At 77.3% G+C, this 57,418-nt stretch carries 50 protein-coding genes and 1 pseudogene (1 of these 51 only partly in view); 20 read left to right on the forward strand and 31 right to left on the reverse strand.

All coding sequences use genetic code 11. The annotated features are described in order from the left end of the window. The 3 genes from WDV85_RS09860 to WDV85_RS09870 form a co-directional block, all read right to left on the reverse strand. Window positions 1-464, reverse strand: a 464-nt coding sequence (locus WDV85_RS09860; RefSeq protein ID WP_445263286.1) for a metallophosphoesterase family protein, incomplete at its 3' end; no start/stop codon positions are given. A gap of 45 nt (window positions 465-509) precedes the next feature. Next, complete coding sequence (locus WDV85_RS09865; protein WP_339570445.1) at window positions 510-2,237, reverse strand: RecQ family ATP-dependent DNA helicase; 1,728 nt, start codon at window positions 2,235-2,237, stop codon at window positions 510-512. 191 nt (window positions 2,238-2,428) lie between these two features. Continuing rightward, window positions 2,429-3,061 (reverse strand): superoxide dismutase, encoded by a 633-nt coding sequence (locus tag WDV85_RS09870; protein WP_171201794.1) that lies wholly within the window; start codon window positions 3,059-3,061, stop codon window positions 2,429-2,431. Window positions 3,062-3,265: 204 nt separating this feature from the next. Between WDV85_RS09870 and WDV85_RS09875 the strand changes: the two genes are divergently transcribed. From WDV85_RS09875 to WDV85_RS09895, 5 genes and pseudogenes are all read left to right on the forward strand, one after another. Next, entirely contained in the window at window positions 3,266-3,679 is a 414-nt protein-coding gene (locus tag WDV85_RS09875) for a ChaB family protein (protein ID WP_339570446.1), read from the forward strand. Window positions 3,680-3,885: 206 nt separating this feature from the next. After that, window positions 3,886-4,062 (forward strand): annotated as a pseudogene (locus WDV85_RS17135) (DUF3072 domain-containing protein); the annotation flags it as partial. Window positions 4,063-4,168: 106 nt separating this feature from the next. Continuing rightward, window positions 4,169-4,678 carry a pyridoxamine 5'-phosphate oxidase family protein gene (locus WDV85_RS09885; protein ID WP_339570448.1) on the forward strand — a complete coding sequence of 170 codons (510 nt, stop codon included), beginning with the start codon at window positions 4,169-4,171 and terminating at the stop codon, window positions 4,676-4,678. Window positions 4,679-4,851: 173 nt separating this feature from the next. Further along, window positions 4,852-5,955, forward strand: a complete 1,104-nt coding sequence (locus WDV85_RS09890) for an FAD-dependent oxidoreductase (protein ID WP_339570449.1) — start codon at window positions 4,852-4,854, stop codon at window positions 5,953-5,955. 158 nt (window positions 5,956-6,113) lie between these two features. After that, entirely contained in the window at window positions 6,114-6,326 is a 213-nt protein-coding gene (locus tag WDV85_RS09895) for a hypervirulence associated TUDOR domain-containing protein (RefSeq protein ID WP_339570450.1), read from the forward strand. Between the two features lie 64 nt (window positions 6,327-6,390). Here WDV85_RS09895 and WDV85_RS09900 read toward each other — a convergent pair whose 3' ends face one another. Then, window positions 6,391-7,626 carry an MFS transporter gene (locus tag WDV85_RS09900; RefSeq protein ID WP_339570451.1) on the reverse strand — a complete coding sequence of 412 codons (1,236 nt, stop codon included), beginning with the start codon at window positions 7,624-7,626 and terminating at the stop codon, window positions 6,391-6,393. A gap of 294 nt (window positions 7,627-7,920) precedes the next feature. Here WDV85_RS09900 and WDV85_RS09905 point away from each other — a divergent pair, with 294 nt between their 5' ends. Continuing rightward, a complete protein-coding gene (locus tag WDV85_RS09905) occupies window positions 7,921-8,493 on the forward strand; it encodes a 2'-5' RNA ligase family protein (RefSeq protein WP_339570452.1) in 573 nt (190 codons plus the stop codon). Here WDV85_RS09905 and WDV85_RS09910 read toward each other — a convergent pair. Further along, window positions 8,465-9,316: an NAD-dependent protein deacetylase gene (locus tag WDV85_RS09910; protein ID WP_445263287.1), complete on the reverse strand. Its 852-nt coding sequence runs from the start codon at window positions 9,314-9,316 to the stop codon at window positions 8,465-8,467. The genes WDV85_RS09905 and WDV85_RS09910 overlap by 29 nt on opposite strands. A gap of 216 nt (window positions 9,317-9,532) precedes the next feature. Here WDV85_RS09910 and WDV85_RS09915 point away from each other — a divergent pair, with 216 nt between their 5' ends. Next, entirely contained in the window at window positions 9,533-10,000 is a 468-nt protein-coding gene (locus tag WDV85_RS09915; RefSeq protein ID WP_339570454.1) for an ATP-binding protein, read from the forward strand. Between the two features lie 118 nt (window positions 10,001-10,118). Here the strand turns inward: WDV85_RS09915 and WDV85_RS09920 are convergent, their stop codons facing one another. The 4 genes from WDV85_RS09920 to WDV85_RS09935 all read right to left on the reverse strand — a co-directional run bounded on the left by WDV85_RS09920 (window position 10,119) and on the right by WDV85_RS09935 (window position 15,217). After that, window positions 10,119-10,415: a DUF1540 domain-containing protein gene (locus tag WDV85_RS09920; protein WP_171201802.1), complete on the reverse strand. Its 297-nt coding sequence runs from the start codon at window positions 10,413-10,415 to the stop codon at window positions 10,119-10,121. Window positions 10,416-10,620: 205 nt separating this feature from the next. Further along, window positions 10,621-12,447, reverse strand: a complete 1,827-nt coding sequence (locus WDV85_RS09925) for an ABC transporter ATP-binding protein (RefSeq protein ID WP_339570455.1) — start codon at window positions 12,445-12,447, stop codon at window positions 10,621-10,623. After that, entirely contained in the window at window positions 12,444-14,099 is a 1,656-nt protein-coding gene (locus WDV85_RS09930) for an ABC transporter ATP-binding protein (protein ID WP_339570456.1), read from the reverse strand. Before WDV85_RS09930 ends, WDV85_RS09925 begins: the two co-directional genes overlap by 4 nt. A gap of 230 nt (window positions 14,100-14,329) precedes the next feature. Further along, window positions 14,330-15,217 carry a DNA/RNA non-specific endonuclease gene (locus tag WDV85_RS09935; protein WP_339570457.1) on the reverse strand — a complete coding sequence of 296 codons (888 nt, stop codon included), beginning with the start codon at window positions 15,215-15,217 and terminating at the stop codon, window positions 14,330-14,332. Window positions 15,218-15,471: 254 nt separating this feature from the next. Here WDV85_RS09935 and WDV85_RS09940 point away from each other — a divergent pair, with 254 nt between their 5' ends. The 4 genes from WDV85_RS09940 (at window position 15,472) to WDV85_RS09955 (ending at window position 18,832) form a co-directional block, all read left to right on the forward strand. Further along, window positions 15,472-16,542 (forward strand): hypothetical protein, encoded by a 1,071-nt coding sequence (locus WDV85_RS09940; RefSeq protein WP_339570458.1) that lies wholly within the window; start codon window positions 15,472-15,474, stop codon window positions 16,540-16,542. Between the two features lie 68 nt (window positions 16,543-16,610). Further along, complete coding sequence (locus WDV85_RS09945) at window positions 16,611-16,871, forward strand: hypothetical protein (RefSeq protein WP_339570459.1); 261 nt, start codon at window positions 16,611-16,613, stop codon at window positions 16,869-16,871. Next, window positions 16,868-18,262 carry a saccharopine dehydrogenase NADP-binding domain-containing protein gene (locus tag WDV85_RS09950; protein ID WP_339570460.1) on the forward strand — a complete coding sequence of 465 codons (1,395 nt, stop codon included), beginning with the start codon at window positions 16,868-16,870 and terminating at the stop codon, window positions 18,260-18,262. Before WDV85_RS09945 ends, WDV85_RS09950 begins: the two co-directional genes overlap by 4 nt. A gap of 84 nt (window positions 18,263-18,346) precedes the next feature. Further along, entirely contained in the window at window positions 18,347-18,832 is a 486-nt protein-coding gene (locus WDV85_RS09955) for a GNAT family N-acetyltransferase (protein ID WP_339570461.1), read from the forward strand. 30 nt (window positions 18,833-18,862) lie between these two features. Here WDV85_RS09955 and WDV85_RS09960 read toward each other — a convergent pair whose 3' ends face one another. The 6 genes from WDV85_RS09960 to WDV85_RS09985 all read right to left on the reverse strand — a co-directional run bounded on the left by WDV85_RS09960 (window position 18,863) and on the right by WDV85_RS09985 (window position 27,046). Then, a complete protein-coding gene (locus WDV85_RS09960) occupies window positions 18,863-20,158 on the reverse strand; it encodes an MFS transporter (RefSeq protein WP_339570462.1) in 1,296 nt (431 codons plus the stop codon). Continuing rightward, window positions 20,155-20,619 carry a very short patch repair endonuclease gene (locus WDV85_RS09965; RefSeq protein ID WP_445263288.1) on the reverse strand — a complete coding sequence of 155 codons (465 nt, stop codon included), beginning with the start codon at window positions 20,617-20,619 and terminating at the stop codon, window positions 20,155-20,157. The genes WDV85_RS09960 and WDV85_RS09965 overlap by 4 nt, the downstream gene beginning before the upstream one ends. A 293-nt stretch (window positions 20,620-20,912) precedes the next feature. Then, window positions 20,913-23,807 (reverse strand): vitamin B12-dependent ribonucleotide reductase, encoded by a 2,895-nt coding sequence (locus tag WDV85_RS09970; protein WP_339570464.1) that lies wholly within the window; start codon window positions 23,805-23,807, stop codon window positions 20,913-20,915. Window positions 23,808-23,982: 175 nt separating this feature from the next. Next, window positions 23,983-24,495, reverse strand: coding sequence for a transcriptional regulator NrdR (gene nrdR, locus WDV85_RS09975; RefSeq protein ID WP_339570465.1), 513 nt, complete (start codon window positions 24,493-24,495; stop codon window positions 23,983-23,985). A gap of 385 nt (window positions 24,496-24,880) precedes the next feature. Next, a complete protein-coding gene (locus tag WDV85_RS09980; protein WP_339570466.1) occupies window positions 24,881-26,380 on the reverse strand; it encodes an NCS2 family permease in 1,500 nt (499 codons plus the stop codon). Between the two features lie 114 nt (window positions 26,381-26,494). Then, window positions 26,495-27,046, reverse strand: coding sequence for a LysM peptidoglycan-binding domain-containing protein (locus WDV85_RS09985; RefSeq protein WP_339570467.1), 552 nt, complete (start codon window positions 27,044-27,046; stop codon window positions 26,495-26,497). Between the two features lie 597 nt (window positions 27,047-27,643). Between WDV85_RS09985 and lexA the strand changes: the two genes are divergently transcribed. Next, entirely contained in the window at window positions 27,644-28,360 is a 717-nt protein-coding gene (gene lexA / locus WDV85_RS09990; RefSeq protein ID WP_445263289.1) for a transcriptional repressor LexA, read from the forward strand. Window positions 28,361-28,453: 93 nt separating this feature from the next. Here the strand turns inward: lexA and WDV85_RS09995 are convergent, their stop codons facing one another. The 3 genes from WDV85_RS09995 to hflX form a co-directional block, all read right to left on the reverse strand. Then, window positions 28,454-29,125, reverse strand: a complete 672-nt coding sequence (locus tag WDV85_RS09995; protein ID WP_339570469.1) for a UdgX family uracil-DNA binding protein — start codon at window positions 29,123-29,125, stop codon at window positions 28,454-28,456. Between the two features lie 109 nt (window positions 29,126-29,234). Next, entirely contained in the window at window positions 29,235-31,337 is a 2,103-nt protein-coding gene (locus tag WDV85_RS10000; RefSeq protein ID WP_339570470.1) for an ATP-dependent DNA helicase, read from the reverse strand. Between the two features lie 127 nt (window positions 31,338-31,464). Continuing rightward, window positions 31,465-33,027: a GTPase HflX gene (gene hflX / locus WDV85_RS10005; RefSeq protein ID WP_339570471.1), complete on the reverse strand. Its 1,563-nt coding sequence runs from the start codon at window positions 33,025-33,027 to the stop codon at window positions 31,465-31,467. A 138-nt stretch (window positions 33,028-33,165) separates the two neighbouring features. Here hflX and WDV85_RS10010 point away from each other — a divergent pair, with 138 nt between their 5' ends. Next, window positions 33,166-33,861 (forward strand): class I SAM-dependent methyltransferase, encoded by a 696-nt coding sequence (locus WDV85_RS10010; RefSeq protein ID WP_339570472.1) that lies wholly within the window; start codon window positions 33,166-33,168, stop codon window positions 33,859-33,861. Between the two features lie 14 nt (window positions 33,862-33,875). On the opposite strand, the gene WDV85_RS10015 is transcribed toward WDV85_RS10010, so the two are convergent. The 3 genes from WDV85_RS10015 to miaA form a co-directional block, all read right to left on the reverse strand. Then, window positions 33,876-34,112 carry a hypothetical protein gene (locus WDV85_RS10015; RefSeq protein WP_298803967.1) on the reverse strand — a complete coding sequence of 79 codons (237 nt, stop codon included), beginning with the start codon at window positions 34,110-34,112 and terminating at the stop codon, window positions 33,876-33,878. A 216-nt stretch (window positions 34,113-34,328) separates the two neighbouring features. Continuing rightward, on the reverse strand, window positions 34,329-35,303 hold the full coding sequence (gene dapF, locus WDV85_RS10020; RefSeq protein WP_339570473.1) for a diaminopimelate epimerase: 975 nt from the start codon (window positions 35,301-35,303) through the stop codon (window positions 34,329-34,331). A 9-nt stretch (window positions 35,304-35,312) separates the two neighbouring features. After that, on the reverse strand, window positions 35,313-36,335 hold the full coding sequence (gene miaA / locus WDV85_RS10025) for a tRNA (adenosine(37)-N6)-dimethylallyltransferase MiaA (protein WP_339570474.1): 1,023 nt from the start codon (window positions 36,333-36,335) through the stop codon (window positions 35,313-35,315). Window positions 36,336-36,463: 128 nt separating this feature from the next. Here miaA and WDV85_RS10030 point away from each other — a divergent pair, with 128 nt between their 5' ends. Then, window positions 36,464-37,240, forward strand: coding sequence for a sulfite exporter TauE/SafE family protein (locus WDV85_RS10030; RefSeq protein ID WP_339570475.1), 777 nt, complete (start codon window positions 36,464-36,466; stop codon window positions 37,238-37,240). A gap of 30 nt (window positions 37,241-37,270) precedes the next feature. Here the strand turns inward: WDV85_RS10030 and miaB are convergent, their stop codons facing one another. Then, on the reverse strand, window positions 37,271-38,842 hold the full coding sequence (gene miaB / locus WDV85_RS10035; RefSeq protein WP_339570476.1) for a tRNA (N6-isopentenyl adenosine(37)-C2)-methylthiotransferase MiaB: 1,572 nt from the start codon (window positions 38,840-38,842) through the stop codon (window positions 37,271-37,273). Between the two features lie 209 nt (window positions 38,843-39,051). Between miaB and WDV85_RS10040 the strand changes: the two genes are divergently transcribed. The 4 genes from WDV85_RS10040 (at window position 39,052) to WDV85_RS10055 (ending at window position 42,531) form a co-directional block, all read left to right on the forward strand. Then, window positions 39,052-39,771: an amino acid ABC transporter ATP-binding protein gene (locus WDV85_RS10040; protein ID WP_339570620.1), complete on the forward strand. Its 720-nt coding sequence runs from the start codon at window positions 39,052-39,054 to the stop codon at window positions 39,769-39,771. Between the two features lie 114 nt (window positions 39,772-39,885). Further along, window positions 39,886-40,791, forward strand: coding sequence for a glutamate ABC transporter substrate-binding protein (locus tag WDV85_RS10045; protein ID WP_339570477.1), 906 nt, complete (start codon window positions 39,886-39,888; stop codon window positions 40,789-40,791). 211 nt (window positions 40,792-41,002) lie between these two features. Continuing rightward, window positions 41,003-41,656, forward strand: coding sequence for an amino acid ABC transporter permease (locus WDV85_RS10050; RefSeq protein ID WP_339570478.1), 654 nt, complete (start codon window positions 41,003-41,005; stop codon window positions 41,654-41,656). After that, window positions 41,653-42,531: an amino acid ABC transporter permease gene (locus WDV85_RS10055; RefSeq protein ID WP_339570479.1), complete on the forward strand. Its 879-nt coding sequence runs from the start codon at window positions 41,653-41,655 to the stop codon at window positions 42,529-42,531. Before WDV85_RS10050 ends, WDV85_RS10055 begins: the two co-directional genes overlap by 4 nt. Window positions 42,532-42,599: 68 nt before the next feature. On the opposite strand, the gene WDV85_RS10060 is transcribed toward WDV85_RS10055, so the two are convergent. The 3 genes from WDV85_RS10060 to WDV85_RS10070 form a co-directional block, all read right to left on the reverse strand. Then, window positions 42,600-43,070, reverse strand: a complete 471-nt coding sequence (locus WDV85_RS10060; protein ID WP_339570480.1) for a regulatory protein RecX — start codon at window positions 43,068-43,070, stop codon at window positions 42,600-42,602. Between the two features lie 179 nt (window positions 43,071-43,249). Continuing rightward, a complete protein-coding gene (recA, locus tag WDV85_RS10065; protein ID WP_339570481.1) occupies window positions 43,250-44,293 on the reverse strand; it encodes a recombinase RecA in 1,044 nt (347 codons plus the stop codon). A gap of 251 nt (window positions 44,294-44,544) precedes the next feature. Beyond that, complete coding sequence (locus WDV85_RS10070) at window positions 44,545-44,769, reverse strand: DUF3046 domain-containing protein (protein WP_339570482.1); 225 nt, start codon at window positions 44,767-44,769, stop codon at window positions 44,545-44,547. A 110-nt stretch (window positions 44,770-44,879) separates the two neighbouring features. Between WDV85_RS10070 and WDV85_RS10075 the strand changes: the two genes are divergently transcribed. Continuing rightward, window positions 44,880-50,333: an Lhr family helicase gene (locus WDV85_RS10075; RefSeq protein WP_339570483.1), complete on the forward strand. Its 5,454-nt coding sequence runs from the start codon at window positions 44,880-44,882 to the stop codon at window positions 50,331-50,333. A gap of 66 nt (window positions 50,334-50,399) precedes the next feature. Next, complete coding sequence (locus WDV85_RS10080) at window positions 50,400-51,416, forward strand: DNA-formamidopyrimidine glycosylase family protein (protein WP_339570484.1); 1,017 nt, start codon at window positions 50,400-50,402, stop codon at window positions 51,414-51,416. A 206-nt stretch (window positions 51,417-51,622) separates the two neighbouring features. Here the strand turns inward: WDV85_RS10080 and WDV85_RS10085 are convergent, their stop codons facing one another. The 6 genes from WDV85_RS10085 to WDV85_RS10110 form a co-directional block, all read right to left on the reverse strand. Next, complete coding sequence (locus WDV85_RS10085) at window positions 51,623-51,940, reverse strand: helix-turn-helix domain-containing protein (RefSeq protein ID WP_298803928.1); 318 nt, start codon at window positions 51,938-51,940, stop codon at window positions 51,623-51,625. A gap of 275 nt (window positions 51,941-52,215) precedes the next feature. Further along, on the reverse strand, window positions 52,216-52,866 hold the full coding sequence (locus tag WDV85_RS10090; protein WP_339570485.1) for a CinA family protein: 651 nt from the start codon (window positions 52,864-52,866) through the stop codon (window positions 52,216-52,218). Then, complete coding sequence (gene pgsA / locus WDV85_RS10095; protein WP_339570486.1) at window positions 52,850-53,596, reverse strand: CDP-diacylglycerol--glycerol-3-phosphate 3-phosphatidyltransferase; 747 nt, start codon at window positions 53,594-53,596, stop codon at window positions 52,850-52,852. Before pgsA ends, WDV85_RS10090 begins: the two co-directional genes overlap by 17 nt. Continuing rightward, complete coding sequence (gene rimO, locus WDV85_RS10100) at window positions 53,593-55,110, reverse strand: 30S ribosomal protein S12 methylthiotransferase RimO (protein ID WP_339570487.1); 1,518 nt, start codon at window positions 55,108-55,110, stop codon at window positions 53,593-53,595. The genes pgsA and rimO overlap by 4 nt, the downstream gene beginning before the upstream one ends. Window positions 55,111-55,145: 35 nt before the next feature. Then, entirely contained in the window at window positions 55,146-55,793 is a 648-nt protein-coding gene (locus WDV85_RS10105) for an NYN domain-containing protein (protein ID WP_339570488.1), read from the reverse strand. Between the two features lie 7 nt (window positions 55,794-55,800). Then, on the reverse strand, window positions 55,801-57,418 hold the 3' portion of the coding sequence (locus tag WDV85_RS10110) for a DNA translocase FtsK (RefSeq protein WP_339570489.1). 1,337 nt of this gene lie beyond the right edge of the window; 1,618 of the gene's 2,955 nt are visible here — the last part of the coding sequence; the start codon falls outside the window, past its right edge; it ends in the stop codon at window positions 55,801-55,803.

Consider the following 57,418-nt stretch of genomic DNA (forward strand, 5'->3'; position numbering starts at 1 on the left):
AGCGCGCCGTCCGCGGCCGTCGCCGTCAGGTAGGTGCACCGGGGCATCCGCCGCCGGTCGGTCGGCGAGCCGGGGTTGAGCAGGCGCAGGCCGCGGGGCGACGTCGTGTCCCAGGGGATGTGGCTGTGCCCGAAGACGAGGACGTCGGCCCCCGGGTGCGCCGCCTCGCAGCGCCGCTCGCGGCCGTCCTTCCCGCCGGTCTCGTGGACGACCTCGACGCGCACCCCGCCGAGGACGGCGCGCGCGACCTCGGGCAGGCGGGCCCGCAGCTCCTCGCCGTCGTTGTTGCCCCAGCACGCGAGCAGGAGGGCGCTGCGCCCGAGCAGGTCGTCCAGGGCCGCCGCGTCCACCCAGTCGCCCGCGTGGACGACGACGTCCGCCCCGGCGACGGCCTCGTGCACCTCCTCCGGCAGGGCGCGCGCCCGCAGCGGCAGGTGGGTGTCGGCGAGCGCCACCACCCGCAGCGGGCCGTCGACGACCTCGCCCTGGTCGACGAGACGGCCCACGCCTCAGGCGCTCTCGAGCAGGTCGTGCTCCTCGACGAGCCGGACGCCGAGCGTCTTGTAGCCCTCGTCCTCGAAGAGCACGGTGACGGTCTCGGTGTCCACCGACGCCACGACGCCGTCGCCGAAGCGGCCGTGGTGGACGCGCTGGCCGCTGCGCCACGCGGCGTCCTCGACGTCCCGGGCCGTGCCCGCGTCGCAGCTGTCGCAGGCGCCGCACCGCTGCGGGTGCTCCTCGCCGAGCAGCTCCAGCAGCAGGCGCCGGCGGCAGTCGTCGGTGCCCGCGTAGCGCTCCACCATCTCGACGGCCGACTCGTCGAGGCGCCGGCGGCGCTCCCGCTCGGCCGCGAGCATCTCGGCCACCTGGGTGCCCGTGGCGTCGCCGTCGACCCAGCGCGTGCGGCCGTCCTCCGCGGGGGCGGCGACGCCGGCCTGCACGAGGGCGCCGAGGACGCGCGAGAGCGTGCGGGGCGAGACGTCCGCCGCCTCGGCCAGCTCGGCGCGCGTCAGGCCCGCCTCCCCCGCCCGCTGCAGCGCCGGCACGACGGCGCGCACCGTCGCCGTCCGGGGGCCGCCGCCGGAGGCGTGGAAGCGCCCCAGCGAGGAGTCCGTGCCGGTGTGGACGAGCAGCGCCCAGGCGGGCTCGCCGTCGCGCCCCGCCCGGCCGACCTCCTGGTAGTACGCGTCGAGGGACCCGGACGGGCCGGCGTGGACGACGAAGCGCACGTCGGGGCGGTCGACGCCCATGCCGAAGGCGCTCGTGGCGACGACGAGATCGAGGGTGCCGTCGAGGAAGAGGTCGGCGACGGCGTAGCGCTCGTCCGGCGAGAGGCCGCCGTGGTAGCGCGCCGGCGCCAGGCCGCGCCGCTCGAGCGCGTCGGCCACGGCGTCGACCTCGGCCCGGGTCTGCACGTAGACGATGCCGCAGCAGCCGCCCTCGCAGGCGGCGACGACCTCGTCGACGACGGCGCGGTCGCGGGCCGCGCGGTCGCCGGCGGCGCGGACGGCGAGGTGGATGTTCGGCCGGTCGACGTCGTCCACGACGACCTCGGGCTCGCGCAGGCCCAGGCGCTCGACGACGTCGCGCCGCACGGCGGGCGAGGCCGTGGCCGTGAGGGCCAGCAGCCGCTCCGCCCCGGCCGCGCGGGCGGCAGCGCCGAGCTGGAGGTAGTCGGGCCGGAAGTCGTGGCCCCAGTCGCTGACGACGTGCGCCTCGTCCACGACGACGAGCCGGACGTCGGCCGCGGCGAGCGCCTCGGTCGTCGCCGGGCGGGCGAGCTGCTCGGGGGCCAGCAGCAGCAGGTCCAGCTCCCCGGCCGCGGCGGCCCGCAGCGCCTCGGCCTGCTCGGCGGGCCGGAGGGTGCTGTTGACGAGGCCGGCCCGCTGGCCGCCCTCGGCGAGGGTGCGCGCCTGGTCGCGCTGCAGCGCCACGAGCGGGGAGACGACGAGCGTCAGCCCCCCGGCCAGGCGGCTGGCGATCTGGTAGACCGCCGTCTTGCCGGCGCCCGAGCGGGCCACGAGGAGCGTGTCCGCGTGCGCGAGCGCCTCGAGCGCGCGGCGCTGGGCGTCCCGCAGCACGGCGCCCTCGCCGAGGACCTCGGTGACCGCGGCCTCGAGGGCCGCCGCGTCGTCGCGGGCCGTCCCGTCGTCGACCCGCCCCCGCTGCTCGTGGTGCCCCCGCTGGTGCTCGTGCTGCCCCTGCTCGCGCCCCTGGCGCCGTCCACGTCCTGCCACGCCCGGGACGCTACGTCGGCGCCCCCGGCCCCGCCCCCGGAGCCCGCACCGCAGCCCGCGCCGTCCCCGTCCCTGCGGCAGCACGACGGCCGGCGACCCCGGGTGGGGGCGCCGGCCGTCGTGCGTCCTCCCTCGCGGGAGCACGGTCGTGCGGGGTCGTGCGGGGTGCCGGAGCGTGCTCCGGCGCCGGCTCAGAGGGCCGTCGGCGTGATGAGGCCGGAGGTCTGCGTGCGGGCGCGGGCGAAGCGGTCGGTGACGTCGGCCCAGTTCGCCACGTCCCACCACGCCTTGACGTAGTCGGCCTTGACGTTCCGGTACTGCAGGTAGAACGCGTGCTCCCACATGTCGAGCATGAGGAGCGGCACCAGGCCGACGGGGAGGTTGCCCTGGTGGTCGTAGAGCTGGACGTTGAGGAGCTTCTGCCCCACCGAGTCCCACGCGAGGATGGACCAGCCGGAGCCCTGGATGCCGAGGGCGTTGGCCGTGAAGTGCGCGCGGAAGGCGTCGAAGGAGCCGAAGTGCTCGTCGATGGCCGCGCCGAGCTCGCCGTCGGGCTTGTCGCCGCCGTCGGGGCTCATGTTCGGCCAGAAGACCGAGTGGTTGACGTGGCCGGCGAGGTTGAACGCCAGGTTCTTCTCGTACAGGTTGACCGGCCCGAGGGAGTCCGTGGAGCGGGCCTCGGCGAGCTGCTCGAGGGCGGTGTTGGCCCCCGTCACGTAGGTCTGGTGGTGCTTGGAGTGGTGCAGCTCCATGATCTCGCCGCTGATCGCGGGCTCGAGCGCGGAGTAGTCGTACGGCAGGTCGGGCAGGGCGTAGTCGGCCATGGGTCCTCCTCGGGCTCCGGGCGTGGTGCTGTCGGCGGTCGCGCCGGCTGTGATCACCCTGGCCCCGGGGCGGGGGCGCTGCAAGCGCGCCGCCGCTCGCCGCGACGGCGCGCCGTCGGCCGGGTGCGCGCGCCCCGGGCTCGACCGAGCATGGCCGTGGCCGGGCGCGCCGCCCCGGTCGCGACCGCCGGCCCGGGAGGACCCATGGCGAAGGACCACGACGACGTCCCCGACGTCGACCTGCCCAGCACGCTCGAGCGCTCGGACGAGCGGGCCCGGCGCACCTACGCGGCTGCCAAGACGTCCGCGGAGGAGTCCTACGGCGACGGGGAGAGGGCGAACCGCGTCGCCTGGTCGGCGCTCAAGCACACCCACGAGAAGGTCGGCGACCACTGGGAGCCCAAGGACGGGAAGGGCCCCTCCGACGCGCAGGCGGAGGGCGGTCAGGGCACCGACCGGGAGACGGCCGGTGGCGTCGACGCCAACGCGAGCAAGGAGCACCTGCTCGAGCTGGCGCGCCGCCTGGACGTCCACGGCCGCTCGTCGATGAGCAAGGACGAGCTCGTCGAGGCGCTGCAGAGGGCGAACGACGCGAGCACGCGCCGGGCACGGGGCTGAGCGCCGTCCCCGCGCTCGACGCGCCGCTGTCGGGACCCCGCCCTACGCTCGAACACATGACCGAGCAGAGCAGCCAGACCAGCCCCCAGCAGCCCTCCGCCGACGAGGCGGACCAGGCCATCGCGCAGGCGCAGGACGCCGAGGACCAGCGCGGCGCGCACGGCGACGGGCGCCCCGCCGACCAGGAGCCGGGGACGGCCCCCTCCGACGCGGAGAAGGACCCGGAGAGCTGGGTGACGGGCGACGAGCCCGCCACCGGGCCGCAGCGCAGCTACCTGAGCACCCTCGCCCAGGAGGCCGGCGAGGAGGTGCCGCAGGACATCTCCAAGGCCCACGCCTCCGAGATGATCGACCGGCTCCAGAACAAGACCGGGCGCGGCTGAGGTCCACCCGCCTCCGCACGACGGGACCGGGACGACGCGCCCGGCCCGGGACGACCAGCACGACGCACCCGGTACGACCACGAGACCACCGACCCGAGGAGCACCCGTGAGCCCCACCCCCGAGACCCCCGACACCGCCCGCGACGAGGGTGTCGCGAAGGTCGCCGAGCTCATCAAGGACGTCAAGGTCTGCATGCTCACCACGACCGGCGCGGCCGGCCGCCTCGTGAGCCGCCCGATGGCGGTGCAGGAGGTCGAGTTCGACGGCGACCTCTGGTTCTTCGCCGAGGAGGACTCCTCGAAGGTCGACCAGGTCCGGCACGGGGCCCACGTCAACGTGGCCTTCGCCTCCGGTGACTCCTGGGTCTCCGTGGCGGGGGACGCCGAGGTCGTGCGCGACGTCGCGAAGGCGAAGGAGCTGTGGAACCCCGGGGTCGAGGCGTGGTTCCCCGACGGCCCGGAGGCGCCCGGCATCGTGCTCGTCAAGGTCCACGCGGACACCGCCGAGTACTGGGACACCCCCGGTGGCCGCGCCGCCACGCTCCTGTCCTACGTCAAGAGCCGCGCGACGGGGCAGCCCTACAGCGGCGGCGAGAACGAGACCGTCCGCCTCTGAGCACCTGAGCACCTGGGCGGCTGAGCCCCCGCCCGGGCGACGCCCGGGCCGCCGCCGACGACCGCCGCAGCACCGCTGCGGCGGTCGTCGTGCGTGCGAGCGAGCCGCGGGACGCAGCCGGGGCGCCCTGCGCCGCAGTGCGGGAGGCCGGGGCCGCACCTAGCGTCGAGCGGGTGAGCGCACCCACCTCGGCCCCCGCGGACGCCCCCGCCCCCGACCCCACGACCGGAGCGGGCGGGCGACGCCCCGGCTGGGCCCCGGGCGCGGTCGTCGTCGTCGGCGGGGGCATCTCCGGGCTGGCGGCCGCGAGGTCCCTGCGCGACGCGGGCCTCGACGTCGTCGTCCTCGACCGCGGACGCCGCCCCGGCGGGCGGCTCGGCCTGCGGCGCACCGGCGAGGAGGGCGCGCAGCGCGTCGTCGACGTCGGCGCCTCCTACTTCGTCCCCCGGGACACCGCCTTCGCCGCCCTCGCCGGGTCCTGGCGGGCGCGGGGCCTGGCCGCGCCGTGGACCGACACGCTGCTCGCCGTGTCGCGGGACGAGGGCGGACGCGTGACGACGACCCCGAAGCCGGGGCCGACGCGCTGGGCCGCGCCCGGGGGCTTGCGCTCGCTCGCCCTCGACCTCGCCGCCGACCTGGCCGACGACGGCGTCGAGGTGCGCTCCCACGACGTCCGCCGCGTCGACCGCACGGCCGACGGGGGGCTCGTCGCCGACGGCGAGCCCTGCCGCGCCGTCGTCCTCGCGATGCCCGAGCCCCAGGCCGTGCGCCTCGTGGGCCCCGGGCTCGCCGCCGAGACCGCTCCCCTGCGCGAGCGGGCGTGGACGCCCGTCATCACCGTCTGGGCCCGGTGGGAGCAGGCCTGGTGGCCGGCGATGGACGGCGCCTTCGTCAACGGGTCCACCGCGGTCGAGTCCGTCGCCGACGACGGGCGCCGCCGCGGCGACGGGGCGCCCGTGCTCGTCGCGCACTCGACGCCGCGGCTGGCGCAGGACCACCTCGGCGACCCCCCGGCCGCGGTCGCCCCCGTCCTCGCCGAGCTGGGCGAGCTCCTCGGCGGCGGCGCCGCGCCGGAGCCCCTCGAGACCGGCGCGCAGCGGTGGACCTTCGCCCGCCCCACCGGGGGTCGCCCGGAGACCTCGTGGCTCTCGTCGGGCCTCGGCGTCTGCGGCGACGGGTGGGGCGAGAAGCCGGGCGTCGAGCAGGCCTGGCTCTCGGGCCGGGCCCTCGGCTCCCGCCTGGCGGCCGAGGTCGCCGGGTCCCCCGCGGCGTCGTAGCGTCCGGGCGCACGGGACGGGCCACGAGGCCGCGCCCCGAGGGCCCTGCTCCCGCCCGACCGTCCCGGGACGCCCCGGGGCGGACGCCGTCTCCGCCGCGGTGGCGGGACGTCGGCGCACCACCCACCCCAGCACCGCACGAGCACGGAGGAGCAGCCATGTCCGGAGACGACTTCACGAAGGGCGACGACGTCGCCTGGAACTCCCACGGCACCAAGGTCCACGGCACCGTGGAGAAGAAGATCACGAAAGACACCGAGGAGGCGGGCCGCACGGTCCGCGCCAGCAAGGACGACCCGCAGTACCTCGTCGAGAGCGACAAGACCGGCAAGGAGGCCGTCCACAAGGGCACCTCGCTCGACGAGGACTGACGGCGGCCGGCCCGGGCGGACGGGGAGGTCCCTCCCGCCCGGGCCGCCACCCACCGGCGGCGCGTCAGACGGTGGGCGCAGACCCGGTCGCGGCCGCCTCCGGCCGGGGCGTGGACGAGGAGCGCTCGGCGCGGACGGCGAGCGCGAGGACACCCAGGCCCACGACCGACGCCGTGACGCCGACCCACATGGGCGCCGTCAGCCCCAGCCCGGCCGTGAGGACCGCCGCCCCCGCCGAGGCCCCGAGGGCGTTGGCGAGGTTGAAGGCGCTCTGGTTGGCGGCCGCCACCATGGCCCCGCTGCCGCCGCCGGCCCGCACCACCCGCTCCTGCAGGCCCGGTGAGGCCCCGAAGGTGACCACCCCCAGGAGCAGCAGCGTCACGACCACAGCCGGGCGCGACAGCGACGTCACCGTCAGGGCGACGAGCAGGACCGCCGTCGAGGCCATGCCCCCCACGAGCACCCCCGTGGGGAAGCGGTCGGCCAGCGGCCCGCCGACCAGCGTCCCGACGACGGAGCCGACCCCGAAGACGGCGAGGACGAGGGGCACCTGCGCCTCGTCGAAGCCGCTGCGGTCGGTGAGGAGGGGCGCCACGAAGGAGTGCACCGCGAAGAGGGCGCTGAAGCCCGTGAGCGTCACCCCGAGCAGCAGCCAGACCGCCGGGACGCGGAAGGCGGACAGCTGGGAGCGCAGGGCGACGCGCGGGGCGGCCGTGCGGGGCACCAGGGCGAGCACCGCCGCCGCCGTCACGAGCCCGAGGCCCGCGACGGCCGCCACGGGCAGGCGCCAGCCGAAGGCCTGGCCCAGCGCCGTCGCCGCGGGCACGCCCACGACGTTGGCGACCGCGAGACCTGCGATGACGAGGCCGATGGCCTGCGCCGTGCGGTGGGCCGGGACGACCGAGCGCGCGACCACCGTGGCGGTGCCGAAGAAGGCGCCGTGGACGAGCGCCGTCGCGAAGCGGGCGACGACGAGGGCCCGCGCGTCGGGCGCGAGCGCGCACGCGAGACCACCGACGACGAAGAGGCCCATGAGGGCGAGGAGCGCGGTCCGGGGAGTGGTGCGGCTGGCGAGGGCGGTGAGCAGCGGGGCCCCGACGACGACGCCCACGGCGTAGGCGGTGATGGTCGCGCTGGCGGCCGGCACGGAGACGCCGAGGTCCTGGGCGACGAGGGGCAGCAACCCCATCATCATGAACTCCGCGGTGCCCACGGCGAAGGCGCCGACCGCCAGCGCCACCAGCGTGTGCCGGGCCCGGGGACGCCGGACCGGCGGCGCGCCGCGGCGGGGCCGGGGCACGGACGGTCCTGCGGCGGTGGTCGGGCGGTCGTCCGGCAGGTGGGCCTGCGAGGTCGAGGTCAGCGGGGGCACGCGGCGGCTCCGGGGCGGGGCGGGGCCCCTCGTGGTCGTGGTTCGTCGCGTCGACCCCGTCGTCAACCGTCCCGGCGCGGGCCGGGCGGGCCCCAGTCCACCACGGCCGGAGCACCGCCGTCAGCAGCGTCCACCCGACGTCCGGGGCGTCCTCGGCGTCGGAGGGGCCGCCGCCCCCTCCTGGCCGCGCCGGGACGACGGGCACCGGGCAGCATCTGCGGCGTGGTGCAGACCGTGGAGGCCCTGCTGGACGCCGCGACCGAGGGGGTCGTCGTCGACCAGTGGCGGGTGCTGCAGCGCGCCGGCCTGCCGAGCCAGGCCGACCACACCGGCGCCACCAACCGGCCCCACGTCACCCTCGCGACCGCGGCGCAGATGCCGGACGCGCTCGACGACGCCCTGCGGGAGGCCGCGGAGCCCCTGCCCCAGGACGTGCGGCTGGGGCCCCTCGTCGTCCTCGGCGGGCGCCGCCACGTCCTGGCCCGCCTGGTCGTGGCGACGCCGGGGCTCCTCGCGCTGCACGCGCGCACCGCGGAGGTGGTCAGCGGCTGCCCCGAGCCCGGCGAGCTCCTGGCCCCCGGGGCGTGGACGCCGCACGTCACCCTCGCGCGCGGCCTGACGGGCGAGCAGCTCGCGGGGGCTCTGGCCGCGCTGGGCGGCGCGGGCGCGCTCGGCCCGGCGGCCGACGTCGAGGCGGCGGTCGTGGGGGTGCGCCGCTTCGACGGCGACGCCCGCGCCGTCCGCCTCGTCGCCGGGCGGGACGACCTCACGCCAGGCGGTCGAGCACCCCGCTGAGCACCGGCGTGAGCGGGGCGTCGAGCCGCAGCGTCGCCGTCGCGTCGGCACGGGTGGGCCCCTGGCCGAGCACCGCCACCGGCAGACCGGCGCGACGCGCCCGCAGGACGAAGCGGTAGCCGGACATGACGGTGAGGGACGAGCCGAGCACGACGAGGCTGCGGGCGGCGTCGACGCGGGCCGCGCACTCCTCGACCCGCGGGCGCGGGACCGTCTCGCCGAAGAAGACGACGTCCGGCTTGAGCGGACCGGCCCCGCAGCGCTCGCAGGGCACGACGACGAAGCGGGAGACCGCCTCCTCCGGCAGGTCCACGTCGCCGTCCGGGTTGACCTCGCCCGCCGGCGGCTCGGGGGCGAAACCCGGGTTGGCGGCGCGCAGGCGCGCGTCGAGCCGCTCGCGGGGGGAGACGTCGCGGCAGGCGAGGCAGACGACCCGGTCGAGGCTGCCGTGCAGCTCGACCACGTCGCGCGAGCCGCCGGCCTGGTGCAGGCCGTCGACGTTCTGCGTGATGATCCCCCGCACCAGACCGGCGTGCTCGAGGGCTGCGACGGCCCGGTGCCCGGCGTTCGGCCGTGAGCGGGCGATGACGCGCCACCCGACGTGGCTGCGGGCCCAGTAGCGGCGGCGCGCCGCAGGGCCGTCCTCGGTCGCTCCGGTGAAGGCCTGGTAGGTCATCGGCACGTGCCGCTGGAGCGAGCCCCGCGGACCGCGGTAGTCGGGGATGCCGGAGTCCGTGGACAGACCGGCGCCCGACAGGACGACCGCTCCCCCGCGGCCCAGCAGCTCCGCCAGCAGGGCCGCGCACTCCTGCGGGTCGCGCACGGGCTCCGGCGCCCGCTCCCCGGGCAGGGGGCGCGCCGGGCGCAGCACGAGCGACGGGCGGACGAGGGGGCGCCCCGCCGCGGGCGGTGTCGTCGGCGACGTCGGCACGCCACCACGGTACGTCGGCCGCCGGCGGCCGCCCCGTCCGGCCCGGAGCCCGCGACGGCAGACCGCTCCAGGTGCCCGCGAGCCGCGGACGACGCCTAGGCTGAACCGGTGAGCGAGGCCGACCCCACCGCGCCCGGCGCCCGACCCGGCACGTCCGCCGGCCCCTCGGCGAGGAGCGCCGCCGGCACGCGCCCCCCGCACGTGGTCCAGGAGGCGCGCATCGAGGCGCACCCGCGCGGTGCCTCGACCGCCCGGGCCCTCGTCGCCCGGCTGCTCGCGCCGGTGGCGCCGGCGGCGGTGGTCGAGACGGCTGTGCTGCTCACGAGCGAGCTGACGACGAACGCCGTCCTGCACGCGCGCGGCGAGGTCGCCGTGCGCGTCGAGGTCGAGGGCCCCCTCGTGCGGGTCGAGGTGACGGACCGCTCGACGCGGAGCCCGGCCCTGCAGGTCCCCCGGCTCGACGCCTCGGGCGGGCGCGGCCTGGTCCTCGTCGAGGCGCTGAGCAGCCGCTGGGGCAGCCGCCTCGTCGGCGGGGGCAAGGCCGTCTGGTTCGAGCTCGTGCTGGACCAGCGCTAGTCGACCGCTCGGCGGCCGGGACGCCGCCGGGACGCACGAGACCCCTGGCCCGCGCGGGCCAGGGGTCTCGTGCGTGCGGGCCGGGGCCGTCACCCGGACGGCCGCAGCGGTCGCCGGCTCAGGCCGTCGTGTAGGTGAGGCAGTTCGCCTGGACGTCGTGCCCGGGGCCGACGCGCACCGACCCGGCGGTGCACGTGAGGTCCTTGTTGAACGAGCAGTCGGTGCGCTCGCAGGCGCCGACCTGGCCGACGACGCGGTCGAGGCCGCCCTTCGTCGAGATGTCGAAGAAGGTGCCGCAACCGGCCGTGCCGTGCTCGCTGCGCACGGTGATGGCGGGGGCGTGGCAGCCGTCGTGGTTGAAGGCGCAGCCGTCGACCGCGCACTCGCTGACCTGGGGCATCTCGAGCAGGGACATGGCGCTCCTCCGGGTCTCGGCCGCCGCGCGGCCACGGTGTCGTGCGCCGACGGTAGACCCGGGAAAGCCTCGGCGCACCGAAGGGAAGCCTTTCTTCTCCCTTTCCCGGTCCCATTCCCGTCAGCCACAGGAAAGGCTTCCCTCACCTTTCCGGGGGGGCATCCGGGGAGAGCCGCCCCGGGCCCCCGCGAGCGCCGGGCACCGGTCAGCCGCCCGACCAGGCCCGCCACAGGTCGGCGTAGGGCCCCGCCGCGGCCACCAGGTCGTCGTGGGCCCCGACCTCGACGACCCGCCCGCCCGCCATGACGACGACGCGGTCGGCGAGCCGGGCCTGCGTGAGGCGGTGCGCGACGACCAGCGTCGTGCGACCGGCGGTCGCGGCCCGCGCAGCGCGCTCGAGCGCTGCGGCCCCCGTGCTGCCGGCCTCGGCGGTGGCCTCGTCGAGCACCGCGACGGCGGGGTCGGCGAGCACGAGGCGGGCGAGCGCGAGCTGCTGGGCCTGCTCGGGCGTCAGCGCGACGCCGCCCTCGCCGACCCGGGTGGCCGCCCCGTCGGGCAGCGTCCGCACCCAGGCGGCGGCGTCCACGGCCTCCAGCGCCGCCGTGACCGCCCGCTCCAGCGCCTCCCCCGCGAGGCCCGGAGGGGCGGCCATCGCCACGTCGTCGAGCAGGCGGCCGGAGAAGACGTGCACCTCCTGGCTCACGAGGACCACGGACCGCCGGCGCTGCTCCGGGTCCAGCGCGCCCACCTCGGTGCCCCCGAGGAGGACCCGCCCGGCGGCCGGGGCCAGCTCGCCCGCCACCAGGGCCGCCAGCGTCGACTTGCCGGCGCCGCTGGCCCCGACCACGGCGACGTGCTCGCCCGGCGCGAGGGCGAGGTGGACCCCGTGCAGCACCGGAGGACCGCCGTCGTAGCGGTGCACGACGCCGTCCACGCGGACGGAGGCGTCCGCCGGGGCGGGCGCGGCGACGGGCGCCGCGGCCGCGGGCATCTGCGCCACGCCGGCCAGGCGCGCCAGGCTCGCCCCGGCCGACTGGACGTCGTCGAAGGACGTCAGGAGCACGCCGAGGGGCCCGAAGAGCTGCAGGAAGAGCAGGACCGCCGTCGTCACCTCGCCGACGGTGAGGGTGCCGCCGCGCACCAGCCAGAACCCCGTGCCGAGGACGGCGACGACGCCCACCGCCTCGGCGAGGTTCATCGCCGAGGCGAAGCGCGTGAACAGGCGCAGCACGGTGATCGCGAGGTCGCGGGCGCGCGCCGAGCGGGCCTCCACCTCCGCGGCGCGCGCCTCCTCCGCCCGCAGCGCGCGCACGGTGCGAGCGCCCTGCAGAGCACCCAGCAGCGCCTGGGAGCGCGCGCCCTGAGCGGTCCGCTGGAGCGCGTAGAGGGGCCCGGAGCGGGGCAGGTACCACCGCAGGGCGCCCACGTAGACGGGCAGGCAGAGCACGCCCGCGACGCCGACGCGCCAGTCCACGGCCGTCAGCGCCGCCGCCGTGAGGACGACGGTGAGCGCCGACGCGAGCACCTGCGGGACCACCTCGGCGATGGCCCGGGTGACGACCGCGACGTCGTCGCCGACCCGCGCGAGCAGGTCACCCGTCCCCGTCCGCTCGAGGACGGACGTGGGCAGGCGCAGCACGCGGTCGACCACCGCGGTGCGCAGACCGGCCAGGGCGCGGGCCCCCGCCCGCGCGACCGCCGCCGCCGCGAGCCCCGAGGCGACGCCGGCCGCGAGCGCGCCCCCGACGAGGAGCGCGAGCACCGGGACGAGCGCCGCCGCGCCGTCCGCCGAGCCGCCCGCGCCGGCGGCGGGCAGGCCGCGCTCGCGCGCGACGACGTCGACGAGCAGGCCCAGCGCCCAGGGGGCGACGAGCCCCAGCGCCGCCGCGACCGCGCTGAGCCCGAGGGCGGCGGCGGTGCGCCACGGCGTGCGCGCCAGCTCCCCGCGCACGGCCGCCCACGCCCGGCGCCGGCTCGCCACGGGCAGCAGGGCCCGGCCGGCCTCCTCGTCCGGATCGTCCGCCTCGCTCACCCGAGCACCGCCGCGCGGTAGCGGTGGTCGGCGAGGACGAGGTCGGCGTGCGGGCCCGTGCCCGCCGCCCGCCCGCCGCGCACGAGGACGACCCGGTCGGCCACGGCCAGCAGCGCCGGGCCGGCCGTGACGACGAGCGTGCTCCGCGGGGCCGCCGCCGGGTCGGCGGTGTCGTGACGCAGGGCGCGCAGCCCGCGGGCGACCGTCTGCTCGGTGACGGCGTCCACGGCCGTCGTCGGCTCGTGCAGGACGAGCAGCGGCGGGTCGGCCAGCAGCGCCCGCGCCAGCCCGAGGCGCTGGCGCTGGCCCCCGGAGAGCCCGGCCCCGCGGTCGAGCAGCGGCCGGTCCAGAGCGCGCGGGTCGAGGCCGACGACCTCGTCCGCCCCGGCAGCGGCGAGGGCCTGAGCGAGGGTGGGGCCGCCCGTGCGGGGTCGGGCGGGCGCGACGTCGAGGTTCGTGGCCAGCGTGCCCTCGAAGAGGGACGTCGCGTGCGGCTCGACGTGGACGACCTCGCGCACGGCGGACGCGTCGAGGTCGGCCCAGGCGGCGCCGTCGAGGCGCACGGCACGGCCGACCTCGCCGGGGGGCACGCGCCCGGCGAGGACGTCGAGGAGGTCGGCGGCGTCGGCCGGGTCCTCCGCGACGAGGGCGACCAGCTCCCCCGGCCGGACGTCGAGGTCCAGGCCGGTCAGGCGCCCGGTGCGCAGGCCCCGCACGTGCAGCGCGGGCGACCCCGAGGGCGCCAGGCCCCCGGCGGGCGCCACGTGCTCCTCCGCCAGCAGCGCCGCGACCCGCGCCGCGCTGGTCCGGGAGGCGGCGAGGCGCGCCATGGCCGCGCCCACGAGCCGGACCGGCTGGGACAGGTGCTGGGCGAGGCCGACGACGACGACGAGCTCGCCGACGCTGAGGTCGCCCCGCAGGGCGAGGACGGCGGCCGCCCCGGCCACGGCGGCGAGGAAGGCGCCGCTCAGCAGCGTCGTCGCGCCCAGCTGGACGCCGTCCGCCGCCGCGGACCGCAGCGAGGCCGCGAGCGCGGCGTCGCTCGAGCGGCGGTAGCGGGCCGCCGCGGCCGGCGCGGCCCCGAGCCCGTGGAGGACCCGCAGGCCGCGCACCAGGTCGGTCGCCAGGGCGGACGTCGCGGCCACGGCCTCCTGCTGGGCGCCCGCGCGGCGGGTGACGAGCGGTCCGAGGCCCCGCAGGGCCAGGGAGACCAGGGGCGCGCCCACGAGCACCGCCAGGGCCAGCGGGACGTGCAGCCCGAGGAGCGTGACCGCCACGGCGCCGAGGGAGACGACGGCCGAGACGACCAGCGCGACGGCGTCGAGGACGTCCGCGGTGCGCTCGGCGTCCGAGGACGCCACCGACAGCACCTCCCCGTCGGCGCGGTGGTGGCGTGCGCCCCGGGGGTCGAGGGAGCGCCGCGCGACGGCCACCCGCAGGGCGTGGCCCTCGTGCTCCTGCGCGGCCAGCAGCGGCCGGATGCCGTGCCGGTAGCTGAGGGACAGGACGAGGAAGAGGACGGCGACGGCGAGCACGGAGGTGACGAGCGCGGTGACGTCGCCGGTGAGGACCGCCCGGTCGACGGTCCACCCCGCGGCGACGGGGACGAGGACCTCGCACAGGGCCCACAGCCCGAGCAGCGGGCACGCCACGGCCAGGCGCCGTCGCTGGCGGCGGACGACGAGGCGCAGCAGACCGTCCGCCGTCGCCGGCGGGTCACCGGGCGCGTCGCGGCGCGGACGGCGGGACGGGCGCAGGACGGCTCCTCGGTCGGCGGGTCGGGTCGGCGGGTCCGAGGTCGGCGCGGCGGGGTCCGTGTCGGGGGTCGGCGCGCCGGCGTCGGGACGCCGGCGACCTCGGGCGGTCGACCGGCGCGGGCACGCTACGGCACCGGCCGCCGCCCCACCGCGACGTCGGCGAGCGAGCGCAGCTCGCGCCAGCGCGCCCGGGCGCCGGAGCGGTCGGCGCCGGCCGGGACGACGAGGACGTCGGCGCCCAGGAGCGGGCCGAGGTCGAGCCCGGTGAGGTCGGCCACGTCGGCGACGGGCACGGCGAAGGTGCGGAAGGGACCCAGCGGCGGCGGCTCGTCGGCGAGCGCGGCCCGGGCGGAGGCCGCCTGGAGGTCCACCGACCCCAGCTGCGGCGTCTGGTCGAGCACGTGGGCGACGGCCGCGAGGCGCACTCCCGCCGGGGCCGGCGCGGCCCACGCGACGACCTTCCAGTACAGGCGGGGCACCTGGACCCCGCGGTAGAGCGGGTCGTCGGCGGCGAGGACGGGCCCGGTGAGGACGGCGAGCCGCCGCCGAACGGCCTCGGCGGCCTGCAGCACGTGGTCCTCCAGCCCCAGCCACAGCTCCTTCGACTGGTTGAAGGCCGACGCCTGGGGCGCCGCGTTGGGGTAGGTGAAGGTGTCGGCCTCCGCCCGCGCAGCCTCCGCGGGCTCCCCCCACACCGGGTCCCGCCGGCGGACGAGGTGGCCGCGGTCGAGGTCGTTGCGCGCGTAGAGCTCCTCCCCCGCCTGGTCCTGCGGGGCGACCCGCGGGTCGGGCCGCCAGTCCCCGGAGCGGGGCAGGTCGCGCAGCCGGGCGCCGTCCACGACGACGGCCGTGGCCGCGGCCAGGCGCCGCCCCCGGTCGAGCAGGACCGTGAAGTGGGTGCTCGGCAGCTCGACGAGGTCGGTGGCGCCGCCGCCGCGCCGGCGCGGCAACGGCACCGACGTGCCGAGGAAGAGCGGGTCGTAGCCGGCCGGGGGCGTCGCACGGGGGTCCACGCGCCCAGTGCAGCAGGGGGCGCCGACAGCCGCGCCCGGGCGGCACCGCCCCCGCCGGCACCGGACCGCCGGCGCCGACGCGGCGGGGCGGGGCAGGACGAGCGGGGCAGGACGAGCGGGGCGGGACGGCCCGGTCCGGGCCGCGGCTGTCGGGGGTCGGGTCCAGACTCGGCCACGACCGGTGAGCAGCGCAGACGCCCCGTCACCGTCACCGCAGAGGTCCCGTCACCGACGGCGGGGCAGGAGGAGGGCCCGTGGACATCCAGGCAGCGCGCGAGACCAAGCAGGAGCTGCTGCGGACGGCGGCCACCGCCCTGTCCGCGGCGCGGACGGGCGACGCCGGTCCCCGTGGCCTCCTCGTCGGCGTCCGGGTCTACGGCGGCGGGCGGTACGGGCTCGCGGTGCGCCACGACGGCACGGCGGGCGCGCAGGTCGCCGCCCGGGCCCTCGAGCTGGCCGGCGAGGACGCCGACGTCCTGGACGTCGGCGTCGTGCGGGCCCTCGTCGGCGACGGGGGCGCCTCGGCCCAGCGGCTCGACCCCCGGCGGCTGGACCCGGGGACGCCGCCGGCCGACCGCTCCCCCGCCGAGCGCGGCCTCGCGGGCGCGCCGACGCCGGCGCGCCCCGGCCGGTGGGCGGCCGAGGTGCTCCAGCAGCGTGAGCGCCCGCTGCGCCCGGGCCTGTCGGTCGCCCAGCGGGCCGTCACGGCGGGCACCGTGGGCGGCTTCGTCGCGCGGCCCGGCGACCCGACGCGCTACCTGCTGTCGAACAACCACGTGCTCGCCGACTCCGACCGCGCCGCCACCGGGTCGGCGGTGCTGCAGCCCGGCAGCGCCGACGGCGGCACGGCCGCGGACGCCGTCGGCCGGCTCTCCGTCGCCGTCCCGCTGCAGCTCGCCTCGCCCAACGTCGTCGACGCCGCCCTGGCGGCGCTCGACGACGACGTCGAGGTCGACCCGACCTACCCCGTGGGCGCCGTGACGACCACCGTCGCCGCGGACGACGGGCTCGTCGTCGAGAAGGTGGGGCGCACCACGGGCCTCACCCGCGGCGCGGTGACCGCCATCGAGCTCGACGGGGTGGCCGTCTCCTACCCGAGCGGGGTCGTCACCTTCGACGACCAGGTGGAGGTCACGGGCGCGGACGGCGCCTTCTCCGCCGGCGGCGACAGCGGCTCCCTCGTCTACGACCCGGTGACCCGGGCGGCTGTGGGCCTGCTCTTCGCCGGCAGCGAGCGCGGAGGCCCCGGCGGGGCGGGGCTCACCTTCTGCAACCCCGTCGACGCGGTGCTCGAGGCGCTGGGCGTGCAGCTGCTCGCGCCGTAGGCGCTCGGCCGGGCGGCGCCGTCACCGGACGCGTGGTGGCGCGTCGCCGGTCGGTGCACACTGCCGGGATGAGCCAGCCCTCCGGTGACGGTCTCCCCGGGGCCAGCCGGGACGCCGCCCGCGCCGCCAAGAGCCGCCTGGCGTCCTCGCTCGCCGGTGACCGCCGGGTCAACGGCGTCGGCGTCGTCCGGTGGGCCGCGGGCGCGTCCGTCGCCGCGTACGGCGTGCGCGTGGGCGTGGTCGCCGAGGACGACGCGCCCGAGGTGCCCGCCGAGGTCGACGGCGTCCCGGTGCGGGTCGACGTCGTCGGACGCATCACGGCGTCGTGACGGCCGAGCGGAGCGCCACCGGGGCGGGCCGGGACCTCGACGTCGTCGTCCTCGGGGCCACCGGGCTGACGGGCCGTCTCGTCGCGCGTCACCTGCACGAGCGCTCGCGCGCCACCGGCGCGCGCTGGGCCGTGGCCGGACGCAGCCCTGACCGGCTGGCCGCCGTGCTGGACGAGCTGGGCGCGCCCGACGTGCCGTCCCTCGTGGTGGACCTGCGCGACGGACCGGCGCTCGAGCGCGTCGCCCGTCGCACGCGGGTCGTCCTCGACCTCGCCGGCCCGTACTCGAGCACGGCGGACGCCGTCGTCGCCGCCTGCGTGCGGGGCGGGGCCTCCTACGTCGACCTCAGCGGCGAGGTCCCCGCCGTCGCGCGCACGGTCCGCACCTGGCACGGGCCCGCCCGTCGCGCCGGCGTCCGGGTCGTGCAGGTCAGCGGCTACGAGGCCCTGCCCGCCGACCTCGCCGTCCTCCTCGCCTGCCGGCGCGCCGAGGAGGCCGACGCGGCGGGAGGGCCGGCGTCGGCGCAGGTGGCGGAGGGGCCCCGCGCGGACGGCCCCCCTACGGACGGCCCCGGTGCGGAGGGCCCCTTCGGGGACGGCCCGGGCGCCGCAGGCCCCGTCGTCGCCGTGGCGGTCACGTCGACCGCGCGCCCGCCCCGGCGCCGCATCGGCCTGTCCGACGCCGTCTCGGGCGGCACCCTCCAGAGCCTCGTCGAGGTCCTCGGCGACGAGGACGCCCGCGTCGCCGGCGACCCGGCGGCCCTCGTGCCGGACGCCCGCGCCGCCCGACGCGTCCGCCGCCGGAGCCCCCTGGCGCTGCGCCCGCGGGTGGTGCACGGCCGGGTCCTGGGTCCGGTGATCCCGGCCGCCTTCATCGACCCTCCGGTGCTCCACCGCACCGCGGCGCTGCTGGCCGCGGAGCGCGGCGTGCCCCACTCCCCCGCCGCCCTCGCGGAGGGCGTCGAGATGGGCGCCGCCGGAGGGCCCGCCGGGGCCCTCTCGCTGCTGGCGGCCGCCGCGTCCTCCGGCCTGCAGGCGGGCGTGCTGGCCCTCACCCGCCTGCCGGCTCCGGTGCGCCGGCGCCTCGCGGCCGCCCTCGGTCGCACGCTGCCGGGGAGCGGCTCCGGCCCGCGCGGCGACGTGCTCGAGGGGTGGACGTGGAGCGTGCGCGCCGAGGCGCTCACGCGGTCGGGCGCGCGCGGGACGGCCCTCCTCGAGGGCACCGGCCACCCGGGGTACCTCGCGACGGCGCGCATGGTCGCCGAGGTGGGGCTCCTGCTGGCCCGCACGGCGGAGGACCCGCCCCGCACGGGCCACCTGACGCCCGCGCTGGCGGTCGGCCTCGACGGCCTGCCGGAGCTCGCCCACGCCGGGCTGGTGCTGCGGGCGTAGCCGCCGGGGTCCCGAGGTGTGACCCAGGAGGGGCCGGGGGGCCGGTCGCACCGGCCGGGCTCGCGAGGTGGCTACGGTCTGCGCGTGCGCATCCGGACGGCGACCGCCGAGGACTGGCCCGCGATCGAACCGGTCTTCCGGGCCGTGGTCGGCGCCGGGGAGACGTACGCCTACCCCGACGACCTGACCTCCGAGGCCGCGCGGGACCTCTGGCTCGAGGAACCGCCCGGATGGGCCCTCGTCGCCGTCGACGACGAGAACCTGCTGGGGACGGCCAAGGCGGGCCCGAACCGGCCGGGCCGCGGGGCGCACGTCGGGACGGCGAGCTTCATGGTGGCGCCCGAGGCGTCCGGCCGTGGCGTGGGCCGCGCGCTCGGGGAGGCCGTGCTGGCGCGCCTGGACGCCGAGGGCTACCGCGCCGTCCAGTTCAACGCCGTCGTCGAGACCAACGTGCGGGCGGTGGCCCTGTGGCGGTCGCTCGGCTTCACCGTGGTGGGCACCGTCCCCGAGGCCTTCGCCTCACGCTCGCACGGCCTCGTCGGGCTCCACGTCATGCACCGCCCTCTCTGAGGCGCGCTCTCCGGACGGCGACGGCGGATCTCAGCCCTCCAGGGGACGGCGCCGGAGGACGGCGAGGGCCGCGAGCGCCAGCAGGCCGACGACGACGCCGAGGACCTCGGCGGCCGTCGGCAGGTCGGTGACGACGGCCAGCGCTCCCACCGCGACGACGGGCAGCGAGATGGCGACGTAGAGGACGACGAACAGCGTCGAGACGACCTCACCCGTGCGCCCCTCGGGGCTGGCGGTCCGCACCGAGGCGACGCCCGCCCGGAACGCCGTCCCGTGCCCGAGGCCCAGCAGCGCCGCCGCGACGACCACCAGCAGGAGGGCCTGGGCCGCGAGGCCGGCGACGAGCAGGGCGGCCCCGGCGGCGAGGCCGGCGCAGCCGGCGACGAGCGCGCGGGGTGCGGCGAGCCCGCCCGTGGCGACCTGCGCCACCGCCGAGGCGAGGAACGGCAGGCCGACGAGGGCGTCCGCCACGACCCGGTCGTCCACGCCGAGCTGCTCGACGAGCAGCTGGGGCGCCACCGCGGTGAAGAGCCCGAAGACGGCGAAGCCGGCGAACCCCGCCGTGGCCGCGGGGACGAAGGCCCGACGGACCTCGGCGGGCACGGTCGGCCGCAGCAGGTGCGGCCGCCACGCCGACGCGGGCGCGGGGCGGCCTCCGCCGTCACGCCGCTGCGACCCGGCGGTCTCCGGCTGCCACCAGGTGACGAGGGCGGCGGGCACGAGCAGGAGGAGGTGCACGAGGTAGGGCGCGCGCAGCGGTGCCAGCGAGGCCTCGGCGACGAGGGCGGAGAGCACCGGACCGGCGCCGAGGCCGAGCACGTTGACGGCGGTGGCGAGCGACGTCGCCGCCCGCGACCAGCGCGGCGGGGCCAGCTCGACGACGGCGGTCGTCGCCGTGCCCGTGAAGACGCCCGCGGACACGCCCGACAGCAGACGGCCCGCGAAGAGCAGGGGCAGGCCGTCGGCGAGCAGGAAGCACAGGGCGCTCAGCGCGGCCGCGGCGAGCCCGAGCAGCAGCAGCGGGCGCCGGCCCACCCGGTCGGACAGCTCCCCGAGGACGACGAGCGCGGCGAGGACGCCGACGGCGTACGAGGCGAAGAGCGTGGTCTGGACGAGAGGGCCGAAGCCGAGCTGCTCCTGGTAGCGGCCGTACAGCGCCGTCGGCAGCGTGGCGCCGACCATGACGAGGCCGAAGACGAGCGCCGCGGCCAGCAGCCGCACCACGCGCGCCCCGTCCGACCGGCCGTGGGCCACGACCCCGTCGTCCGTCCGCTGTCCGCCGCCGCTCGTCACGGTCCCACCCTGGTGCACCCCGGGCGCGGTCACGACCGCGGTCCTCCCCCACCGCTCGTCCCCGCGTCGGCGACCCGCCGACCGCAGCGCTGCTCGACGAGGCTCGTCCGCCCGTCGGCCTCCCCGCGCCGGACGACGGCGAGGACGCGGGCCGCCGCCCGCGCCGGCGGCTCGTGCTCCCAGACGCGGACGACCGTCCACCCGGCGGCGGCGAGCCCGGCGTCGGTGTCGCGGTCGCGCGCGACGACGCTCGCGAGCTTCGCCCGCCACCACTCCCGGTTCGCTCGCGGCAGGTGGAGGTGCTGCGGGCAGGAGTGCCAGAAGCACCCGTCGACGAGGACGGCGACCCCGGCCCCCCGCAGGAGGACGTCGACGCGGCGGCGGCGGTTCGTCCCGGCCGGGGCGACGTCGACGACGAAGCGCAGCCCGAGACGGTGCAGCTCGCGCCGCAGCGCCAGCTCGCAGCGGGTGTCGCGGCGGCGGTTGGCCCGCATCGTGCGCCGGGCGGCGGGGCTCGACGGCGGGGGCGCCGCGGCCAGGCGCTGCGTCCGGTAGCCGACCGCCCGCTCCCCCGTCTCCTCACCCCGCGTCGGCGGCTCCACGCGCCGATGGCAGCACCGACCACCGACAGCGCCCGACCACCGAGACGGCCCCACGGCGTCGACGGACGGGCTCGTCGACGGGCCGGTCCCGCTCGACGGCGGCCGCGACGAGGAGCGCGCCCGGGGACGACGCCGCCCCGGCCCCTGACGGGACCGGGGCGGCGTCGGGGCGTCCGCTGCGGGCGTCAGCTGCAGCCGGAGGTGCTGCCGCAGCCCTCGCAGACGTAGCAGCTGCCGGCGGGGCGCATCTTCGTGCCGCAGGTGAAGCACATCGGCGCGTCCGTCGCGGTGCCGAGGGACTCCATGAGCTCGCTCGAGGAGTGCACCTCGACGGGGGCCTTGCGCGCCGTCGCGGCGCCCGCCCCGGAGTCGGCGACCTCCGTCGGCGCCGCGGCGACCGGGGCGGACGACGACGCCGGACGGCCGGCGGGCGCGGTGTCGACGGACTGCGACACCGCGTCGAAGTCGTCCTGGTCGTCGCTGGCGCTCGGCGTGTACGAGCCCGTCTCGAGGTGGCGCGCACGCTCCTCGGCGGTGTGGATGCCGAGCGCCGAGCGCGTCTCGAAGGGCAGGTGGTCGAGCGCCAGGCGGCGGAACATGTAGTCCATGACCGACTGGCTCATGCGCACGTCCGGGTCGTCGGTGAGGCCCGCCGGCTCGAAGCGCATGTTGGTGAACTTCTCGACGTAGGTCTCGAGCGGGACGCCGTACTGCAGCGCCACCGAGATGGCGATGGAGAAGGCGTCCATGACCCCGGCCAGCGTGGAGCCCTGCTTGCCGAGCTTGAGGAAGACCTCGCCGAGCCCGCCGTCGGGGTAGGAGCCCGCCGTCAGGTAGCCCTCGGCGCCGCCGACGGCGAAGGACGTCGTGATCGAGGGGCGCGACTTCGGAAGACGCGTGCGGGTGGGCCGGTACTCGACGACGGGGGCCGGGGCCTCGACCTGCTGGTCCTTCTTGGCCTCCTTGCCGTCGCCGAGGGGCTGGCCGACCTTGCAGTTGTCGCGGTAGAGCGCGACGGCCTTGAGGCCGAGCTTCCAGGACTGGAAGTACGCGTCCTGGACCTCCTCGACGGTCGCCGTCTCCGGCAGGTTGACCGTCTTGGAGATAGCCCCCGACAGGAACGGCTGGCAGGCCGCCATCATCCGGATGTGGCCCATGGGACGGATCGCCCGGGCGCCGATCGCGCAGTCGAAGACCTCGTAGTGCTCGGGGCGCAGCCCGGGGGCGTCGACGACGTGGCCGTGCTGGGCGATGTGCTCGACGATCGCCTCGACCGTCTCCTCGGCGTAGCCGAAGGCCCGCAGGGCGCGCGGGATCGTCTGGTTGACGATCTGCATGGACCCGCCGCCGACGAGCTTCTTGAACTTCACCAGCGAGAAGTCGGGCTCGATGCCCGTGGTGTCGCAGTCCATCATGAAGCCGATGGTCCCCGTGGGGGCCAGGACGCTGGCCTGGCTGTTGCGCCAGCCGTTGGACGCGCCGATCTCGTTCCCCTCGGCCCAGACGCGGGTGGCGAGGCGGTGGACGTCGGCGTCGGCGCTGTGGAGGGTGCGGATCTCGTCGTTCGCCGCGGCGTGCTTGCGCATGATCCGCTGGTGGCCCTCGGCGTTGCGGGCGTAGCCCTCGTAGGCGCCGACGACGCCCGCCAGCTCGGCCGAGCGCTTGTACGCCGCGCCCGTCATGAGCGAGGTGATGGACGCCGCGAGCGCGCGCCCGCCCTCGGAGTCGTAGGCGAGGCCCGACGCCATGAGCAGGGCGCCGAGGTTGGCGAAGCCGATGCCGAGCTGGCGGTAGGCGCGCGTGGTCTCGCCGATGGCCTCGGTGGGGAAGTCGGCGAAGCAGATGGAGATGTCCATCGCCGTGATCACGAGCTCGACGGAGCGGGCGAAGCGCTCGGCGTCGAAGGAGCCGTCCTCGCGGAGGAAGAACAGCAGGTTGAGGCTGGCCAGGTTGCAGCTCGAGTTGTCGAGGTGCATGTACTCCGAGCAGGGGTTGGAGGCGTTGATGCGCCCCGACTCCGGCGTCGTGTGCCAGTCGTTGATGGTGTCGTCGTACTGCAGGCCCGGGTCGGCGCACTCCCACGCGGCCTTGGCGATCGAGGACCACAGCTCGCGGGCGTCGACCTCCTCGACCACCTCGCCCGTGGTGCGGGCGCGCAGGCCGAAGGACGTGCCGTCCTCGACGGCGCGCATGAACTCGTCGCTGACGCGCACCGAGTTGTTGGCGTTCTGGTACTGCACCGAGGTGATGTCCTCGCCGCCGAGGTCCATGTCGAACCCGGCGTCGCGCAGCGCGCGGATCTTGTCCTCCTCGCGCGCCTTCGTCTGGACGAACTCGGCGATGTCGGGGTGGTCGACGTCGAGGACGACCATCTTCGCCGCGCGCCGCGTGGCGCCGCCGGACTTGATGGTGCCCGCGGAGGCGTCCGCCCCGCGCATGAAGGACACCGGCCCGGAGGCCGTGCCGCCGGAGCTGTGCAGGAGCTCCTTCGAGGAGCGGATGCGGGAGAGGTTGAGGCCGGCGCCGGAGCCGCCCTTGAAGATCATCCCCTCCTCGCGGTACCAGTTGAGGATCGAGTCCATCGAGTCGTCGACGGAGAGGATGAAGCAGGCCGAGACCTGCTGCGGGCTGGACGTGCCCACGTTGAACCACACCGGGCTGTTGAAGGAGAACACCTGGTGCAGCAGCATCCAGGTGAGCTCGTGCTCGAAGACCTCCGCGTCGGCCTCGCTGGCGAAGTACCCGTTGTCGCGGCCGGCGCGCCCGTAGGTGAGCACCACCCGGTCGATGAGCTGGCGCAGGGACGTCTCCCGGGCGTCGCTGCCCACGGCGCCGCGGAAGTACTTCGTCGTCACGATCGTGGACGCGTTGGCGCTCCAGGACGCCGGGAACTCGACGCCCCGCTGCTCGAAGATGGTGGCGCCCGTCTTCCAGTTGGTCTGGACGACGTCGCGGCGCTCCCACTCCACCTCGTCGTAGGGGTGGCGACCGGCGGTCGTGAACAGGCGCTCGACCACCAGGCCCTTGCCCCGTCCTCCGCCCTTGCGGGCGGACCGGGGGCGCGGCGTCGTCTCGGTCATGGGTCCTTCTTCCGTCGCTCGTCCTGCCACCGCGGGGCGGTGGGCTCGTCCTCGGTGCTGGCGGCCGCGCGGGCGCGGCCCAGGTGGTGCGGTCTGGTGGGTCTGGCCGGGTGGGTCTGGTGCGGTGCGTCTGCGGCGAGGAGCAGGAGCGCCTCGCCGGGGCTGCCGAGCGGCCTCAGGTGGCCTGGCCGGCGGGCTCCTCCGCCCGGGCGCCCTCCGTGCTGGCGTCCCCGGTGCCGGCGTCGCGCTCGGCGCGCAGCACCGCGATGGCCGCCGCGAAGTCCTCGAGCGTGTCGAAGGCCTGGTAGACGGAGGCGAAGCGCAGGTAGGCCACCTCGTCGAGGTCGCGCAGGGGCGCGAGCACGGCCACGCCGACGTCGTGCGCCTCGACCTCCGCGGCGCCGGCCGTGCGGATCGACTCCTCGACCTGCTGGGCGAGCAGCGCCAGCCGGTCCTCCGTCACGGGCCGTCCCTGGCAGGCCTTGCGCACGCCTGACAGCACCTTCTCGCGGCTGAAGGGCTCGGTGGTGCCCGAGCGCTTCACGACGGTGAGGCTCGCCGCCTCGATCGTCGTGAAGCGCCGCTGGCAGCTCGGGCACTGGCGGCGGCGCCGGATCGCCGTGCCGTCGTCGGTGGCCCGCGAGTCGACGACGCGGGAGTCGGGGTGGCGGCAGAACGGGCAGTGCACGGCGACCCCTCCCGCCTCGGTGCTCGGCCCCCGTCGCCCCCCGCCGGGGCGCGGGTGCTCCTCCACAGCGTGTGGAGGAGTTGTCCCCAGCGTCCACAACCTGTGGAGGAACGACAGCCGTGCAACTACTAGATGTTGGGGTGAACGCTAGGCCGAGCCCCACGCTTCCGCAAGCACCGGCGTGTCGTGGGAGCACCGGCCCCCGGAGCCGGGGGATGCCCGCCGCACGACCCCGCCGCTCCCGCTGCGCCCCGGCAGCGCGACCACCAGCCGCTCGACCACCGACCACGCGACCACCGTGCACCCGACCACCGACAGCGCCGTCGGCGCCCGGGGACGGCGACGACGGCGTGGGCCGGGGAGCAGGCTCGGGACGCGCCCCGGGTCAGGCGGCCCCGGTGAGCCAGTCCTGCACCGGACCGACGGTGAAGTACAGGAGGAAGGCCGCGCCGACGACCCACAGGAGGGGGTGCACCTCCCGCGCCCGACCGCGCACGACGGCGAGGAGGACGTAGGTGAGGAAGCCGGCGCCGATGCCCACGGAGATGGAGTAGCTGAAGGGCATGAGCACGATGGTGAGGAAGGCCGGGAGGGCGATGCCCGGGTCGTCCCAGCGGATGCCCGTGACCTGGCTCATCATGAGGAAGCCGACGACGACCAGCGCCGGGCTGGCCGCCTCGTAGGGCACGAGCGAGACGAGCGGCGAGGCGACGACGGCGACGAGGAACGCCGCCCCGGTCACCACGCTGGCGAGCCCGGTGCGGGCGCCGTCGCCGACGCCCGCGGCGGACTCGACGAAGCTCGTCGCGCTCGAGGCGCTCGCCGCCCCGCCGGCGACGGCGGCCAGGGAGTCGACGAGGAGGATCCGCTGGCTGCCGAGGGGGTTGCCCTCCTCGTCCAGCAGCCCGCCCTCCGCGCCGACCGCGACCATCGTCCCCATCGTGTCGAAGAAGTCGGCGACGACGAGGGTGAAGACGACGAGCACGGCCGTGACGGCGCCGACCGCGGCGAAGGCGCCGAAGACGCTCACCTGGCCGAGGAGCCCCAGGTCGGGCCACGCGAGCCAGGACGCCGGCGCCTCGGGCACCGTGAGCCCGAAGCCCGTCGGGTTGCTCCCGTCGGGCGCCTGCCCGCCGACGTCGAACGCCGCCTGGACGACGAGCGCCAGGGCGGTGGCGACGACGACGCCGATGAGCAGGGCGCCGCGGACGCCCCGGACGACGAGGACGACGGTGACGAGGAGCCCGACGACGAAGACGACCGTGGGCCAGCCCCGCAGCGAGCCGCCGACGCCCAGCTCGAGCGGCGTGCCCCCGCCCACCGGGGCGCGGACGAAGCCGGCGTTGACGAGCCCGACGAGGGTGAGGAAGAGGCCGATGCCGACGCTGATGGCCGTCTTGAGCTGGCGCGGCACCGCGCGCAGGACGGCGCGGCGGAAGCCGGTGAGGACGAGGACGAGGATGACGAGGCCCTCGAGGACGACGAGCCCCATGGCCATGGGCCAGGTCATGCCCGGCAGGCTCGCGACGCCGTAGGCGATGAAGGCGTTGAGGCCGAGCCCGGCGGCCAGGCCGAGGGGGAAGCGACCGACGAGGCCCATGAGGATCGTCATGACCGCCGCCACGAGGGCGGTCACGGCGGCCACGGCCGGCAGGTCGGGTGCGTCGCCGCCCCCGAGGTAGGTGCCCGTCGAGTCCGGCACCGTCCCGATGATCAGCGGGTTCAGCACGACGATGTAGGCCATGGCCACGAACGTCACGAGGCCGCCGCGGACCTCCCGGCCGATGGTCGAGCCACGGGCCGTGACCCCGAAGAAGCGGTCGACCCGCCCCCCGAGCGGTACGCCGTCGGTCGTGGCCTGCGGGTCGGGGTCGGTGCGGCTCATGCGGCCTCCGCGGGACGAGCCGCGGGCACGGCTCCGCCGCCGCCGCGGCGGAGCTGGCGCTGACGGCGCCACTCTGGCAGAGCGGGGGCCGCCGCGGCGCCACCCGGGGGCGCCTCAGGCGGGGACGAGGATCCGGTCCCCCACCGCCAGCGCCACCGAGTCGAGGCCGTTGGCCTCCTTCAGGCGCAGCACGACGTCACGGACGTCCTCGTCCGGCGCCGCGACCTCGTCGGCGATGGACCACAGCGTGTCGCCCGGCAGGACGACGACCTCGGCGGGGGCCTCGGCCACGGGCGCCGCCGCGACGACCGCGGGCGCGGCGGCGGCCGGCGCCGGGCGCGAGCCCGCCGACAGGGCGAGGACGGCCCCGGCCGCCAGCAGGACGGTCACCGAGACCGTGAGCGCCAGGCGCCCGCGCCGGGTGACGCGGAGGGCGACCGGGCGGCGGCGGGGCCGGCACGATCCCGCCGCCCCGACCGGTGCCTCGGGGACCGGCAGCTCGGCGACCGGCGCCGGCGCCACCACGGGCGCGGTGCGGCGCACGGCCGGCACGGGTCGAGGTGCGCGGCGGGGCGCCGGGACGAGGGACAGGTGGCGACGTCGAGCGCCCGAGCGCGGGCTGCGCGCGGGGGCGCCCAGCGGCGGGAGCAGGACCAGTGCGCTCATGGTGACCTCCGGGAGGACCACGGCCCCTCCTGCCGGAGGCTCCGCGGACGTGCGTGTCGAGGGCGGCTGCGGCGCCGGGGGCCCGGGAGGGCCGACGGCTCGCGCTGTCGGTCGAACGTCTGTGCGATGTTGTACCAGCGTGGCGGCCCGGCGTCCAGACAGGTGTTCGACCGGACCCGGCGAGGGGCGCCGGCCCCCGAGGAGGACGGGCGCCCCGCCGACGTGCACGACTCCAGCACCGACCACCGACAACGGGCGCCGCCCGCCGTGCGCCACGGCCACCCCGACCCTCCGAACGACCGCGCGAGAGGTCCGGACGGTCGCGCCCGACCGTCGCGCCCGAGGCCCCGCGGCGCCCCACCGCACCGCGAGATCCGCACGCGACACGCTCGAACAGGTGTTTGATCATGTGGTGCGGTCTCCCTACCCTGGCCGGCACGGCGTCCCGCACGAGGGCGGTCGCCGACACCGAGCTCGGGAGGCCACGTGGCGCGGCGCAGCGGCGACGAGGAGCAGGACGGCCGGCAGCAGGCAGCCGACGGCGCTGGGGCCGGCGAGGACCGGGCGGGCGAGGGCTCCGGGGCGACGGTCGTCGAGATGCCCGACGCGCCGGCGGTCGACGGCCTCACCGCGCGCCAGCGCAAGGTGCTCGAGTGCATCGGCGAGGCCGTCGAGCGGCGCGGCTACCCCCCGAGCATGCGGGAGATCGGGGAGGCCGTCGGGCTGACGAGCCCGTCCAGCGTCGCGCACCAGCTGGCGGCGCTCGAGCGCAAGGGCTTCCTGCGCCGCGACCCCCGTCGCCCCCGGGCCATCGAGGTCGTCGTACCGGGCTCGCGCGGCGCGGCGGCCGGGGGCGAGCCCCTGCTGCGCGCCGTCCCCGACGAGGCCGCGGCGGACGCCGGCGCTCCGGACGAGACCGGGGCCGGCGACGCGCGCCCCGCGGCCACCTACGTGCCGGTCGTCGGACGGATCGCGGCGGGCGGGCCGATCCTCGCCGAGCAGGCGGTCGAGGACGTCTTCCCCCTGCCGCGCCAGCTCGTCGGCGACGGGCAGCTCTTCCTGCTCAAGGTCGCCGGCGACTCGATGGTGGAGGCCGCCATCTGCGACGGGGACTGGGTCGTCGTCCGCCAGCAGCCGGTCGCCGAGAACGGCGAGGTCGTGGCCGCGATGATCGACGGCGAGGCCACCGTCAAGGTGTTCCAGCGGCGCGACGGCCACGTGCGCCTGCTGCCGCGCAACGCCGCCTACGAGCCCATCCCCGGCGACGAGGCCGTCGTCCTCGGCCGGGTCGTGGCGGTGCTGCGCAGCGTCTGAGCGGGGCGACCCGGGGGCGACGGCCCGGGGTGCAGTCCCTCGGGCGCCGGGACGCTCCGCCCTCGGCCGCCGGGGCGCTGGGGGCGCGGACGGCTAGGCCGTCGGCCCGAGCGCCTCGGCGGCCACCCGCAGGTCGGCCACGAGTCCGGCGCGGGCCTCCTCGCGCTGGTCGTCCGGGGTCCGCAGGACGGCGGACGGGTGGATGGTCGCCACGAAGCGCTTGGGGCCCCGGCTCGTCTCCCGCTCGAGCACCCGGCCGCGCTCCTTCGTCACGCGGAAGGACGGGCCGAGCAGGGCGCGACCGGCCGTCGCGCCCAGGACGACGACGACGTCCGGGTCGACGGCGGCGAGCTCGGCGGCCAGCCAGGGCCGGCAGGCGGTGACGTGGCCCGCGTCGGGCGTGGCGTGGACGCGGCGGTTGCCCGGAGCGCTCTGCGTGAAGCGGAAGTGCTTGACGGCGTTGGTGACGTAGACGTCCTCGCGGGCGATGCCCGCCTCCTCGACCGCGGCCTGGAGCAGCCGCCCTGCGGACCCGACGAAGGGCACGCCCCGGCGGTCCTCCTGGTCCCCGGGCTGCTCGCCGACGAGGGCCATCCGGCCGGAGGGGGATCCGGCGGAGAAGACGACCTGCGTCGCCGGCTCCCACAGCTCGCAGCCGCGGCACTCGCGCGCCGCGGCCCGCAGGTGCTCGACGTCGCGCAGGGCGGGGTCCTGCGGCACCCACTCGGCGGCTCCGGGACGGTCGGGTCGGGCAGCGGCGGCCATGCCCGCACGCTAGGTCGGCGGGCCCCGGCGCGCCTCGCAGGGCGGCGCCCCCCGCTCCGGGCGCCCCCGCTCCGAGCGCCCCTGCTCCGGGCGCCCCTGCTCCGGTCCCTCAGCCCTCCGCAGCCCGCGCCGCGGCGTCGAGCCGGCGCAGCGCCCCGATGACGACCTCGCGGTCGCTCGTGGCCCACAGCGGCGGCAGGCTCGCGCGCAGGAAGCCGGCGTACCGGGCGGTCGCGAGCCGCGGGTCGAGGACGGCCACGACCCCGCGGTCGGCCGTCGAGCGCACGAGACGCCCCGCGCCCTGCGCCAGGCGCAGGGCCGCGTGCTGGGCCGAGACCGCGAGGAAACCGTTGCCGCCGGCGCGGGCCACGGCCTCGGCGCGCGCGGACAGCAGCGGGTCGTCGGGCCGAGGGAAGGGGATGCGGTCGATCGTCACGAGCTGGCACGAGGGGCCGGGGACGTCGACGCCCTGCCACAGCGACAGCGTGCCGACGAGGACGCTGCTGGGGTCGGCCGCGAACTCCCGCACGAGGGTCGGCGTCACGTCGTCCCCCTGGCACAGGACCGGGACGTCGAGGCGCTCGCGCAGCACCTCCGCGGCGGCCTCGGCGGCCCGCCGGGAGGAGAAGAGCCCGAGCGTGCGCCCCCCGGCCGCGCGGGCGAGCTCGACGACCTCGTCGACGACCGGCGTCCCGGCGCCCTCGCGCCCCGGCACGGGCAGGTGGCGCGCCAGGTAGAGGATCCCCTGGCGGGGGTAGTCGAAGGGGCTGCCGACGTCGAGCCCGTCCCAGCTCGGGCCCGGGCCGGCGTCCTCCCCCGCGGCGGGAGGGCGCGCGAGGCCGACCGACTGCGCGGCGCCGGTGAAGGTGCCGCCCGTGGTGAGGGTGGCCGAGGTCAGCACGACGGTCCGCTCGGCGAAGAGCGCCTCGCGGAGCAGGCCGGCCACCTGCAGCGGCGCGACGTGCAGCATGCGCCGGGCCGCGGACGGCGTGGAGGACAGGTCGGAGACCGACAGCCACAGGACGTCGTGACCGGTGCCGTCGCGGGGCGCCGACGTCATCCGCTCCGCCACCTCGTGGACCTCGCCGACCGCCGCCTTGGCGACCGCCAGCGCACCGGCCAGCGCCTCCGTGGGCCGCTCCCCCGGCGGCGGCTTGAGCTGGCCGACGAGCTCGCGGGCGGCGTCGCGGACGCCGGCCACGGCGAGGTGGACGAGCTCCGGCAGACCCCGGGCGAAGCGGCCCTCGGGGACGTCGGCGAGCGCCACCCCGAGGTCCTCGGCCGCGGCGTCGAGGCGCGCGGTGTCCGACCCCGCCTGGCGCGCCCGGGTCGCCGCCGCGGCCACCGAGGCCGCCGTCAGCTGCGCCGAGACGACGGAGGTGACCCGGTCGGCCAGCTCGTGCGCCTCGTCGACGACGAGGACCTCGTGCTCGGGGAGGATGGAGCGCCCCTCGAAGGCGTCGATGGCGAGGAGCGCGTGGTTGGTGACGACGACGTCGACCTCGCGGGCGCGCTCGCGCGCCCGCTCGCTGAAGCACTCCTGCGCCTGCGGGCACCGGCTGGCGCCGAGGCACTCGCGCGCGGTGACGGCGAGCTGGCGCCAGGCGGTCTCGCTGACGCCGGGCACGAGGTCGTCGCGGTCGCCGGTCTCCGTCGTCCGGGCCCACTCGCGCAGCCGCACCACCTCGCGGCCGAGGCGGCTCGAGGCCCCTCCGGTCACCGACCGGCCGGGCAGCGGCGCCGGCGCCTCGAAGAGCCCGTCGTCCTCGGGGAAGCCGCCGTCGAGCTTGTGGACGCAGAGGTGGTTGGCCCGGCCCTTGACGACCTGCCACGTGAGGCGGCGACCGAGCAGGGGCTCGAGGGCGTCGGCCAGGCGCGGCAGGTCGCGGGCCGCCACCTGGTTCTGCAGCGCCAGCGTCGCGGTCGAGACGACGACCGGCCGCCGGGACTCGACGGCCCGGCGCGCCAGGGGCACGAGGTAGGCCAGCGACTTGCCGGTGCCCGTGCCCGCCTGCACGAGCAGGTGCTCGCGGGTGCGCACCGCGGCGTCGACGGCCCGCGCCATGACGTGCTGGCCCTCGCGCCGGGTGCCGCCGAGCGCCGCGACGGCCGAGGACAGGAGCGCGTCGACGTCCGCGGGAGCGCTGTCCGCCTTCCCCGGGGCGACGCCCGTCCCGGGCTCGACGTCGGGGTCGGCGGCTGCGGAGGTCACCGGCCGAGGGTAGGTCGCCCCGGGCGCCCCGGCGGGACGCCTCCACAGGCGCGGCGGAGGGCCGCCGCGGACGGCGACGGCCCGCCCCCCGCGCGGGGGGACGGGCCGTCGGGCGGTCCGGACGGCGTCAGACCGCGACGCCGTGCAGCTCGGCGGCGAGGTGCTCGCCGACGCGGGCGCGCAGCCGCGTGCCCTCGCCGGTGTGCTCCTCCTCGAGGACCTCCCCGGCGCGGTGCACGCGGGAGACGAGGTCGCCCCGCGTGTACGGCACGACGACGTCGACGTCCACCTCCGGGTGCGGGAGCCGCTCGGCGACGACGTCGAGCAGGTGCTCGAGCCCCTCCCCCGTGCGCGCGGAGACGACGACCGCGCCGGGCAGGCGCGAGCGCAGACGGGCCACCGCCTCGGGGCTCGCGGCGTCGCACTTGTTGAGGACGACGAGCTCGGGGACGTCGAGCGCCCCGACGTCGGCCAGCACCGAGCGGACCGCGGTGACCTGGCCCTCGGGGTCGACGTCCGAGGCGTCGACGACGTGGAGGACGAGGTCGGCCCCGCCGACCTCCTCCAGCGTCGAGCGGAACGCCTCGACGAGCTGGGTGGGGAGGTGGCGCACGAAGCCCACGGTGTCGGCGAGCACGTAGTCGCGGCCGTCCGGGGTGCGGGCCCGGCGCACGGCCGGGTCCAGGGTCGCGAAGAGCGCGTCCTCGACGAGGACCCCGGCGCCCGTGAGCCGGTTCAGGAGGCTCGACTTGCCCGCGTTGGTGTACCCGGCGATCGCCACGGACGGCACGCCGCCGGCCAGGCGCCGCGAGCGCTTCGTCTCACGGGCGGGCGCCATCTCGCGGATCTGCCGGCGCAGGCGCGCCATCCGCGTGCGGATGCGGCGACGGTCGAGCTCGATCTTCGTCTCGCCCGGTCCGCGGGAGCCGATCCCGGCGCCCGCGGCCACGCGACCACCGGCCTGGCGGGACATCGACTCGCCCCAGCCGCGCAGGCGCGGGAGCAGGTACTCGAGCTGGGCCAGCTCGACCTGCGCCTTGCCCTCCTTGGACTTCGCGTGCTGGGCGAAGATGTCGAGGATCAGCGCCGTCCGGTCGATGACCTTGACGCCGACGATGTCCTCGAGCCCGCGGCGCTGCGACGGCGACAGCTCGCCGTCGCAGATGACCGTGTCGGCGCCCGTCGCCGCGACGATCCCCTTGAGCTCCCCGGCCTTGCCGGAGCCGAGGAAGGTCGCCGGGTCGGGCGTGGGCCGCCGCTGCAGGACGCCGTCGAGGACGGCCGAGCCCGCGGTCTCGGCCAGGGCGGCCAGCTCGCGCAGCGACGCCTCCGCCTCCTCGACGCTCGCGGAGGTCCAGAGGCCCGCGAGGACGACGCGCTCGAGCCGCAGCTGGCGGTACTCGACCTCGGTGACGTCCTGCAGCTCGGAGGAGTGGCTGCCGAGGCCACCGACGCGGCGCAGCGCCTGGCGCTCGGCGAGGTCGAGCTGGTCGCCGTCGAAGGTCGTCTCCGCGGGCGACGGCGACGCGCCGTGGCGGGCGAGGATGCGGCTGACGGCGTCCGCGCGCGCGAGGCCCGTGCCGTCGGACGAGCCGGTGGTGACGGCCTCGTCGACGACGGCGTCGCTGCCGTCGTGCGGGGCGTGCTCGGTGGAGCGGCGGGTGGGAGCGGTCGACGTGGTGGGCGTCATGGTCTCCTGCGGTGGAGGTCGGGCGGCCCGCTGGGCGCGAGCCGGGTGCGGCGGTGCCACTGTGGCAGTCAACGAGCGCGGTGACGAGGGGATTCCGGTGCGTCGGGCCACGTGGCGGCGCGGGTAGCGTCACCGGCCGTGAGCAGCACCCCGTCCGGCCCCCCGCCCGCCTGCGACCCCTCGCCCGCCGAGCACTACTTCACGGGCCGGCTGGCCGGACGGCCCGCGGGCGACGACGAGCGCGAGGTCCTCGAGGTGCGCCTGCGCGGGCGCGACGTCGAGGTCGAGACGGCCCCCGGCGTCTTCAGCGCCGGGCGGCTCGACCTCGGCACGCGCGTCCTGCTGCGCGAGGCGCCGACGCCCCCGGACGGCGGGCACCTGCTGGACCTGGGCTGCGGGTGGGGACCGCTGGCGCTGGCGATGGCCGTCGAGGCGCCGGGCGCCGTCGTGTGGGCCGTCGACGTCAGCGAGCGCGCGCTCGACCTCGTGCGCCGCAACGCCGACCGGCTCGGGCTGCCCGGCGTGCGTGCCGTGCTCCCCCACGAGGTGCCCGACGACGTCGTCCTCGCGGGCCTGTGGTCCAACCCGCCGATCCGGGTCGGCAAGGACGCCCTCCACGCGCTGCTCCTGCAGTGGCTGCCCCGCCTGGCGCCGGGGGCCGACGCCCACCTCGTCGTCCAGCGCAACCTCGGCGCCGACTCGCTGCAGGCCTGGCTCGGCGGCGCCCTGCCGGCGCCCCTCGAGGCGACCCGCGCCGGCAGCGCCAAGGGCTACCGCGTCCTGCGGGTCCGGCGGCCGGCGGGCGGGGCGGCCGGGACGCACGGAGACGCCTGAGCGCAGCAGCGGCCTCAGCGCCGCACGGGGCGACGACGCCGTCGCGACATCTCCAGCGAGTGGATGAGCGCCTCGCGGCGGGCCGCCCGGTCCGCGCCCTCGCGGGGCTCCGGCACCTCGGCCGTCACACGGCGGACGAGCTGGCGGCGCGCCGCCTGCGTCGTGGGCCCCGGGGCGACGACCCGGCCGGCCGCGCGGGCCCGGCCCGCCGCTGCGCCGGCGAGCACGACGCCGCTCCCCTGCTCCGTCACGTCGACCACGTCCCTCCGGTCCCCCGCCGGCCCCCCCGACGGCTCCGGCGCCTCGCGCCGCCCGTAGTGCATCACCCGAGAGTCACCTGTGGTCGCAGGATGTCATCACGATCCGGTATCCCGCCGTCACGATCCGGTCACCGCCGGACGTCAACCTTTCCGCGGACCGACGTCGTCGTGCTCGACGGCGCACCGAGGCGCTCGGAGGTGACGGCCTCAGGCGAGGACGCCGTCGGCGACGAGGACGGCCGGGCCGGCGAGCTCGACGCGCCCGCCCTCCAGCGCCCGCACGCGCAGCCGCCCCCCGGGCACGGCCACCCGCCAGACGTCCGGGGAGTCCGCGCCGGCCCACAGGCGGACGGCGAGGGCGGCGGCGCAGGCGCCCGTGCCGCACGAGCGCGTCTCGCCCACACCCCGCTCGCTGACCCGCATGAGCAGGGCGCCGACCCCGGGGGCGGGGGCGTCGAGCGGGACGACGAGCTCGACGTTCGCGCCGTCCGCCGGCGCGGGCTCGACGACGGGTGCCCCGAGCAGGTCCGCGGCCTCGAGCTCGTCGCGGCCGGTGAGCGCCACGACGACGTGGGGGTTGCCGAGGTCGAGCGACAGCCCCGGGCGCGGGACGCCGTCGAGCCCCCGCACGCCGACCGTGACGTCGAAGCCGTCGGCGGCCGCGGCGTCCCCGCCCGGCACCGTCCAGGGGCCCATGTCGACGGCGAACCACCCCGGGCGGCCCTCGTCGTCCTCGGCGGCGGTGACGCGCTTGACGCCGGAGCGGGTGCCCACGGCGAGGGCCCGGCCGTCGGCCAGGTCCGCCGGGTCGACGAGACCCTCGCGCAGGAGGTGGGCGACGAGGACGCGCACACCGTTGCCGCACATCTGCGCGGCGCTGCCGTCGGCGTTGCGGTAGTCCATGAACCAGGTGGCGCCCGGGTCCTCGGCGAGCGCGGCTGCACCCTCGGGGAGCGCGTCGCTGCGCACGGCCCGGATGACGCCGTCGCCGCCGACGCCGGCGCGCCGGTCGCACAGGAGGCGGACCGCCGCGTCGTCGAGGGCGAGGCGCCCGTCCGGGTCCGTGAGCAGCACGAAGTCGTTCTCCGTGCCGTGGCCGGTGGTGAAGCGCAGGCCGCTCAGGGACGTCGGCGCGTCGGGCTCGGCGGTCACGGGCTCGGTCGTCACGGGCTCGGTGGTCACACGCCGAGGCTACGCACCGGACGGTGGGGCGGCCCTCGCGTCGACGGGGGCGTCCACGGGCGCGGGGGCTCGGGCGACCTCGTCGAGGGCCCGTCGCAGGAGGTCGTCGGCGTCGTCGACGACGTCCAGCCACCGCACGCGCGGGTCACGGCGGAACCAGCTCTCCTGGCGCCGGGCGAAGCGCCGCGTGGCCGCCGTCGTCGCGGCCAGGGCCTCCTCGAGCGAGCAGCGGCCGTCGAGGTGCTCGAGGACCTGGGCGTACCCGAGCGCCCGCGGGGCCGTGCGGCCCTCGCGCAGCCCGGCGCCCTCGAGCCCCCGGACCTCCTCGACGAGGCCGGCGTCGGCCATGGCTCGCACGCGCCGGGCCACGCGGTCGTCGAGCTCCGGGCGCGGCAGGCGCAGGCCGACCTGGACGACGGGCTCGAGCGCGGGCGGGTGCTCGTAGCGCGGCATCGTCGCGCTGAAGGGCCGCCCGCTGACCTCGATGGCCTCCAGGGCGCGGACGACGCGGCGCTCGTTGGTGGGCAGGACCGCGGCCGCGGCCGCCGGGTCGAGCTCCGCGAGCCGGGCGTGCAGCGCGGGAGCGCCGAGCCGGTCCGCCTCGGCCTGCCAGCGCGCCCGCACCTGCGGGTCGGTGCCGGGGAACTCGAGCGCGTCCAGGACGGCCCGCACGTAGAGGCCGCTCCCGCCGACGAGGACGGGGACGAGTCCGCGGGCGCGGACGTCGGCGACCGCGGCGCGGGCGGCCCGCTGGTAGGCCGCGACGCTCGCCTCCTCGCGCACGTCGAGGACGTCGAGCTGGTGGTGGGGGACGCCGCAGCGCTCGGCGACGGGCAGCTTGGCCGTGCCGACGTCCATGCCGCGGTAGAGCTGGGAGGCGTCGGCGTTGACGACCTCGCCGCCGAGGGCCAGGGCGACGGCGACGCCGAGGTCGGACTTGCCCGTGGCGGTCGGGCCGACGACGGCGACGAGCGGCGGCTGCTCGCCCCCGCCCGGCAGGGGGCGGACGTCCTGCGCGACCGGTCCCTCCACGCCCGCAGACCCTGCCACAGCGCGCGGGTCCGCCCGCCGGGCCGCCGACCCGGCGTCGGCGCCCCGCGCGGTCCGACGGCCGGGCGCCCGTGCGGGCGGCGGCGGGCGCGGTGGTTGGATCGACGGTGATGAGCCCGCTGGAGGTCGGCCTGCTGGTCCTCGCGGGCGTCGGCGGGGGGCTCGTCGGCTCGGTCGTCGGCCTGGCCTCGCTCGTGACCTACCCCGCGCTCCTCGCGGCCGGGCTGCCGCCCGTGACGGCCAACGTCACCAACACCGTCGCCCTCGTCGCCTCGGGCGTCGGGTCCGCGGCCAGCAGCCGCCCCGAGCTCGCGGGCCAGCGGCCCCGCCTCGTGCGCCTGGCGCCCGTCTTCGCCGTCGGCGGCCTCGCCGGCGCCGTCCTGCTCGTGACGACGCCGGGTGAGGTGTTCGAACGGGTCGTCCCCTTCCTCGTCGGCGGCGCCTCGGTCCTCATGCTGGCCCAGCCGCGCCTGCGCCGGCTCCTGCGCCGGGAGGCCGCTCCCGTCGACGAGCCGGGCGACGACGTCCGCGAGTCGTGGCCGGCCCTCGTGGGCCTCTTCCTCGTCGCGGTCTACGGCGGCTACTTCGGCGCAGCCGCCGGGGTGCTCGTGCCCGTGCTGCTCGGCTTCGTCCTCGACACGACGATCCAGCGGCTCGTGGCGCTGAAGAACATCCTCCTCATGGTGAGCAACCTCGTCGCCGCGGCGCTCTTCCTCGTGCTCGGCGAGGTCGACCTCCTGGCCGCCCTCCCCCTCGCCGTCGGCATCCTCGTCGGCGGCTGGCTCGGGCCGATCGTCGCCCGGCGCCTCCCCCAGGGCGTGCTGCGGGCCGTCATCGGCGTCGCCGGGCTGGGGCTGGCGGTCCGGCTCTGGGTCACCGCGGGCTGAGCGGTCGCCTCCCGCGGGGGGTCGGCAGGGTCAGCGGCGCAGGCCGGGCAGGCCGAGGGCGACGGGCGCGCCGGCCGGCCGGGGCTCCCCCGCGGGCGCCGGCACGCCGCACGAGGCGGCCTGGCGGCGGTCCCACGCGTCCCCGGCCCGCGTGCGCCGCAGGCGGTGCACGGCCGGGGCGCCCAGCTCGGGCCCGACGCCGACGGCGGGGTCGGCGACGAGGTGGTGCGGCGCGGCGTAGGTGATGCGCGTGGTCACCATGTCGCCCGGCCGCGGCACCTCGGCGCCCTCGGGCAGCGCGACGTGCACGAGCCGGTTGTCGGGCGCCCGGCCCGAGATGCGGGACGTGGCGTCGTCCTTGCGGCCCTCGCCGACCGAGACCATGACCTCGACCTCGCGACCGACCTGGGTCTTCCCCTCGTCCCAGCTGATCTGCTCCTGCAGCGCGACGAGGCGCTCGAAGCGCTCCTGGACGACGGCCTTGGGCACCTGGTCGGCCATCGTCGCCGCCGGCGTGCCGGGGCGCGGGGAGTACTGGAACGTGAAGGCCTGCGCGAAGCGGGACGCGGCGACGACGTCGAGCGTGGCCTGGAAGTCCTCCTCCGTCTCCCCCGGGAAGCCGACGATGAGGTCGGTCGAGATCGCGGCGTCGGGGATGGCGGCGCGCACGCGCTCGAGGATCCCGAGGAAGCGGGTGCTGCGGTAGGAGCGGCGCATCGCGCGCAGCACCCGGTCCGACCCCGACTGCAGCGGCATGTGCAGCTGCGGCATGACGTTCGGCGTCTCGGCCATGGCGGCGATGACGTCGTCGGTGAAGGAGGCGGGGTGGGGGCTGGTGAAGCGCACGCGCTCGAGGCCGTCGACCTGCCCGCAGGCGCGCAGCAGCTTCGCGAACGCGCCGCGGTCGCCCAGCTCGATGCCGTAGGTGTTGACGTTCTGGCCGAGGAGGGTGACCTCGACGGCGCCGTCGTCGACGAGCGCCCGCACCTCGGCGAGGACGTCGCCGGGCCGGCGGTCCTTCTCCGTGCCGCGCAGCGCCGGGACGATGCAGAAGGTGCACGTGTTCGTGCAGCCGACGCTGATGGACACCCACCCCGAGGCCGCGGAGTCGCGCTTCGTCGGGAGGGTGGAGGGGAAGGTCTCGAGCGACTCGAGGATCTCCACCTCGGCGCGGCGGTTGTGCGCCGACCGCTCGAGCAGCGCCGGCAGCGACCCGATGTTGTGGGTGCCGAAGACGACGTCGACCCAGGGCGCCCTCTCGACGATCGTCGAGCGGTCCTTCTGCGCCAGGCACCCGCCGACCGCGATCTGCATGCCGGGCCGCTGGGCCTTCACCGGCGCGAGCTGGCCGAGGTTGCCGTAGAGCTTGTTGTCGGCGTTCTCGCGCACCGCGCACGTGTTGAAGACGACGACGTCGGCCGTCTCCGGCCGCTCCCCCGCCGCGAGCGGGGAGTACCCGGCCGCCTCGAGCGAGCCGGAGAGGCGCTCGGAGTCGTGGACGTTCATCTGGCAGCCGAAGGTCCGCACCGCGTAGGTGCGCACCGGGGCGGTCCGGTGGTCCGTCGCGGGGGCCGTGGTGGGGGCGTCAGCGGTGGCAGTCATGGCGCGGCCAGGGTACGTCCGCGCGGCGCCGCCCCACGGACCTCCACGGGCCTCCCCCCGCGCCGCGCGCGCACCGCCGCGACGTGCCCACGGTCACGATGCCGTCACGGTCCCGCGCCGTCCCCACGCGCCGTCGTCGCGCGGCTACCTTGCGGCGCGTGACCACCAGCCAGGAGGGCGCCGCCGGCGGCCGCGAGCCGCTCGTCGTGATGTCCGGCGTCGACAAGCACTTCGGTGACCTCCACGTGCTCAAGGGCGTCGACCTCACCGTCGGGCGCGGCGAGGTGGTCGTCGTCATCGGGCCCTCCGGCTCCGGCAAGTCGACGCTGTGCCGGACGATCAACCGGCTCGAGGGCGTCGACAGCGGCTCCATCACCATCGACGGCGACGAGCTGCCCGCCGAGGGCAAGGCGCTCGCGCGGCTGCGGGCCGACGTCGGCATGGTCTTCCAGGCCTTCAACCTCTTCGCGCACAAGACGGTGCTCGAGAACGTCACGCTCGGCCCCACCAAGGTGCGCGGCGTGAAGCGGGCCGACGCCGAGAAGCGCGGCCGCGAGCTGCTCGACCGCGTCGGGGTGGGGCACCAGGCCGAGAAGTACCCCGCCCAGCTGTCGGGCGGCCAGCAGCAGCGCGTGGCCATCGCCCGGGCCCTCGCCATGGAGCCCAAGGTCATGCTCTTCGACGAGCCGACCTCGGCGCTCGACCCCGAGATGATCAACGAGGTGCTGGAGGTCATGACGGACCTCGCGAAGAGCGGCATGACGATGGTCGTCGTCACGCACGAGATGGGCTTCGCCCGCCGCGCCGCCGACCGCGTCGTGTTCATGGCCGACGGCGAGCTCGTCGAGCAGGCCGACCCGGAGACCTTCTTCACCGCGCCGACGTCGCCGCGGGCCAAGGACTTCCTCTCCAAGATCTTCACCCACTGAGACGGCACCGCCCCCGCCGTCGCCCGCAGCAGCACCACCGGACCAGCACCACCGGACCAGCACCACCGGCACCCGCGACCCGCGGCCGCCGGACCCGACCCGAGGAGACCCCCCGTGCGCACCCGCTCCCTCGCCCTCGCCGCCGGTCTGACCACCGGCGCGCTCGTCCTCGCCGGCTGCGGCGGCGACTCCGGCTCCGGCTCCGGCGGGTCGGAGGCCGAGCCGACCGTCGCCGAGGCGCCGGAGTTCCCCGAGGGCTCGACCATGGCCGAGATCGCCGACGCCGGGACGATGAGCATCGGCACGAAGTACGACCAGCCCGGCTTCGGCCTCCTCAACCTCGAGGAGGTGCCCGAGGGCTTCGACGTCCGCATCGCGGAGTACATCGCCGGGCAGATGGGCGTCGCGCCGGAGGACATCTCGTGGACGGAGGCGCCGAGCGCCCAGCGCGAGGAGCTCATCGCGAGCGGCGACGTCGACATGGTGGTCGCGACCTACACCATCAACGACGAGCGGCGCGAGCGCGTCACCTTCGCCGGCCCCTACTACGTCGCCGGCCAGCAGATCCTCGTGGCCCAGGACAACGACGTCATCACCAGCCCCGAGGACCTGGCGAACAACCCCGACCAGGTCGTCTGCTCGGTGACGGGCTCGACCCCGGCCGAGAACATCCGGCAGTACCTGGCCAGCCCCGACCAGCTGGTGGAGTTCGGGGTGTACGAGGACTGCATCACGGCGCTCGACAACGGGCAGGTGCAGGCCGTCACGACGGACAACGTCATCCTCACCGGCTTCGTCGCCGAGTCCGACGGCGCCTACAAGCTCGTCGGCGAGCAGTTCACCGAGGAGCCCTACGGGATCGGCATCGAGAAGGGCGACGTCGAGTTCTGCCAGTTCATCAACGACGCGCTCCAGCAGGCGGCGGACGAGGGCTACTACGAGGAGGCCTGGACCGAGACGGCCGGCCAGTTCGAGGGCACCGAGGTGCCCGAGCTGCCCGAGCCCGACGAGTGCGTCTGACCGAGGGCACGACGACCAGGGCGCCTGTCCCGGACTGACGAGGACCGGCCCCCGGTGGGGGGGGGGGGGGGGGGGGGGGGGGGGGGGGGGGGGGGGGGGGGGGGGGGGGGGGGGGGGGGGGGGGGGGGGGGGGGGGGGGGGGGGGGGGGGGGGGGGGGGGGGGGGGGGGGGGGGGGGGGGGGGGGGGGNACGACCCTGACTGGAGGTGGGCGTGGAGCCCGTGGTCGACAACCTCGACCTGTACTGGTCCGGCTTCCTGACCTCGCTCGGCATCGTCCTGTGGGGCGTCGCGGGGTCGCTGCTCCTCGGCACCCTGCTCGCGACCTTCCGGATCTCCCCGGTGCCGGTGCTCCAGCGCTTCGGGGCGGCCTACGTCGCCGCCGTCCGGAACACCCCGCTGACGATCGTGCTCTTCTTCATGGCGTTCGCCGTCCCGCCGGCTTTCGGGATCTCCCCGGACTTCTACCTCACCGGCACGGTCGGCCTCGTCCTGTACACGGCGGCCTTCGTCTGCGAGGCCGTCCGGAGCGGCGTCAACGCCGTCCCCGCGGGCCAGGCGGAGGCGGCGCGGGCGCTCGGGCTGGGCTTCCGCCAGAACCTGACGCTCGTCGTCCTGCCGCAGGCGCTGCGGACCGTCGTCCCCCCCGTCGGCAACGTCGTCATCGCCATGATCAAGAACTCGGCGGTCGTCGGCGCCGTCGGCGTCTCCGGCGACCTCTTCAGCACCTACCGCCGCCTCACCAGCGCCTTCGGCTACGAGCGCCTGCCCGTCATCACCGGTGTCGCCGTCGGCTTCCTCGTCATGACCTTCACCGCGGCAGCCGTGCTGGCCCTCGCCGAGCGCCGGCTGGAGGTGGCCCGGTGAGCCAGCCCAACGCCGTCCTCTTCGACGAGCTCGGCCCCCGGGGCCGCCGTCGTGTCCGCACCTTGACGGTCGTGAGCGCGGTGGTCCTCGTGCTCGTCCTCGTCCTCGCGGTGGTCCGCCTGGCCCAGAACGGCCAGTTCGCCTACGACCTGTGGGCCCCGCTCGTCGACCCGACGACGGAGGAGTTCCCCCTGGTGTGGCAGCGGCTCGGGCGGGGCCTGCTGTGGACCCTGGCCGTCGCCGCCGTCGCCATGGCGGGCTCCCTCGTGATCGGCGTGGGGATCGCCGTGGCTCGTCTGTCGCTCGGCCGCTACGGGCGCCTGCCGCTCGTCGCCGTGGTCGAGCTCTTCCGCGGCCTGCCCGTCGTCGTGACCATCCTCTACGTCAGCATCGCGCTGCCCGTCCTCGGCGTGGACCTCAGCGACAACTGGTTCCTGGCGATCGGCCTCATCGTCTACAACTGCGTCGTCATCAGCGAGATCGTCCGCGCCGGTGTGCTGGCCGTCCCCCACGGCCAGGTGGAGGCGGGCCAGGCGGTGGGCCTCCGCCCTTCCCAGGTCATGCGCTCCATCCAGCTGCCGCAGGCCTTCCGCTCGATGCTCCCCGCGATCATCAGCCAGCTGGTCGTCATCCTCAAGGACACGGCCCTCGGGGCCGTCGTCCTCAACGGCGTCACCGAGCTGACGCGCCAAGGGCAGCAGCTGCGCAACTTCTTCGACAACGCGCTGCAGACCTTCTTCGTCGTCGCCGTCATCTACGTCGTCGTCAACATCCTCCTGGGCAAGGCGGCCGAGGTCCTCGAGCGGCGGCTCAGCCGGAGCCGCACCGCCTCCGCCTCCGCCGTCGCCGAGGACGAGGAGTCGGTGCGGGTCTGACGCCCGCGAGCGCGCCGCCGCCGCGCGGGCGCTCAGGCACCGGTGGGTCGCGCGGCGGAGGGCGGCGCTCAGCCCGGTGCCACCTCGCCACCCTCCCCGTCGAGCGCCTCGCGCACCACCGCTCGGGCGAGACCACCGCCGTAGCCCTTGCGCGCCAGGAGACCCAGCAGGCGGCGCTCGCGCACCGCCCGGTCGAGCCCGCTCGTCGCCCGGAGGCGGCGGGCGACGAGCTGCTCGGCGACCGCGCGCTCGTCCTCGTCGGTGACCTCCTCCAGGGCGGCCCGGGCGACGTCGTCGTCGACGCCCTTGCTCCGCAGCTCGTGCTGCAGCCCGCGGCGCGCCAGCCCCCGGGTCGCCTGCCGGGAGCGCACGAGCATCCCCGCGTAGGCCTCGTCGTCGACGAGGCCCACCTCGGCGAGGCGGTCGAGCACCTGGGCGGCGACGTCGCGCTCGACGCCCTTGGTCGCCATCTTCCGCTCGAGCTCGGCGCGGCTCCGCGGCGCCATGTTCAGCTGGCGCAGCGCCACCGCCCGCGCCACCGCGACCGGGTCGGCGTCCGCGTCCTCGCTGGGAGGGCCGGACGGCGCGGCACCCTTCCGGCCGGCGTCGTCGTCGCCCCTCGCGGAGCGACGGCGAGCGTCACCACTCGCTCGCCGACGCCGGCCGGGACGCTCCCGGCCGGCGTCCCCCTCGGGGCCGGGGAGGGCGGGCTCGTCGCTCAGAACGCGACCTCGGCCTCCGCGGGCTCGGCCGGGGCGTCCACGCGGGGCCCGATGCCGAGCTTCTCCTTGATCTTCTTCTCGAGCTCGTCGGCGAGGTCGGGGTTGTCGCGCATGAAGGCGCGCGCGTTCTCCTTGCCCTGCCCGAGCTGGTCGCCGTCGTAGGTGTACCAGGCGCCCGACTTGCGGACGAAGCCCTGCTCGACACCCATGTCGATGAGGCCGCCCTCCCGGGAGATGCCCTGCCCGTAGAGGATGTCGAACTCCGCCTGCTTGAACGGCGGGCTGACCTTGTTCTTGACGACCTTGACCCGGGTGCGGTTGCCGACGGGCTCGGTGCCGTCCTTGAGCGTCTCGATGCGGCGCACGTCGAGGCGCACGGACGCGTAGAACTTCAGCGCCTTGCCGCCCGTCGTCGTCTCGGGCGAGCCGAACATCACGCCGATCTTCTCGCGCAGCTGGTTGATGAAGATCGCCGTGGTGCCCGAGCTGTTGAGGGCACCGGTGATCTTGCGCAGCGCCTGCGACATGAGGCGGGCCTGGAGGCCGACGTGGCTGTCGCCCATCTCGCCCTCGATCTCCGCGCGGGGCACGAGGGCTGCCACCGAGTCGATGACGATGATGTCGAGCGCGCCGGAGCGGATGAGCATGTCGGCGATCTCGAGCGCCTGCTCACCGGTGTCGGGCTGGCTGACGAGCAGCGCGTCGGTGTCGACGCCCAGCTTGGCGGCGTAGTCGGGGTCGAGCGCGTGCTCGGCGTCGATGAAGGCGGCGATGCCGCCCGCCCGCTGGGCGTTGGCCACGGCGTGCAGGGCGACGGTGGTCTTGCCGCTGGACTCCGGGCCGTAGACCTCGACGACGCGGCCGCGGGGCAGCCCGCCGATGCCGAGGGCGATGTCGAGCGAGATGGACCCCGTGGGGATCACCTCGATGGGCGCGCGCACCTCGTCGCCGAGGCGCATCACCGAGCCCTTGCCGAACTGGCGGTCGATCTGCGCGAGCGCCGTCTCGAGCGCCTTGCCGCGGTCTGCCGTCACGGGCATGTGTTCACCTCAGGGTCTGCGCCGGCCGGCCGGCCGGGGTGGCTTCTCATCCGTCGGGGCGACGCTAGGAGCCCCCACCGACAGCGGGGCCCCCGCGCCCGGGAGCTGTGGACGGACGACCTGCGGGGCCGCCCTGTGCGCGCTCAGAGTAGGCGAACACCCGTTCGAGGCGGGGCGACACGCCCGGCGCGTCGGAGCCCGGCCTCGTGCGGCCGTCCCGGCCCGGCGAGAGCGCCCGCCGCCGACCGCCGTCAGCGCCGCCGCGCCGGCTCGTCGCGCCCGAGCCGGCGCTCGGGCGGCACGTCCATGGCCTCGCACACCGCGGCCCACACCTCGCGCGGCGGCGTCCCGGCCTCGAGGGCCTGGTCCGGCGTCCGGCCGTCCAGCGCCCCGATCACCTGCGTGGAGGCCACCGACCGCGCGTAGGCGGCGCCGAGCTCGTCGTCCATCAGCCGCCAGAACTCGCTCAACCGCACCCGACCAGGGTGCCACCCGGGGCGGCGGCGGCCCAGGGCCCGGGGGGTGCCGCGACGTCGTGCGGCGCCCCGCCCCGCGGCTGTCGGACCCCCGGGGCAGGATCGTCGCCGTGGCGGGGACCAGCGGGGCGACGACGAGCGCGGCGACGGGCGCGCGCGACGGCGGCGCGGGAGCAGGGGCCCGCCCGGGCGCCGACGTCCTCGACCGCTTCTCCGAGGCCACCCGCCGGTGGTTCACCGGCGCCTTCGCCGCCCCCACGGCCGCGCAGGCGGGGGCGTGGGACGCCATCAGCAGCGGCGACCACACCCTCGTCGTCGCCCCGACCGGCTCGGGCAAGACCCTGTCGGCCTTCCTCTGGTCGATCGACCGGCTCGTCAGCGAGCCCGTCCCCGAGGCCGCCCAGCGGTGCCGCGTCCTCTACGTCTCCCCCCTCAAGGCGCTGGCCAGCGACGTCCAGCGGAACCTGCGGGCGCCGCTGACGGGCATCGGCCACGAGCGCGTGCGGCTGGGCCTGCCCGAGCCGGACGTCCAGGTCGGCATCCGCTCGGGCGACACGTCCGCCGCGGACCGGCGCCTGCAGGCGCGGCGCCCGCCGGACGTGCTCATCACGACGCCCGAGTCCCTCTTCCTCGTCCTGACGTCGAAGGCCCGGGAGTCGCTCGCCGGCGTCACCACGGTGGTCCTCGACGAGGTGCACGCCGTCGCCGGCACCAAGCGCGGCGCGCACCTGGCGCTGTCCCTCGAGCGGCTCGACGCGATGCTCCCCCGCCCCGCCCAGCGCATCGGCCTGTCCGCCACCGTGCGCCCGCCCGAGGCGGTGGCCCGCTTCCTCGCCGGCGCGCGGCCGCAGGGCGAGGAGGGCGGCCGGCCCGTCACCGTCGTGCAGCCGCCGTCGGAGAAGCGCTTCGACCTGTCCGTCGTCGTCCCCGTCGAGGACATGTCGCGCCTCGGCGAGCCGACCGACGACCTCACCGGTGCGGCGGCGGGCGCGCAGCGGACGACGTCCATCTGGCCCTCGGTCGAGGAGCGCATCGTCGACCTCGTCGCCCCCACCGGCGACGAGCAGCGCTCGACCCTCGTCTTCGCCAACTCCCGACGGCTCGCCGAGCGCCTCACCGCCCGGCTCAACGAGGAGTGGGCCGAGCGCCTCGAGGCCCGGGCGGACGGGGGCGTGGTCGACCTCGACGCCTCCGCCGGGGCCGACGGCGACGGCGAGGGGGACGCGGGAGGCGACCGCGAGCCGCGCCGGGTCTCCCCCGGCGACGCGCCCGGCCTCTTCGGCGCGGGCGCGGGGCAGCACCACGACGACGAGCACCAGGACGACGAGCACCACGGCGAACAGCACGACGACGAGCACGGCGAGGGCGAGGACGACGAGGACGCGCCGCAGTGGGCCGCCTCCTCCGGCACCCGCCGCGCCGAGCGGCCGCGACGTCCGCCCGCGGAGGTCATGGCGCAGGCCGGCGCGTCGGCCGGCGTGCCCGCGCTCCTCGCGCGCGCCCACCACGGCTCGGTGAGCAAGGAGCAGCGGGCCCTCATCGAGGACGACCTCAAGTCCGGGCGCCTGCCCGCCGTCGTCGCCACCTCGAGCCTCGAGCTCGGCATCGACATGGGCGCCGTCGACCTCGTCGTGCAGGTCGAGTCCCCGCCCAGCGTGGCCAGCGGCCTGCAGCGGGTGGGGCGCGCCGGGCACCAGGTCGGCGCGGTCAGCCGCGGCGTCCTGTTCCCCAAGTTCCGCAGCGACCTCGTGCAGACGGCCGTCGTCACCGAGCGGATGCGCGAGGGGCGCATCGAGGAGCTGCGCATCCCCTCCTCCCCCCTCGACGTCCTGGCCCAGCAGGTCGTCGCCATGACGGCCATGGACGACTGGTCGGTCGACGACCTCGAAGCGCTCGTGCGCCGCGCCGCGTCCTTCGAGCACCTCTCCCGGGGGGTGCTCGAGGCGGTCCTCGACATGCTCTCGGGCCGCTACCCCAGCGAGGAGTTCGCCGAGCTGCGCCCGCGCGTCGTGTGGGACCGGGTCAGCGGCGTCCTCAGCGGACGGCCCGGCGCCCAGCGCCTCGCCGTGACGAGCGGCGGCACCATCCCCGACCGCGGGCTCTACGGCGTCTTCCTCGCCTCGGGCGAGGGTCCCGGACGGCGCGTGGGCGAGCTCGACGAGGAGATGGTCTACGAGTCGCGCGTGGGCGACGTGTTCACCCTCGGCGCCTCGACGTGGCGCATCGAGGACATCACCCGCGACCAGGTCCTCGTCACCCCCGCGCCGGGCCAGCCGGGCAAGCTGCCCTTCTGGCACGGCGACGCCCTGGGGCGCCCCGCCGAGCTCGGCCGGGCGCTCGGCGCCTTCGTCCGCGAGCTGGCCGCGGCGCCCGGCGGCTGGGACGGCGACGTCGCCCGCGACCGCGCGCGCGCCGCCGGCCTCGACGCGTGGGCCGTCGACAACCTCCTGGGCTACCTGCGCGAGCAGCAGGAGGCCACCGGGCACCTGCCCGACGACCGCACCCTCGTCGTCGAGCGCTTCCGCGACGAGCTCGGCGACTGGCGCGTCGTCGTCCACTCCCCCTTCGGCCAGCAGCTGCACGCCCCGTGGGCGCTCGCGGTGGCCGCCCGGATGCGCGAGCGCTTCGGCGTGGACGTCCAGGCGATGCCCGCCGACGACGGCCTCGTCCTGCGGCTGCCCGACGTCGGCTACGACGGCGGAGGGCTGGGCGGCGGGCTCGGCGGCGAGGACGACGACGAGGGCGGCGGGGCGGGGCTGCCCGACCTCGCCGACGTCCTGCTCATGGACCCCGACGACGTGGCCGGCGTCGTCACCGACGAGCTCGGCGGCTCGGCGCTCTTCGCCGCGCGCTTCCGCGAGTGCGCCGGCCGGGCGCTCCTGCTGCCCCGGCGCAGCCCCGACCGGCGCCAGCCGCTGTGGCAGCAGCGCCAGCGCGCCGCCCAGCTGCTCGAGGTCGCGAGCCGCTACCCGTCCTTCCCGATCGTGCTCGAGACGGTCCGCGAGTGCCTCCAGGACGTCTTCGACGTCCCCGCCCTCGAGCAGCTGCTGCGCGAGCTGCGCTCGCGCAGCGTTCGCGTCGTCGAGGTGACGACGCAGCAGCCGTCCCCCTTCGCCCGCAGCCTGATGTTCGGCTACGTCGCCCAGTTCCTCTACGAGGGCGACTCCCCGCTCGCCGAGCGCCGCGCCGCCGCCCTGTCCCTGGACCCGGGCCTGCTCGCCGAGCTCCTCGGCCGCGGCGAGGGGGCGTCGCTCGCCGACCTCCTCGACCCCGAGGCGGTGCTGCGCACCCACGCCGAGCTGCAGCGCCTGCTGCCCGAGCGCGGCGCGCGCGGCGCCGAAGACGTCGCAGACCTCCTGCGCGTGCTCGGGCCGCTGAGCACGCTCGAGGTCGCGCGACGCACCCGGCCCGACGCCGTCGGCGCGCCGCCGCAGGACGCCGCCCCGTCGGGCGCCGTCGTCCTCGGCACGGACGAGGAGGTCGCGCCGGAGGGCACGTCCCACGAGGAGGACGCCGGGGACGACGACGCCGGGGCGGGGCCGGCCGGTGACGCGGCGGCGCGCGAAGCGGCCGCGGCGTCACGGGTGCCCGCCGCGGAGGCGTGGCTGCAGCAGCTCGAGCGCAGCCGGCGCGTCATCGCCGTCCGCATCGCCGGGGAGGAGCGGTGGGCCGCCGTCGAGGACGCCGGCCGGCTGCGCGACGCCCTCGGCACCCCGCTGCCCGTGGGCGTGCCCGAGGCCTTCACGGCCCCGGTGCCCGACCCGGTGGGCGAGCTCGTCTCCCGCCACGCACGCACGCACGTGCCCTTCACCTCCGGTGCGCTCGCCCGGCGCCTGGGCCTCGGCACGGCCGTCGTCGACGCCGCCCTGCGCCGCCTCGAGCAGCGCGGGCGCCTCGTGCGCGGCGACCTGCTGCCCGACGGCGTCCGCGGTCGCCTTGTCGAGGGGCTCGCGGGCGACGACGGCGCGGGCGAGGGCGACCACGCGGAGCACGTCTGCGACGCCGAGGTCCTGCGCGTGCTGCGGCGCCGCTCCCTGGCGGCGCTGCGCGCGGAGGTCGAGCCGGTGCCCCCGGAGGACCTCGCGTCCTTCCTCCCCCGCTGGCAGGGGGTCGGCGCGCGCCTGCGCGGCGCCGAGGGCCTCGTCCGCGTCGTCGAGCAGCTCTCGGGGGCCGTCCTGCCCGCGAGCGCGCTCGAGTCGCTCGTCCTGCCCGCCCGCCTCCAGCGGTACACCCCCGCGCTGCTCGACGAGCTCACGGCCTCGGGCGAGGTCCTGTGGTGCGGTCACGGCTCCCTGCCCGGCGACGACGGCTGGGTGTCGCTGCACCTCGCCGACTCCGCCCACCTCACGCTGCGCCCCCGCCCCGCGTGGGACGCCGCCGACGACGGGCGCGCGGTGCTGCCCGCCGCGGCGGCCGTCGGGCGGGACGACGACGCGCTCGAGCTCACCGACGACCACCGCGCCGTCCTCGACGCGCTCGACGGGGGCGGCGCCTACTTCTTCCGGGCGCTGGCCGACGCCGTCGGCTCGAGCGACGACGAGCACCTCGCCGAGGTGCTCTGGGACCTCGTGTGGGACGGGCGCCTGACCAACGACACCCTCAGCCCGCTCCGGGCCCGCCTGCGCGGGGGCCGCACCCGCCACCGGACCGCCCCGGCGGCGCCGCGCTCGCGCTACGCCGGCAGCCGGCGCGGGTGGGCCGCCGGGCGCTCGCGCCCGGGCCGTCCCCCGGTGCCCGTGCGCGGCGGACCGCCGTACGCGGCGGGGCGCTGGTCCCTGCTGCCCCTCGCCGAGGAGGACGCGACGGTGCGGGCCGCGGCCCTCGGCGAGGTGCTCCTCGACCGGTACGGCGTCGTCACGCGCGGCTCCGTCGCGGCCGAGCGCGTGGCGGGCGGGTTCGCCGGCGTCTACCGGGTCCTCGCCGCGATGGAGGACGCCGGGCGCGTGCGCCGGGGGTACTTCGTCGAGGGCCTCGGCGCCTCGCAGTTCGCCGGGCCCGGCGCGGTCGACCGACTGCGCGCCGTCGCCCGGCCGCTCGGGGAGGGCGCGGCCGGCGCCCCGGCCACCGGGGAGCCCGGGGTGCCGGCCGACGTCCTCTCGGCCTGCGACCCGGCCAACCCCTTCGGCGCCGCCCTGCCGTGGCCGCCGCGCACCGGGGCCTCGGCCGACGGCGACGAGGACGACCGGGGTGCGGGCTCCGGCTCGGAGGACGGCGGAGCCGAGGACCGCGGCAAGGGCGCGGGCACGTCCGAGGAGGGCCGCCCGGCCGGCGGCCGCGGTCGTCCGGCCCGCGCCGCCGGGGCGCTCGTCGTGCTCCGCGAGGGCCGGCTGCTCCTCTACGTCGAGCGGGGCGGACGGTCGGTGCGCACGTGGACCGACGACGAGGACGACCTGCGGGCCGCGGCCCGGGCCCTCGTGACGGCCGTCCGCGACGGCGGGCTGGGCCAGCTCCTCGTCCAGCGGGCCGACGGCGAGCCCGTGCTCACCGCGACGGACGGCGTGGCGGCGGCCCTGGAGGAGGCGGGCTTCACGCCGACGCCGCGCGGCCTGCGGCTGCGCCCGTGAGCGCGGGACGGGCGCGGCGCCGCCACGCCCCCCGGGGCGCGGCACCGCTGGGGGCAGGAGGTCCTCGTGCCCGAGGGTGACACCGTGCTGCGCACGGCCCGCCGCCTGGACGCCGCGCTCGCGGGCCGGGCGCTGCGGTCGTCCGACCTGCGGTGGCCGACGCTCGCCGCCGCGGACCTGTCCGGGCAGGTCGTGCGCGAGGTCGTCGCGCGCGGCAAGCACCTGCTGGTCCGCACCGACGCGGGCGAGACCCTCCACAGCCACCTGCGGATGGACGGGTCCTGGCACGTCCAGCGCACCCCGCCCCCGACCGGCGCGGCGCCCGGCCGCCCGCCGCGGCTGCGCGGCGGCTCCGCCGAGGGGGTGCGCGCCGTGCTCGTCACCGACGACTGGACCGCCGTGGGGCACCGCCTCGGCATGCTGGACCTCGTCCCGACGGCGGAGGAGGACGGCCTGGTCGGGCACCTCGGCCCCGACCTCCTGGCCGACGACTGGGACACGGGCGACGGGGGCACCGACGGCGGGGGCACCGACGGCGGGGGCACCGACGGCGGGGGCACCGACGGCGGGGGCACCGACGGCGGGGGCACCGGCGGCGCGGGCGCGGCGGTGGCCGCCCTCGTCGCCGACGGGGACCGCGAGGTGGGGGCCGCGCTGCTCGACCAGCGGCTCGTCGCCGGCATCGGCACCTTCTGGATGAGCGAGACCCTGTTCCTGCGTGGCGTGAGCCCGTGGGCCGCCGTGCGCGACGTGCCCGACGTCGCCGGGCTGCTGGCCCGCACGCGACGCATGATGCGGGCGGCGGCGGACGCCCGCGAGCCGGTGCAGACGACGACGGGCGACACGCGCCCCGGCCGCAACCGCTACGTGCACGCCCGCTCGGGGCTGCCCTGCCTGCGGTGCGGCACCACCGTGCGCGTGGCCCCGCTCGGGTCCGGGCCGACCGCCCGCAGCGCCTTCTTGTGCCCGGTGTGCCAGCCGGGACCCCGGCCGACGGACGACGGCCGCCCGCAGGCCCCGCTCGGCCACGACCGGCGCGGCGGGGCCCCGGCGCGCCGTCGCGGCACCTCGCCCCGCGCCTGAGAGCGCCGGACGGTGCCGGCCGGGGAGGAGGACCCGGCCGTGCGGAGGCCGACGCACGAGACCCCGCACGTCCGCGGACGTGCGGGGTCTCGAGGTGTCCGGGAGCGCGCTTGAGTCTCCGGGCCCACCGACGTCCCGGGACGTCCTCTGCGGCTCAGGAGGTGCGGACGAGCCTGCGGCTCAGGAGGTGCGGACGAGCCTGCGGCTCAGGCGGCGCTGACGAGCCCCTCGGGCCCGCGGACGTCCTCGCCGACGAGGTCGTCGGGCACGACGTCGGGGACGAGGAGGTGCTCGGCGAGGGCGACCCGGTCGCTGACCTCGCTCAGCACCTCCGACAGCGGCGTCCCGAGGGCCCCGCAGATCGAGGAGAGCAGCTCGGAGGAGGCCTCCTTCTGACCGCGCTCGACCTCGGACAGGTACCCCAGGCTGACCCGGGCCGTGCCGGAGACCTCGCGGAGCGTCCGGCCCTGCTTCTGGCGCAGGTCGCGGAGGGCGTCGCCGAGCTCGCGTCGCAGGAGGACCACGGGCTGACCCCCTCTCGGGCTCGGGGCGGGCGTCGGTGCGGCGGCCGCGCGGGCAGCGGGTGCGGTGCTCGCGGGGCGGGGTCCGGTGGACGGGCCGCCGGGGTGCGGCGCGACCGGCCGGGCCGGGGCGCCGCGTCGGGACGGTGCGGGTCGACGGGGCGGGGAGGTGCGTGCACCGCCACGGTACCCGGAGGGGGCCCCGGGCGGCGTGGGGAGGCGGGAGACGTGCATGACGGGAGAACGGGCGACGCGGGGAGCGTGTTCCGGCGCGGGCGTCACGGGGAGGTCTCGCGACCGCCGACGTCCTCCCCCGGGCTGCCCGCACGGGTGGCTCGCTCGCCCGCGCTCTGGGCCTCCCCTGCGCGCTGGGCCTCTCCGGCGGTCACGGACGGTGCGGGCGGCGTCCCCAGCGCGTCGGCGAGGAGCAGCAGCGCCTCCCGGGTGACCGTCGCTCGGACGCCGGCGCGGTCGCCGGGCACGTGGAGAGCCACCACGCGGGTCCCCCACGGCCCGGCCGCGGCCGCGAAGGCGGTGCCGGCGGGGTGCCCGTCCGCGGGGCCGGGCCCGGCGACGCCCGTCGTCGCGACGCCGACGTCCGCACCGAGCAGGCGTCGCGCGCCCTCGGCCATGGCCGCAGCGACCGCCGGGTGCACCGGGCCCTCGCGGCGCAGGAGGTCCGCCGGCACGTCGAGGAGCGCCCGCTTGAGGTCGGTCGCGTACGTGACGACCCCGCCCCGCAGGGCGCCGGAGGCGCCGGGGACGTCGGCGAGGCGGGCGCAGACGAGGCCCGCGGTGAGGGACTCGGCGACCGCGAGCGTCGTCTCCGTCGCGACGGCCGCGCCGACGCAGCGGCGGGCCAGGTCCTCGGTGTCGCGCCAGGGGTCGGGCGGGCCCTCTCCCGCGGACGCCTCAGGCGTGCGGGCCACCGCGGGGCTCCTCCGCCGCCCCGTCGGCAGCCGTCCCCGGGCGCGGGCCGTGTCCTCCCCCGTCGACCGCCTCGTCGGCGAGCGGTCCGCCGGCCCGCCCCGCGGCGCGCTCGCGGGCGGCCTGCTCGCGCCGCCCCTCGCGGCGCAGGCGCACCGCCGACACGACGTAGTCGGCGCCCGTGACGACGGTCACGACGACGGCGAGGAGCATCACCCCCAGCGCGAGGCCCGGCTTCCACCCCGCGAGGGCGTCCGGCGTCGGCAGCAGGTACAGGGCGATGGCGAGGCTCTGCAGGACGGTCTTGAGCTTGCCCCCGCGGGAGGCGGGGATGACGCCCCAGCGGATGACGACGAGGCGCAGCAGCGTCACGCCGACCTCGCGCCCCAGCACGAGCACGGTGATCCACCACGGGAGCTCGCCGAGCACCGAGAGCAGGACGAGCGCCGTCCCCACGAGCGCCTTGTCGGCGATGGGGTCGACGAGCTTGCCGAAGTCGGTGACGAGGTCGTGCCGCCGGGCCACCTCGCCGTCGACCTTGTCGGTCGCGATGGCGACGGCGAAGGCCAGCGCGGCCGCGAGGCGCCACCCGTCGTCCTGCCCGCCGTCGACGAGCAGGAGCGCCGCCATGAGCGGCACGAGCAGGACGCGCAGGAGGGTCAGGGCGTTGGCGAGGTTCCAGGCGCTCGCGGTGCCGTCGGCGTGCCGCCGCGCCACGAGCCAGGAGGTCACCGGACCGGCTCCGCGACGAGGTCGGCACCTGCCGACCCGGTGACGACCGCCTCGACGACGTCCCCGACACGGGGCCGAGGGGCGCCCGGCGGGAGCACGACCTCCGTCGTCCCGTCGACCTCGGGCCCCTGGTGGTCGGCGCGGCCGACGACGGCGTCGGCGGCGAGCTCGTCGTCCTCGTCCGCGGTCGCCTCCACGAGGACGCGCACGCGCTCGCCGACCCGCTCGGCTGCCCGCTCGTCGACGAGCGCCTCGACGAGCTGCTCGACGCGCTCGCGGCGCTCGGCCACGACCTCCTCGGGGAGGTGGCCGGGCAGGCCCGCCGCCTCGGTGCCGTCCTCGTCGGAGTACCCGAAGACGCCGGTGACGTCCATCCGCGCGGCCTCCAGGAAGCCCATGAGGTCCTCGAGCTCGGCCTCGGTCTCGCCGGGGAAGCCGACGATGACGTTGGACCGGACGCCGGCGAGGGGGGCGAGCGCCCGCACCCGCTCGAGGAGCGCGAGGAAGTCCGCCGTGCCGCCGAAGCGCCGCATCCGGCGCAGCAGCGCCGGCGCGGAGTGCTGGAAGGACAGGTCGAAGTAGTCCGCCACGCCGTCGGTGCCGGCGACCGCCTCGAGGAGACCGGGGCGGACCTCGGCGGGCTGGAGGTAGGTGACGCGCACGCGCTCGAGGCCGTCGACGGCCGCGAGGCGCGGCAGGAGGTGCTCGAGCGCCTGGAGGTCGCCGAGGTCCTTGCCGTAGGAGGTGGAGTTCTCGCTGACGAGGAGAACCTCCCGCACGCCCTGCTCGGCGAGCCAGCGCGCCTCCGCGAGCACCTCCTCCGGCGGTCGCGAGAGGTACGCGCCGCGGAAGGCCGGGATCGCGCAGAAGGTGCAGCGGCGGTCGCAGCCGGACGCCAGCTTCAGCGGCGCCCACGGGCGGCCGGGCTCGAGCAGGCGCCGCAGGACCGGCGGTCCGGAGGCCGGGGCCAGGTCGGCGGCGCGGCGGTCGGCCGCCGCCTCGTCGAGGCCGCTCCCGTGCCCCGGCGTCGCCACGCGGCTCCCGCGCCGCGCGGTCGGGGACAGGGGCAGCAGGGTGCGGCGGTCGCGGGGCACGTGGCTCGCGGGCCGCTCCCCCGCCAGCACGGCGTCGAGGTGGCCGGACAGGTCGGCGTAGGAGTCGAAGCCGAGGACGGCGTCCGCCTCGGGCAGCTGCTCGGCGAGCTCGGTGCCGTAGCGCTCGGCCATGCACCCGACCGCGACGACGGCGCGCGTGCGGCCGCTGCCCTTGAGGTCGCTCGCCTCGAGGAGGGCGTCGACCGAGTCCTTCTTCGCGGACTCGATGAATCCGCACGTGTTGACGACGGCGACGTCGGCGTCGGCGGCGTCCTCCACGAGGTCCCACCCGGCGCCGGCGAGGCGCCCCGCCAGCTCGGAGGAGTCGACCTCGTTGCGCACGCACCCGAGCGTCACGAGGGCCACCGACCGGCCCGCCGCGCGCTCCGCAGGGGCGTCGGACGCCGTCGTCGTGCTCATCCCGCCACTGTAGGCGCCCCCCGGCGCCCGCCCCCTCAGGCGGACGCCTCCACCAGCGCGCGCATCGAGCGGGTCGGCCGCAGCCACGCGCCCTCGGGCGGCAGGTTGTCGAGGCGGATGCGCGGCAGCGGCGTCGTGAAGGCGCCGGGCACGTCCTCGAGGTCGATGAAGGTGATGAGGTCGGACTCCTGGGCGTAGCCCGCCACCTCCGAGAAGGCGATGACGACGCACTCGACGCCCGAGCGCGCCAGCTCCTCCAGCGGCTCGCGGAAGTTGCGCCCGTCCGCGCTGGCGACGACGACGCGGGCGAGGCCGCCCTCGTCGGCGCGCCGCGCGATGTGGTCGAGCATCGCCTCGTCGACGTCGTCCTCGGGGTGCGTCTTCGGCCGGGCGAACACCGCGAAGCCGAAGGACCGCACGGCCTCGACCCACCCGCGCATGTTGGGCGCGGCCGAGGGGGCGATGTTCGTGAAGACGCAGCCCTCGACGTCGCGGTCCTCCGCGGAGCCCACGAGCCACCGGGCGATGGCGTCGAAGCGCGGCCGCGAGGACGGCGAGGGCCGCTCGCCGATGACGTTGGCGAGCGTCATGTCGATGTTCGGGGCGTCCCAGACGAGGAGGTCCAGGCCCTCCCCCGCCGCCGGACCGGTGTCCTGCCCGACCTCGTCCACCACCGCGGTCATGCCCCGCTCACCGTCCCGTCAGCGACCACGCGTCGTGGCCGTCCTCGTCGTCGTCGCCGTCCGCGTCGTCGTCGTACCGCTGGGGCGGGGGCGGCAGGCCGGCGTCCCAGTCGTCCTCCGCCGGCGCCCCGTAACCGCCCCCGTACCCGCCGCGCGCGCCGCCGTCGCCGGTCTGCTGCGGCGCCGCCGGCTCGACGGCGACCGCCTGGTCGTAGGCCTCGTCGCCCGCGGGCGCCGGCTCGCCGCGGAGCCCGGCGAGGGTCGCGGGCAGGTCGTCGGGGCGCACGAGCACGTCGCGGGCCTTCGAGCCCTCGCTCGGCCCCACGACGCCGCGCGACTCGAGCAGGTCCATGAGCCGGCCGGCCTTGGCGAAGCCGACGCGCAGCTTGCGCTGGAGCATCGACGTCGAGCCGAACTGCGTCGTGACGACGAGCTCGGTCGCCTGCAGCAGCAGCTCGAGGTCGTCGCCGATCTCCTCGTCCACCTGCGCCGCGGGCGCCGCGACGACGACGTCCTCGCGGTAGGTGGGGGCCAGCTGCTCCTTGACGTGGGCGACGACGGCCCCGATCTCGGACTCCGTGACCCAGGCGCCCTGGACGCGCATCGTCTTGGAGCTGCCCATCGGCAGGAAGAGCGCGTCGCCCTGGCCGATGAGCTTCTCCGCACCCGGCTGGTCGAGGACGACGCGCGAGTCCGCCAGCGAGCTCGTCGCGAACGCGAGCCGCGAGGGCACGTTGGCCTTGATGATGCCGGTGACGACGTCCACGCTCGGGCGCTGCGTCGCCAGCACGAGGTGGATGCCCGCCGCCCGGGCCAGCTGCGTGATGCGCTGGATGGACGCCTCGACGTCGCGCGGCGCCACCATCATGAGGTCGGCGAGCTCGTCGACGACGACGAGCAGGTACGGGTAGGGCTGCAGCTCCCGCTCGCTGCCCGGCACCGGCTGCACCCGGCCCGCGCGCACCGCCGCGTTGAAGTCGTCGACGTGCTTGAAGCCGTACGTCGCGAGGTCGTCGTAGCGGGCGTCCATCTCCCGCACCACCCACTCGAGGGCCTCGGCGGCCTTCTTCGGGTTGGTGATGATCGGGGTGATGAGGTGCGGGATGCCCTCGTAGATCGTCAGCTCGACCCGCTTGGGGTCCACGAGCACGAGCCGGACCTCGTCGGGCGTCGCCCGCATGAGGATCGAGGTGATCATCGCGTTGACGAAGCCCGACTTGCCCGCGCCGGTGGCGCCCGCGACGAGCAGGTGCGGCGTCTTCGCGAGGTTGGCGACGACGTACCCGCCCTCGACGTCCTTGCCGACGCCCATGACGAGCGGGTGCGCCTGGGCGCGGGCGGCCTGGCTGCGCAGGACGTCGCCGAGGGAGACGGTCTCGCGGTCGGCGTTGGGGATCTCGATGCCGATCGCCGACTTGCCGGGGATCGGCGAGAGGATCCGCACGTCCGCGCTGGCGACCGCGTAGGCGATGTTCTTGCTCAGCGCCGTGACGCGCTCGACCTTGACGCCGGTGCCGAGCTCGACCTCGTAGCGCGTGACCGTCGGCCCGCGGCTGAAGCCGGTGACGGCGGCGTCGATGTCGAAGCTGTCGAAGACGGTCGTCAGGGCCTCGACGACACGGTCG

It is taken from the genome of Pseudokineococcus sp. 5B2Z-1, assembly GCF_037482305.1.
Classification (GTDB): domain Bacteria; phylum Actinomycetota; class Actinomycetes; order Actinomycetales; family Quadrisphaeraceae; genus Pseudokineococcus.

What these genes read in the sequence shown, in the direction of transcription:
- WDV85_RS09985 (WP_339570467.1), bottom strand. Translation starts at nt 27,046, where the DNA reads ATGAGCGCACTGGTCCTGCTCCCGCCGCTGGGCGCCCCCGCGCGCAGC.
- WDV85_RS09870 (WP_171201794.1), bottom strand. Translation starts at nt 3,061, where the DNA reads ATGGCCGACTACGCCCTGCCCGACCTGCCGTACGACTACTCCGCGCTC.
- hflX (WP_339570471.1), bottom strand. Translation starts at nt 33,027, where the DNA reads ATGACGCCCACCACGTCGACCGCTCCCACCCGCCGCTCCACCGAGCAC.
- lexA (WP_445263289.1), top strand. Translation starts at nt 27,644, where the DNA reads ATGCCCGACGCGCCGGCGGTCGACGGCCTCACCGCGCGCCAGCGCAAG.
- rimO (WP_339570487.1), bottom strand. Translation starts at nt 55,110, where the DNA reads ATGAGCACGACGACGGCGTCCGACGCCCCTGCGGAGCGCGCGGCGGGC.
- WDV85_RS09875 (WP_339570446.1), top strand. Translation starts at nt 3,266, where the DNA reads ATGGCGAAGGACCACGACGACGTCCCCGACGTCGACCTGCCCAGCACG.
- WDV85_RS10030 (WP_339570475.1), top strand. Translation starts at nt 36,464, where the DNA reads ATGAGCCCGCTGGAGGTCGGCCTGCTGGTCCTCGCGGGCGTCGGCGGG.
- WDV85_RS09895 (WP_339570450.1), top strand. Translation starts at nt 6,114, where the DNA reads ATGTCCGGAGACGACTTCACGAAGGGCGACGACGTCGCCTGGAACTCC.
- WDV85_RS09945 (WP_339570459.1), top strand. Translation starts at nt 16,611, where the DNA reads ATGAGCCAGCCCTCCGGTGACGGTCTCCCCGGGGCCAGCCGGGACGCC.
- WDV85_RS09995 (WP_339570469.1), bottom strand. Translation starts at nt 29,125, where the DNA reads ATGGCCGCCGCTGCCCGACCCGACCGTCCCGGAGCCGCCGAGTGGGTG.
- WDV85_RS09920 (WP_171201802.1), bottom strand. Translation starts at nt 10,415, where the DNA reads ATGTCCCTGCTCGAGATGCCCCAGGTCAGCGAGTGCGCGGTCGACGGC.
- WDV85_RS10040 (WP_339570620.1), top strand. Translation starts at nt 39,052, where the DNA reads ATGTCCGGCGTCGACAAGCACTTCGGTGACCTCCACGTGCTCAAGGGC.
- WDV85_RS09970 (WP_339570464.1), bottom strand. Translation starts at nt 23,807, where the DNA reads ATGACCGAGACGACGCCGCGCCCCCGGTCCGCCCGCAAGGGCGGAGGA.
- WDV85_RS10105 (WP_339570488.1), bottom strand. Translation starts at nt 55,793, where the DNA reads ATGACCGCGGTGGTGGACGAGGTCGGGCAGGACACCGGTCCGGCGGCG.
- WDV85_RS09965 (WP_445263288.1), bottom strand. Translation starts at nt 20,619, where the DNA reads ATGCGGGCCAACCGCCGCCGCGACACCCGCTGCGAGCTGGCGCTGCGG.
- miaB (WP_339570476.1), bottom strand. Translation starts at nt 38,842, where the DNA reads ATGACTGCCACCGCTGACGCCCCCACCACGGCCCCCGCGACGGACCAC.
- recA (WP_339570481.1), bottom strand. Translation starts at nt 44,293, where the DNA reads ATGCCCGTGACGGCAGACCGCGGCAAGGCGCTCGAGACGGCGCTCGCG.
- WDV85_RS09980 (WP_339570466.1), bottom strand. Translation starts at nt 26,380, where the DNA reads ATGAGCCGCACCGACCCCGACCCGCAGGCCACGACCGACGGCGTACCG.